The organism is Amycolatopsis tolypomycina, assembly GCF_900105945.1.
Lineage (GTDB): Bacteria > Actinomycetota > Actinomycetes > Mycobacteriales > Pseudonocardiaceae > Amycolatopsis > Amycolatopsis tolypomycina.
Genome location: NZ_FNSO01000004.1, coordinates 339348 through 396471 on the forward strand (window position 1 = coordinate 339348; position 57124 = coordinate 396471).

Consider the following 57124-nt stretch of genomic DNA (forward strand, 5'->3'; position numbering starts at 1 on the left):
TCGCTCAAGGGTTTTCCCCACACCTGGTAGCCGGGGCCGGTGGCCAGCTGCCGCCCCTGGCTGCCCGCGAAGTCCTGGTCGACGGCGATCACCTCGGCGTTGCCCAGCGTCGCGAGGTCGGCGTCGCTCAGCTTCGCCGGGTCGGTGCCGGCGAACAGCGGCGCGTTCAACACGGCCCAGACGCTGAAGTGCGCGCGCGACTCGTCGGCGGTCAGCGTGCCGTTGCCGACCTGCAGCATGTCGGGGTCGTTCCAGCCGCCGGGGGAGCCAGTGTGGACGGCGACGGCGGCTTGCTGGTCGATCGTCGCCAGCACGGAGTCCCAGGTCGGGACCAGGTCGTTCGTGGTGCGCCACAGGTTCGCCACCGGCCGCGCCCAGGTCCACGGGCTGGAGACGCCGTACTCGGAGATCGCGTAGACGATCGGGCGGGGCAGCGCGGCCAGCTCGTCGCGCATCTTCTCGAACGCCGCTTTCCGGTCGAGGCCGTCGACGGTGTCGGCGTAGCACCAGTCGTACTTGAGGTAGTCGACGCCCCAGCGGTCGAACGTCTCGGCGTCCTGGCGTTCGTGGCCGAGCGAGCCGATGCCCGACGCGGGGTAGGCGTCGTTGGCCATGGCGCAGGTCCGGCTGCCGGGCACGGCGTAGATGCCGAACAGCAGGCCGCGCGAGTGGACGTAGTCGGCGAGGTCGGCGATCCCGTGCGGGAACCGCTTCGGGTCCGCCTGCAACGAGCCGTCGGCGGCCCGGGTGGGCGCCTGCCAGCAGTCGTCGACGACGACGTACTGGTATCCCGCGTCACGCAGGCCGGTGTCGGCGAGCGCGTCGGCCGCGTGCTTCACGACGTCCTCGGTCAGGTCGTAGCAGCGGACCTGGTTCCAGCTGTTCCAGCCCATCGGCGGCGTCGCGGCCAGGCCGTTCGCCAGTGCCGGGGACGCCGTGGGCAGGCTGAGCAGCCACGTCAGCACGACGAGGAGGAGCACGAGCAGGCTGGTTTTCGGTGTCGGGGCGATGGCGTGATCCAATCGCACGGCACGTGAAACCGCAGTCACCCGGAGGCGGCATGCCGATCTACGCACTCGGTTCGCTCGAGCCGACGATCCACCCCGACGCCTACGTCCACCCGGACGCGACGGTCATCGGCGACGTCCGGATCGGCGCTTTCGCGTCCGTCTGGCCGCAGACGGTCCTGCGCGGCGACCACGGCTACATCGAGATCGGCGAGCGGTCGAACGTCCAGGACGGCTGCGTCCTGCACTGCACCGAGCGGCACCCGACGATCCTCGGGCCGTCGTCGGCGATCGGGCACGCGGTGCACGTCGAGGGCGCGACGATCGGCACCGGCTGCCTGATCGCCTCGGGCTCGGTGGTGCTGAACGGTTCGGTGATCGAGGACGGCGGCATGGTCGGCGCGGGCGCGGTGCTCTCCTACGGTTCGCACGTGAAGACCGGCGAGATCGCGTTGGGTGTGCCGGGGAAGACGCGGGAGAACAAGTCGTTCGGTCCCGAGAACATCGCGATGGTGGTCGAGTCCTACGTCCAGCGGGCGCAGCGGTTCAAGGCGGAACTGAGGCGGCTCGACCCGCTCGGGTGACGCCGGCCACGCCCGGTAGGCTTGCGCGCCGTGACCGCACGACCGCTGCAGGACATCGTCGAGGCAGGCTGGGCGCAAGCCCTCGAACCGGTGGCGCCGCAGGTCGCCGCGATGGGGGAGTTCCTCCGCGCGGAGATCGCCGCGGGCCGCACCTACCTGCCGGCGGGCGAGCACGTGCTGCGGGCGTTCAAGCAGCCGTTCCACGACGTCCGCGTGCTGATCGTCGGCCAGGACCCGTACCCGACGCCGGGCCACGCGGTGGGCCTGAGCTTTTCGGTGGCGCCGGACGTCCGGCCGATCCCGAAGAGCCTGGTCAACATCTACAAGGAGTACGTCGACGACCTCGGCCACCCGCTGCCCTCCAACGGCGACCTGACGCCGTGGGCCGAGCAGGGCGTGCTGCTGCTCAACCGGTCGCTGACCGTGCAGCCCGGGAAGTCGAACTCGCACCAGGGCAAGGGCTGGGAAGCGGTCACCGAGCAGGCGATCAAGGCCCTCGCGGCCCGGTCCGAGCCGATGGTGGCGATCCTCTGGGGCCGCAACGCCCGCAACCTGCGGCCGATGCTGGGCGAGGTCCCGTGCATCGAGTCGGCGCACCCGAGCCCGCTGTCGGCGCACAACGGCTTCTTCGGCTCGCGGCCGTTCAGCCGGGCCAACCAGCTGCTGGAGCAGCAGGGTGCGGCGCCGGTCGACTGGAAGCTTCCCTAGGTCCGCGTGTCCGGATCGGCGTGACGGCTCCGACCAGGGGGTAAACAGACCTTGGAGGACCCCATGAACGTCACTTCGGCCGACGGCACGTCGATCTTCTTCGAGCAGCGCGGCGACGGGCCGCCGGTGATCCTGATCGGCGGCGCGTTCAACGACCGCACGACCACGGTGGGCTTGGCCGAAGTCCTGGCCGGCGACTTCACGGCGGTCACCTACGACCGCCGAGGCCGCGGGGACAGCGGCGACGCTCCGGAGTACGCCGTCGAGCGCGAGATCGAGGACCTCGCGGCGCTGATCGCCCACGTGGGCGGGACGGCGTCGGTGTTCGGCCACTCGTCGGGCGCGATCCTGGCCCTGGAAGCCGCTGCGACGGGCATCGGGATCGAACGCGTGGTGGCGTACGAGCCGCCGTACGCGACCGGCGAGCACCCGCGGGCCGACGTCGTCGACGAGGTGCGGGCGCAGCTGGCGGCGGGGGACCGCGACGGCGCGGTGGCGACGTTCCTGCAGGTCGCGGGCACGCCGGCGGAGATGATCGAGGGGATGAAGACCGCGCCGGTCTGGGGCTGGTTCACGGCGCTGGCGCACACGCTGCCGTACGACCTGACGATCTGCGGCCGCGACGCCCGCCCGCGCGACTCGCTGGCCCGCATCGCGGTCCCGGCCCTGGTGATCGGCGGCGGCGCGAGCGACGAGGCACTGCGGTCAGGCGCCCGCGCGGCGGCCGAGGCGGTGCCGGGAGCGCGTCACGAAACGCTCGAAGGCCAGGACCACGGCGTGCTCCAGTTCCCGGAGACGCTGAAGTCGTTGCTGACCGATTTCCTGAAGTAGGACATGAAAATGGCGGGTGCTCCGAGGAGCACCCGCCATCCCAAACTCCTCGGCGTCAGCCGCGAACGACCTTGCCCGCCTTGATGCACGAGGTGCACACGTTCAGGCGCTTGCGCTGGGACACACCCACCTTGGCGTGGACGGTCTGGATGTTCGGGTTCCACCGGCGGTTGGTACGGCGGTGGGAGTGCGAGACCGACTTGCCGAAGCCGGGTCCCTTGCCACAGACGTCGCACACGGCAGCCACGTCGAACTCCTTTGGATCTGGGTCATAGAAATGAGCCCAGATGCACTGGGCAACTCGACCATAGTAACTACTGCGTTCGAGGGCCCCGGCACCGGGTCGATACGCTGCCTCGGACCGGTCAGGAGGTTACGGGGTGCGGGTGCTGGACGCGGCGGCGGTGTCCGCCTGGGCTGCGGGTTGCGTGCGCAGTCTCGCGAGCCTGCGGCCGGCCATCGACGAGATCAACGTCTACCCCGTCGCCGATTCCGACACCGGCTCCAACATGCTCTTCACGATGACCGGCGCGGCCCGGGAACTCTCCGAAGCCACCCCGGAAACCGCGGACGAGGCGCTGAAGATCCTCGCGCGCGGCGCGGTCGCCTCGGCCAAGGGCAACTCCGGCGTGATCCTTTCCCAGGTAGTGCGCGGGCTGGCCGACCGCGCCGAAGGCGACCTGGACGGTCCCTGGCTCGCGGACGCCCTGGGGCACGCCGACGAGGTCGCCACCGGTGCCGTCAGCCGCCCGGTCGCCGGGACGATCCTCACCGTCCTGCACGCCGTCGCCCTCGCCGTGCGCGGCGACACCCGAACGCTCGACGAAGTGGCCGAAGCAGCCGCGAAAGAGGCCGCGCACGCCCTCGAAAAGACGCCCGAGCAGCTGCCCGCGCTGGCCAGGGCCGGGGTCGTCGACGCCGGGGCACGCGGCCTGGTCGCCGTGCTCGACGCGCTGGTCGGGGTGCTCACCGGTGCGCCGGTCGAGCAGGAACACCCCCTCGAAGTGCACGCGCACGCCCACGACGAGGTCTACGCCTGGGAGGTCATGTACCTCCTGGACGGCGTCGACGAGGCGAGCCTGCCGACCCTGCGCAAGGAGCTGAGCGGCCTCGGCGACAGCGTCACGGTGGCCGGCGACGGTTCGGGCAGCCACGCCGTGCACGTCCACTGCGCCGACATCGGCGCCGCCATCGAGGCCGGGCTCGCCCTCGGCCGCCCGCGCAGGATCCGGGTCGAACCGCTGCTCACGCCGACGCCGATCGAGCCGGGCGGCGGGATCGACCGCACGGTCGTCGCCGTCGTCCACGGCGGCGCGCTGGCCGAGCTGCTGCGTGCCGAAAGCATCCCGGTGCTCGCCGTGCCCGAGGGCGCGACGCCGAGCGTCGAGGACATGATCGGCCTGCTCAACGAGGCCGCCGGGCAGCAGGTGACCGTGCTGCCGGGCAGCGTCGCGCTCACCGCCGCGGCCGACACCGCCGCCGGGCACGCGATGGCCGCCGACCGGGACGTCGTGGTCATCCCGTGCGCCTCGCCGGTGCAGGTGCTGGCCGCCCTCGCCGTGCACGACGCCGGGCGCCGCACCAACGACGACGTCGTCGCGATGGCCGAAGCGGCCGCCGCCACCAGGCGTGGCGAACTGCGGATCGCCCAGGAGGAGTCGCTAACCTGGGTGGGCCGGGCCCAGTCCGGTGACGTGGTCGGCCTGGTCGACGACGAGGTGGTGCTGATCGAGCCCGCGCCCGCGTCCGAGACGAACCTGGTCGCGGCCGCGATGAAGGTGCTGAACCGGATGCTGGCGCTCGGCGGCGAGCTGGTGACGGTGCTGAGCGGGGCGGCGGCTCCGCCGGGGGTCGCCGAGGAGCTCGCCGAGCAGCTGCGGGTGGAGCACCCGGAGGTGGAACTGGCCGGCTACGCCAGCGGCCAGACCGGCGCCGTTCTGCTGATGGGAGTCGAATAGCGAGATGGCCGGACTGCGCGACAAGCTGCCGCTGCTGCTGGGCGCCAAGACGGCGAAGGCGCTCGCCACGTCGTTGGACATCGAGACGGTCAGCGACCTGCTGCGCCACTACCCGCGCCGCTACGCCGAGCGTGGCGAGCTCACCGACATCCACGGCCTCGAGCTGGGCGAGCACGCCACCGTGCTGGCCCGCATCGAAAAGGTGAGCAAGCGGCGGATGAAGGCACGCAACGGGACCATCCTCGACATGGTCATCACCGACGGGAAACGCCGGCTGACCTGCGCGTTCTTCAACCAGGCCTGGCGGGAGAAGGACCTCGTCCCCGGCAAGACCGGCCTCTTCGCCGGCAAGGTGTCGGCGTTTCGTGACACCCTGCAGCTGACCAACCCCGAGTACGAGCTGTTCGACGCCGAGAACGAAGCCGAGGCGATGGACAACTTCCTCGCCGCGATCATCCCGGTCTACCCGGCGGCGCAGGGCATGCCGACCTGGTCGATCGCCAAGTGCGTGCGGCAGGTCCTCGACGTCCTCGAGGTCGACGAGGACCCGATGCCCGCCGAACTGCGTCGGCTGCACAAGCTGGCCGACCTCGACAACGCCCTGCGCGGCATCCACCGCCCGGAGAACTGGGCGCACCTGGAGGCGTCGAAGAAGCGGCTCAAGTGGGACGAGGCCATGGCCGTCCAGCTGATCTTCGCGCAGCGGCGGCACTCGGCCATCTCGCGGCCGGCGCAGGCCAACCCGCACGTCAGCGGCGGCCTTCTGGAGGCCTTCGACAAGCGGCTGCCGTTCGACCTCACCGCGGGCCAGCGCGGGATCGGCGACGAGATCGCCGCGGACCTCGCGTCCGAGCACCCGATGAACCGGCTGCTCCAGGGCGAGGTCGGCTCGGGCAAGACGGTCGTCGCGCTGCGGGCGATGCTGCAGGTCGTCGACAACCGGCGGCAGGCCGCGATGCTGGCCCCGACCGAGGTACTGGCGGCGCAGCACGCGCGGTCGCTGCGGGAGATGCTCGGCGACCTCGGCCAGGCGGGCGAGCTGGGCGCGGCGGAGAACGCGACGAAGGTCACGCTGCTCACCGGGTCGATGGGCGCGAAGGAACGCAAGAAGTCGCTGCTGGAGATCGTCAGCGGCGAGGCGGGCATCGTCGTCGGCACGCACGCGCTGATCCAGGACCACGTCGAGTTCGCCGACCTCGGCCTCGCCGTCGTCGACGAGCAGCACCGCTTCGGCGTCGAGCAGCGGGACGCGCTGCGCACCCGCGGGTCCGGCGACACCAGCCCGCACGTGCTCGTCATGACCGCGACGCCGATCCCGCGCACGGTCGCGATGACCGTGTACGGCGACCTGGAGGTGTCGGCGCTGCGCGAGATGCCGGTCGGGCGGTCGCCGATCGCCACCACGGTCGTGCCGGTCGCCGAGAAGCCGGCCTGGTTCGAGCGGATCTGGCAGCGGGTGCGCGAAGAGGTCGGCAAGGGGCACCAGGCGTACGTCGTCTGCCCGCGGATCGGCGACGAGCCGCCGTCGGACAAGAGCGACAAGCGGCCGCCGCTCGCGGTCCTCGAAGTCGCCCCCGAGCTGGAGCACGGCCCGCTGCAGGGCCTGAAGATCGGTGTCCTGCACGGCCGGATGCCCCCTGATGACAAGGACGCCGTGATGCGCGCGTTCTCGGCGGCCCAACTGGACGTCCTCGTGGCCACGACGGTGATCGAGGTCGGCGTGAACGTGCCGAACGCCACCGCGATGGTGATCATGGACGCCGACCGGTTCGGCGTCAGCCAGCTGCACCAGCTGCGCGGGCGTGTCGGCCGGGGCAGCGTGCCGGGGCTGTGCCTGCTGGTCACCGAGACCCTCGACGGCACGGCGACCCGCGAACGGCTGGCGGCGGTCGAGTCCACGACGGACGGCTTCGAGCTGTCGCGCCTCGACCTCGAGCTGCGCCGCGAAGGCGACATCCTCGGCGCGGCGCAGTCGGGGAAGCGGTCCACGCTCAAGCTGCTGTCGCTGCTGCGCGACGAGGACGTCATCGCCGCGTCCCGGGCCCTGGCGCAGGAGCTCGTCACGCAGGACCCGGAGCTGAAGAAGTACCGCGGCCTGGCCCAGATGGTCGCCGACGTCGTCGACGTCGACCGCGCGGAATACCTGGAGAAGAGCTGATCCGCTCAGCCACGGTCGCCGATGCCCCGGCGATCGGCGAGGTCCACGTGCGGTCCTGGCAGGCGACGTACGCCGGGCTCATCTCGGCGGACTTCCTGGCCGGGCTCTCGGCGGAGTCGCGTGCGGCGTCCTGGGCGCGGCGCATCGGCGACGGCGTACCGGTGCTGGTCACGGAGGCCGACGGTGCCGTCGTCGGGTTCGCCTCGTACGGGCCCGGGCAGCTCTACGCGCTCTATCTGCTGCCGGAGCACTGGGGCCGCGGCCTCGGCCGGGAGCTGCACGACCGGGTCGTCGAAGAGCTGCCCGGCGACCGCGCGATCCTGTGGGTGCTCGCGACGAACGACCGCGCGAAGGCGTTCTACCTGCGGCAGGGCTGGGTGGACGACGGCGAGGCCACGACCGAGACGATCGACGGCGTCACCCTCGATGTGGTGCGGTTCAGCCGTCGGCTGCGGTGAACACGCCGGCTTTCGCGGCGGCCGCGGCGGCTTTCGCGGCCATGTCGGCGTCGTGTGGTGTGACGCCTTCCCGGGAGACGAACAGCCGGTAGAAGATCGGCCCGCAGGCCACCCGGACCACCTCGACGGCGTCCGTGCCGGGCGAGACCTCGCCGCGCTCGATCGCCCGGTGCACGGCGGCGGCCGAGCGGGCGTGGCGGTCGACGTAGAACTCCTGCAGGGCGTCGGCGGCGCGCGCGGAGAGGAACGCGGCCGAGATCGACGCCGTGGGGAGCTCCCGCTCGCCCGGCGTGGTGAAGTAGCGCACCAGCTCGAGGTTGATCCCGCGCAGGTCGCCTTCGAGCGAACCGGTGTCCGGCGCCGTCCACTCCTGCTCGGTGCCCATCAGCAGGGCCGCCGCGACCAGGCCTTCGGCGGACTCCCAGCGGCGGTACAGCGTCGTCTTGTGCACGCCGGAGCGCTCGGCGACCGCCTCGACGGTCAGCTCCGCGTACCCGCGTTCGCCGAGCAGCTCCAGCGTGGCGTTCAGCGCGGCGAGGCGGGTCCGCTCGGTGCGGCCGCCCGGGCGCTTCGTCCCGGAAATCTCGGTTGCCAACTGCTACTCCTGTTGCGTTAGTGTGCTCAGTATGCCAGAACCCGTCACCGTCGCTGCCCTCGCCGACCTGATCGGCGACGCCGAAGTGGTCGCCATCGGCGAGAACAACCATCACATCCGCGAGTTCGGCGCGTTGCGCGACCGCCTCCTGCGTCACCTCGTCACCGAGCGCGGCTTCACGGTGCTCGGGTTCGAAGGCGGCTTTCCGGAGGGGCACCTGGTCGACGCGTGGCTGCAGGGCGGGCCGGGCGAGGTCGCCGACATCGCCCGCGACGGCTTCACCTTCGGCCTCGGCGACTCGGCCGAGGTGCACGAGATGCTGACGTGGCTGCGCGGCCGGGGCGTCCGGTTCTCCGGGCTCGACGTGCCGAGCTCGGCGGGCTCGCCGGTGCCGGCGCTGCAGGCGTTGCGGGCGGAGGTGCTGCGTGTGGACCCGGCCAATGTGTCCCTTGTGGACAAGGCGCTGGCGGCGTGCGAGCCGTATGCCTCGGTGAGCAGCGCGGTGGCGCCCGGCCGGTACGGGGAGATGACCCCGGAAGCGCGGGATGCCGCGACGGCGGCGTTGACCGTCCTCAAGGGACACGTGGAGTCCCTCGGTTACGGCGCGGTGGCTGCGCACCACGCCGAGGGCGCCCTGCGCGTCGACCTGTACCTGCGAGAACTGGCGGCGCTGATGGCGGGCCGGGCGCCCGAGCCGCAGAGTTCGTCGCGGGACACGTACATGGCGGCCACCGTGCGGCTGCTGCGGCGGCAGTTCCCCGGCGAGAAGATCGTGCTGATGATCCACAACGGACACCTGCAGCGCGTCCCGTTCTCGCCGATGCCGGGCATGACGGCGCCGTCGGCGGGCACGCACCTGGCCGCGGAGCTGGGGGAGCGCTATTTCGCGCTCGCGTTGACCGCCGTCTCCGGGACGACGACCGGGCTGGCGCCCGACCCGGATTTCCCGCTGGGGTTCCGGATGTTCGAGCAGGCCCTCGAAGAACCGGTTTCCGGGAGTGTCGAAGCGGTGCTGGCTTCGCGGGCGCCGTGCGTGGTCGCGAAACCGGCGGCGTCGGGCATCCGGCACGCGCACATGACGGTGTCGGTCGACGTCGCTTCGGCGTTCGACGCGGTGGTGTGCCTGGAAAAGCAGGAAACGATTTTCGGGGGCCGCGCCGAATAGGTGTGCCCGTTCGGCTGATTGCCGCAGTGCCCGAGGTGGGCGTTTCCTACCGGTATGGCCGGGCGGAGGCGGGCGCTAATCGTCGCCAACGGCGAGTACGACAACGCGGGGCTGCAGCGGCTGGGCTCCCCCGCGGCGGACGCCGACGCCCTGGCCGCGGTGCTCGGCGACCGGGCGATCAGCGACTTCGAGGTGTGCGTGGTGCGGAACGAGACCGCCCACGTCGTCCAGGCGGAGATCGAGGACCTCTGCCTCGAGGGCAGACCCGAGGACGTCCTCCTGCTGCACTTTTCGTGCCACGGCCTGAAGGACGACGCGGGCGGGCTGTACTTCGCCGCCCGCAACACGCGCCCGGACCGCCTGCGGTCGACGGCCGTGTCCGCGGAGTTCGTGCAGCAGTGCCTCCGGCAGAGCCGGTCCCGCAGCATCGTGCTGCTGCTGGACTGCTGTTACGGAGGAGCGTTCGGCCGAGGGGTGGCGGTCCGCGCCTCGGGCGAGGCGAACGTCCTCGACAGCTTCCGCGGCGGCCGCGGCCGCGCGGTCATCACGGCGTCGAACTCGATCGAGTACGCGTTCGAGGGGGCGACACTGGCCTCGGACGAGCCGGCCCGCCCATCGGTGTTCACGTCGGCGCTGGTGGAGGGCCTGCGCACGGGCGAAGCGGACCGCGACGAGGACGGCTGGATCGCGCTGGGCGAGCTGTACGAGTACTTGTTCGACCGCGTCCGCGAGCGCAACCCGAAGCAGACACCGAGCCGCGACATCGAGATGCAGGGCGAGCTGTACCTGGCAAAGAGCCGAAGGCGCCGCATCAAGCCATCCCCGACCCCACCGGACCTGGCGGCGGCGATCGGGGCGGAGAACCCGTTCACCAGGCTCGGCGCGGTGGCGGAGTTGAGGCGTCGGCTGTCGAGCGCGAACCTCCCGGTGGCGGTGGGCGCGTTCGAGGCCCTGCGAGCCATGGCATCGACGGACATCGAGCACGTGGCCGCGGCGGCATCGGACGCGCTGGCGTTCGCGGTGGTGCGGGTGGACGTGTCATCGGTGCGCCTGTCGGCTCCGGCCGGGGAATCGACATCGGCGTCCCTGCGGGTTCTGGGGCCGCCGGTGGCGCGGGAGGTGCGGTTCGAGGCTTCGCACCCGTGGATCACGGTGACGGAGGTTGCGGGAGGAGCTTCCCTTTCGGTGACGGCGGGCGAGCCGGGGATGCGGCGCGGGAACGTCGTGGTGAGCGGGCCGACCGGGGACGCCGTGGTGGCGGTGGAGATCGAGGCGCTGCCGGAGCCGGTTGTCGAGCCGGAGGTGGCTGAACCGGAGCCGGCTGCGGGGCCGGTTGGTGCGGCCGGGGCGGAGCCGGCCGGGGTGGCCGGGCCGGAGCTTGCTGTGGGGGTGGGGCGGGTTGGTGGGGCCGAGGCGGAGCTGGCCGGGGTGGCTGGGCCGGAGCTTGCTGTGGGGGTGGGGCCAGCCGGGGTGGCCGGGCCGGAGCCTGCCGCGGGGGCGGGGCCGGTTGGTGCGGCCGAGGCGGAGCCGGCCGGGGTGGCCGGGCCGGAGCCTGCTGCGGAGCGGGCGCGTGAGCCGGGCTCGGCGCGCGAGCCGGAGGTGCACCCGCCCGAGCCGGAGTCTGCGGCTGAGGCGGGGCCGGTTGGTGCGGCCAGGGCGGAGCCTGCCGGGGCGGCCGAGCCGGTGCCTGCCGCGGGGCGGGAACGTGAGCCAGGCTCAGGGCCCGAGCCGGGGGTGCGGCGGCCCGAGCCGGAGCCGGCTGCCGGGGCGCGGCCAATTGGAGGGGCCGGAGCGAAGCCGGCCGGGGTGGCCGAGCCGGTGCCCGCCGCGGAGCGGGAGCGTGAGCCGGAACTCGCTGGAGCGCAGTCGGTGTCCGCGGCGCGAACCACCCAGCCCGGCGCCGTGGATCCCGTCGGCGGGTTCGCCGGGGTGGCCGCGATCGCCGGCTCGGTGTTCGCCGTGGTCGGGCTGTCGCTCAAATACCGCTGGGACAGCTACACCCTCGCCGAATACCACCCCGGCATGGAGTACTACGTCGGGCTCGTCGCCGCGTGTGCGCTGCTCGCCGGGCTGCTGACCCTCGCGCCGCGAACACGCACGCGAACCGGCCCCGCCCTGCTGGCCGGCGTGGGGCTGGCCGCGCTGTTCGGGCTGGCACGGTTCGTCGGCGAGAGCATCACCCTGTCCACCGCTTCGGCCGACGGACCGGCCGGCGGGATCACGCTCGCCGCGTTCGCCACGGCCTCCGAATCCTCCTCGGGCACCGGGCTGAACGCCGGCTTCACCTTCCTCCTCCTCGCGCACATCGCGTGGGCGCTCGCCGGGGCCTGTGCGCTGGTGGCCCTGCGCCGGGACTCCGCCGTCGCGCTGCGTGCCGGGCCGGTGCGCGGATGGGCGGCCTGGCTGGCGATCGTGCTGGGCGTGCTGGCCGGCGCCGGGTGGATCGCCCAGCTCGCGGAGCTGGCCACCTACGACGCCGCCAACGCCGGTCGCAACGCCGCCTACTACGTCCTGGGTGCGCTGCTGGCCGTCCTCGTTCCCGTCGTCGCCGTGGTGCTGAACCCGCGTCCGGTCGGCTGGGCGGTGCTGGCCACGGGCGTCGCCGGCCTGGCCGGAGTGCTGGGGCCGACCTTCGCCGTGCTCGTGGACTACTCGTCCCTGACCTACGCCGGGCAGGTGATCGCCGTGTCGGCGCTCGTGCTGCTGGCGATCGACACCGTCGTCCTCGGCGTCCGGAATCAGCCGATCGGGCGACAGTCCTGAGTTGTCACCCGATCACCACCGGGGTACCACGACGATCATGAAGATGCTTCTCACGGCCGCGGCGGTCGTCCTCGCCGGACCGGCGGCGGCCGGTGGAGTGCAGCCGGATCCGCCCAGCTGGGGGCTGGACCGGATAGACCAGCGGACCGGCCTCGACCACAGCTACCACTACGCGAGCGACGGGTCGGGCGTCACGATCTACGTGATCGACAGCGGCGTCGACGCGAAGCACCCCGACTTCCAGGGCCGCGTCGCGCCGGGACGGGACTTCCTCAACGGCGGCGCCGACACCACGGACACCAACGGCCACGGCACCCGCCTCGCCGGCATCGCCGCGGGCAAGGACTACGGCGTGGCGAAGGGCGCGCAGATCGTCCCGGTGCGGGTGCTCGACTCCGGCGGCGGCGGCGCGACCGACCAGATCATCGCCGGGATCGACTGGGTGGCGCAGAACGCCCAGCAGCCGGCGGTCGCGCTCCTCGGCATCGGCGGCGTGCTGAACGACCAGCTCGACGCCGCGGTGAAGCGGCTGGCGACGGTGATGCCGATCGCGGTCCCGGCCGGCAGCGAAACGGCCGACGCAGGCGGCTTCTCCCCGGGCCGCGTGCCCGAGGCCCTGACGGTGGCGGCGTCCGACGCCCAGGACCGGCCGGACAAGTCGTCGAACTCCGGCCAGGACGTCGACCTGTACGCCCCGGGCACGGAAATCCCGTCCCCGATCGCGGGCGGCACGACGGCGGGCCCGGAATCGGGCACCTCGGTGGCGGCGGCGTTCGCGGCCGGCGTGGCCGCGCTGTACCGGGCGCAGCACCCGGAGGAAACGCCGGCCCAGGTGGACGAGGCCCTGGTCCGCGCGGCCACGCCCGACGTGCTCAAGGGGGTGCCGGATGGCACGGCCAACCGCCTGCTTTACGCACCGCCGGGCACGTGAGTGGGCGGTTGTCCACAATGCGGTGGGGGTGTGGATAGCGGGTCTGATCTGCGGCTTTGCGGGCTGGTTTGTCGGGGAGGGCCGATAGACTGGAGCTGGGACCGGCCCCCTTGGGAGGGCGGGTGATGTTTGCGGGCCTGGGCGTTGCTTGCAGGCTCGGGCAGTGCTTGCGGCCCGCGTGCTTGCGGGCCTGGGCGGTTCTCGCGGGCTCGGCGGTGCTTGCGGGCCCGGCGGTGCTTGCGGGCCCGGCGGTGCTTGCGGGTCCGGCGGTGCTTGCGGGTCCGGACAGTGTTTGCGGGCCCTCGTGCTTGCAGGCCTGGGCGGCGTCTGCGGCCCCGCGGTGCTTGCAGGCCCGGGCAGTGCTTTCAAGCCCGGCCAACCGGTTGCTTTACCCACCGCCGGGCGCGCGAGGCGGCGGGTTGTCCACAATGCGGCTGGGCTGTGGACACCCTGCCTGATCTGCGGCTTTGCGGGCGGGTTCGTCGGGGAGGCCCGATAGACTGGAACTGGGACCGGCCCCCTTGGGAGGGTGGGCGCTGCTGCCGGGCCCGAGCGATACTCGCCGGACCAGACTCTGCTTGCAACCCCGGCCACCCACATACCCCCACGCCGCTGGCGCCCAAGGCCCGCCTGCGGAAAGCTGACCCCGGAGGAGGTGCGCGCCACGCCAACCCTCGTTCGACCTCGCCGAACTACTCCACCAAAAGCCGAGAACGCCCGAACCCGCTGCGAACGCGATGGCTTCCACGTGCAGGTCGTCGACCTCGGGAAGACGATGGCCGTCACCTTGGAACACCGCCCGGACCGTATCCGGCTGCTCACGCGCCGAGGCGTTGTCGGAGAGTGCCACCAGGGGTGACCACCGAACCTCCTGGTCCGCATGATGTCCATCACCCGGGACTCAACTCCCGCAGAGCGGGAAAAACCGGGTAACGTGCGTTGACTTACCGATCCAAGAGGGAAGGACCGGGCATGTTCCGCAAGGTTCTGGTGGCCAACCGCGGGGAGATCGCGATCCGGGCGTTCCGCGCCGGCTACGAACTCGGTGCCGGCACGGTTGCCGTGTTTCCGCACGAAGACCGCAACTCGCTGCACCGGCTGAAGGCCGACGAGGCGTACGAGATCGGCGAACCCGGTCACCCCGTGCGCGCCTACCTCTCGGTCGACGAGATCGTCGCCGCGGCCAAAAAAGCCAAGGCCGACGCCGTCTACCCCGGCTATGGCTTCCTCTCCGAGAACCCCGATCTCGCGCGCGCGTGCGAAGAGGCCGGCATCACCTTCGTCGGGCCGAGCGCCGAGATCCTCGAACTCACCGGGAACAAGGCCCGCGCCGTCAAGGCCGCGCGCGAGGCCGGCGTGCCCGTGCTCGGGTCGTCCGAACCCTCGCACGACGTCGACGCCCTGGTCGCGGCCGCCGACGAGCTCGGCTTTCCCGTCTTCGTCAAGGCCGTCGCCGGGGGTGGTGGGCGCGGTATGCGCCGGGTCGAGGACCCCGCGCTGCTGCGCGAGTCCATCGAAGCCGCCGCGCGGGAGGCCGAGTCCGCCTTCGGCGATCCCACCGTCTTCCTCGAGAAGGCCGTTGTCGAGCCGCGGCACATCGAGGTGCAGATCCTCGCCGATGGCGAAGGCAACGTCATCCACCTCTTCGAGCGCGACTGCTCCGTGCAGCGGCGCCACCAGAAGGTCGTCGAGCTCGCCCCCGCGCCGAACCTCGACCCCGAGCTGCGCGACCGCATCTGCGCCGACGCCGTCAAGTTCGCCCGGCAGATCGGCTACCGCAACGCCGGCACCGTCGAGTTCCTGCTCGACAAGCGCGGCAACCACGTCTTCATCGAGATGAACCCGCGCATCCAGGTCGAGCACACGGTCACCGAAGAGGTCACCGACGTCGACCTCGTGCAGTCCCAGCTGCGGATCGCCTCCGGCGAGACCCTCGCGGACCTCGGCCTGAGCCAGGACAAGATCTACCTGCGCGGCGCCGCCCTGCAGTGCCGCATCACCACCGAAGACCCGGCCAACGGCTTCCGCCCGGACACCGGCATGATCTCCGCCTACCGCTCGCCGGGCGGCTCCGGCATCCGGCTCGACGGCGGCACCGCCTTCTCCGGCACCGAGATCAGCGCCCACTTCGACTCGCTGCTGGTCAAGCTCACCTGCCGCGGCCGCGACTTCAAGACCGCCGTCGGCCGCGCGCGCCGCGCCGTCGCCGAGTTCCGGATCCGCGGGGTCGCCACGAACATCCCGTTCCTGCAGGCCGTCCTCGACGACCCGGACTTCCGCGCCGGGCGCGTCACGACGTCGTTCATCGAGGAGCGGCCGCAGCTGCTCACCGCGCGGCAGTCCGCCGACCGCGGCACGCGGCTGCTGACCTACCTCGCCGACCAGACGGTCAACAAGCCCCACGGCGAGCGCCCGAAGACCCCGGACGCCACACTGAAGCTGCCGAAGCTCCCGAAGGACGCCCAGCCGGCGCCGGGCTCGAAGCAGAAGCTCGTCGAACTCGGCCCGGCCGGGTTCGCCGAGTGGCTGCGGTCCTCGCCGCACATCGGCGTCACCGACACGACCTTCCGCGACGCGCACCAGTCGCTGCTCGCCACCCGCGTCCGGTCGAAGGACCTCCTCGCCGTGGCGCCGGTCGTCGCGAACACGCTGCCCGAGCTGCTGTCGCTGGAGTGCTGGGGCGGCGCGACCTACGACGTCGCGCTGCGGTTCCTCGCCGAAGACCCGTGGGAGCGGCTCGCCGCGCTGCGCGAGGCCGTGCCGAACATCTGCCTCCAGATGCTGCTGCGCGGGCGCAACACCGTCGGGTACACGCCGTACCCGACCGAGGTGACCACCGCGTTCGTCCAGGAGGCGACGAAGACCGGCATCGACATCTTCCGGATCTTCGACGCGCTCAACGACGTCGAGCAGATGCGCCCGGCCATCGAAGCCGTGCGCGAGACCGGGACGGCGGTCGCCGAGGTGGCGCTCTGCTACACCTCCGACCTGTCCGACCCGGGCGAAAAGCTCTACACGCTCGACTACTACCTCAAGCTGGCCGAGCAGATCGTCGGCGCCGGGGCGCACGTCCTGGCGATCAAGGACATGGCCGGGCTGCTGCGCGCGCCCGCGGCGACCAAGCTGGTCACCGCGCTGCGCAAGGAGTTCGACCTGCCGGTGCACATCCACACCCACGACACCGCGGGCGGCCAGCTGGCCACCTACCTCGCGGCGATCAACGCGGGCGCGGACGCCGTCGACGGCGCGGTGTCGTCGATGGCGGGCACGACGTCGCAGCCGTCGCTGTCCTCGATCGTGGCGGCCACCGACCACTCCGCCCGCACCACCGGGCTGGACCTGCGGGCGATCGGCGACCTGGAGCCGTACTGGGAGAGCGTGCGCAAGATCTACGCGCCGTTCGAGGCCGGGCTCGCGTCGCCGACCGGGCGCGTCTACGACCACGAAATCCCCGGCGGGCAGCTGTCGAACCTGCGCACGCAGGCCATCGCGCTGGGCCTGGGCGACCGGTTCGAGGACATCGAGGCGATGTACGCGGCCGCGGACAAGATCCTCGGGCACCTGGTGAAGGTGACGCCGTCGTCGAAGGTCGTCGGCGACCTCGCGCTGCACCTGGTCGGTGCCGGCGTCTCCCCGGCCGACTTCGAGGCGGAGCCGAACAAGTTCGACATCCCCGACTCGGTGATCGGCTTCCTGCGCGGCGAGCTGGGCGACCCGCCCGGCGGCTGGCCGGAGCCGTTCCGCACCAAGGCCCTCGAAGGCCGCGCGGCGGCGAAGCCGGTCGTCGAACTGTCCGAAGAGGACCGTGCGGCCCTGGCCGCCGAACCGCGCCGGACGCTCAACCGGCTCCTGTTCCCCGGGCCGACGAAGGAGTTCGAGGCGCACCGCGAGGCCTACGGCGACACGTCGGTGCTGCCCAGCAAGGACTTCTTCTACGGGCTGCGGCCGGGGGAGGAGCACCAGGTCGACCTCGAGCCGGGCGTTCGGCTGCTCATCGAGCTGGAAGCCATCGGCGAGGCCGACGAGCGCGGCGTGCGCACGGTGATGTCGACGCTCAACGGCCAGCTGCGCCCGATCCAGATCCGCGACCGCTCGATCGCCTCGGACATCCCGGCGACCGAGAAGGCGGAGAAGGGCAACCCGAAGCAGGTCGCGGCGCCGTTCGCGGGCGTGGTGACGCTGCAGGTCGCGGAGGGCGACACGGTCGAGGCCGGGGCGACGGTCGCCACGATCGAGGCGATGAAGATGGAGGCCTCGATCACGGCGTCGGCCGGCGGCAAGGTGGGCAGGCTGGCGATCACGAACGTCCAGCAGGTCGAGGGCGGTGACCTGCTGCTGGTCCTGGAGTGAACCGGATGTCATGAAAGAGTCGTTCATGACGCCGGACGTCATGAAAGGGTCGTTCATGACGTTGCCGGCCCGCGATACGCTCGGCGGATGCTGATCAACGCCGTACCGCAACGACAGGGCGCGGTGGGGCCGCGCGCGGCGGAGCTGCCGGACGGTTGTGTGGCCCTCTCCGAGCTGGCCGGGCACGTGCTCGGCCGGCCGGTGCACCACGTCCGGCAGACGCGGGCAGTGTCCGAAGTGGACCGTGGGATCGCGTCCCGCGCGATGCTGACGGGCCCGAACCGCGCGGCCCAGCTGGCCGCCCTGGAGGCCCCGGGCGGCCCGGTCCTGACGATCGGCGGCGACTGCGGCGTCGAGCTGGTCCCGATCGGCGTCGCGCGGTTCAGGCACGGACCGGAGCTGGGGGTCGCGTGGTTCGACGCCCACCCGGACCTGAACACGGCTTCGTCGTCACCATCCGGGGCGTTCCACGGCATGGTGCTGCGCTCCCTCTTCGGCGAGGGCGACCCGGAGTTCGCGGCCGACCCGGCTTTGGCGCCAGGGAAGGTGGCGCTGGCCGGGACGAGGGCGTTCGACCCGGAGGAACGGGCGGCGGTGGCGCGGGGCCTGGCGGTGACGTCCGTGGACGCGCTGGCGGGCGTGGAGAAGCTGTACGTGCACGTGGACCTGGACGTGCTGGACCCGGCCGAGTTCGCGGGCCAGAACTACCCGGAACCGGACGGCTGGACGATCGCGCGGCTGGTGTCGGAGCTGGACGCACTGGCCCGGTTCGAGGTCGTGGGCGCGGGGATCACGGAGTGCGTGGGGACGCCGCGCGAGGTCGAGGTCCTGGAACCGGTGGTCGCCGCGGTGGGCCGGCTGCTCGTGAGTGACAAGGCTGGTTGAACCCGCTTTACCACTCACGACCCGTAGGCCGCGCGGACCGCCTTCACCGCCGTCCCCAGATCCGCGCCGAGGTCCCGGGCCTGCGCCGCGAACTCGGCCGCGGCCGCCGCCAGCAGGGCCTCGCGGTCCAAGCTGCCCGGCGGGACCGTCACCACCGTGCCGCGGGCGCGGGCCGTTGCCACCCAGCCCGCCGCCTCCAGCTCGCGGTAGGCGCGGGCGACCGTTCCCGACGCCAGGCCCAGGTCCCGGGCCAGCTGGCGGATCGGCGGCAGCCTCGTCCCCTCCGGCAACGCGCCCGCCGTCACCGCGCGGATCACCTGGTCGTGCACCTGCCGCCACGGCGCTATGCCGTTCTCCGTGTCGACGACGATCTTCACGCCGCTGCCGGCCGGTGCTTGGCCGGGGCGGTCACCGCCAGGAATGCCGCCAGGCCCGCCACCACCGCCAGGAACGACGTGAAGTCGCCCGCCGGCCAGCCGATCGCCGTGCAGGCGCCGATGCCCAGGCCGATCGCCACGCGTGCGCTGCGGGCGCGCAGTGCCACGTCGGCGCGCGCCGCACCCGAGGGTGGGCGGCGCACCGCCAGCAGGGTGATCGCCGCGCTGACCAGCGCCGTGCCCGCGGCCACCGCCAGCAGCCGCCACTGCGCCGTCAGGGCCAGGTGCAGCAGGGAACCCGCGGCCGCCAGCCCGCCCAGCACCAGGATCCACGCCGGGACCACGCCCAGCAGCGTGCGCGGTGCCAGCTCGGCCTCGCGGCGCGGGCCGCGGGCCGGGCGCTGCGCCAGCAGCTCGGCGATCAGGCCGCCCAGCAGCAGGGTGGCGAGGATCGTGCCCGGTCCGCCGTCGTCGAGCAGCGGCGGGATCGCCAGGAACAGCCACGGGTACCAGAGCCGGCGCCGCTTGAGGTAGCGGACGGCGAGCGCCACCTCTCCGGCGTCGGGCCCGGGCACGCCCCACCGCTCCAGCAAGCGCTTACCGTGTTTCTCGCCCGGCCAGAGCACGATCAGGATCGCCAGCCCGAGCAAGCCCGTCAGCAGAGCGACCCAGAGCACGTTGTCCCACGCCATGCGGTTCCTCCTCGGCTTGTATCAACCACATGATACAAGATTCGGGCGTAACCGCAGCGCGACCGGGTCGTTGAGGGTTCGCCCGTTCGTACGCACGTGAGCGTGCAGTCGGCGGGACACTTGTCACCTGATCGCAGGCAAGTGGCGGAAAATTGTCAAAGCGATGACAATAAATCGGTTTTCCTTCACGGGTGTGACACGTTTGGCGTTAGTTTTTCGATGTGTCGGTTGTCACCCCGCAACAGGCGCGGGGTGCCCGGCCGCGGGGTGCCCGCGACCGGTGTCCCGGGGCGGAGCGAAGGAGCTGCGATGTCGGTGGAGCGCGGATTCGATCACGCTGCGCCGCCACCCGCCGCCGCACTGCCGCGCAAGCTGGCCGACATCCTGCGGCCGGAACTGGCGAGCCTCGCTGCTGAAATCGTCGAAGAAATCCGCGCGACCATCCCGGCCTACGCGCGTCCGCTCGACGGGCCGTACGGCAAGTCGATCCGGGCCGGCGTCGAATACGCGATCACGCTGTTCGTCGCGCAGATCGCCGACCCGACGGTCTCGAAAGAACAGTCCCACGAGGTGCACCACCGCCTGGGGCAGAACGAAATGCGCGAGGGCCGCAGCCTCGACACGCTGCAGTCGGCCTACCGCGTGGGCGCGCGGGTGTCGTGGCGGCGCATCATGCGCGTCGGACGGCGCAGCGGCCTTTCCTCGGCGGTGATGTCCCAGCTGGCCGACGCGATGCTGGCGTTCATGGACGAGCTCGCGTCCGTCGCGCTCGACGGCTACCTGGAGGCGAAGGCGCGCACGGCGGGCGCGCTGGACACCTGGCGCCGCAAGCTGCTCCACCTGATCCTCGAGACGCCGCCGGCGTCCCCGAAAGCGATTGCCGAGCTGGCCCAGCTGATCGGCTGGCCGGTGCCGTCCGACGCGACGCCGGTGGCGGTCTGCCCGGCCGGCGGCGTCGCCCCGGCCCGGCGGCACGCGGGGCTGGACGCGGACGTCCTCGCCGAACTCGACACACCGGACCCGAAACTGGTCGTCCCCGGCGAGCTGAGCAGCGCCCGCCTGGCGGCCCTGCAGGTGGCACTGCCGGACTGCCGCCTGGCGATCGGCCCGTGCGTCCCGCTGGCCTCGGTCGCGGATTCCCTGCGCTGGGCCCGCAACGCCCTCCAGCTGGCCGAGCGCGGCGTCCTGGCGGCGCGCCCGGTGCTGCGCGCGGAGGAGCACCTGGCGACGCTGCTGGTCAACTCCGACACGGGTTTGGTGGGCACGCTGCGGCACCGGCTGTTCGCGCCGCTGGCGGACATGACGGGCAAGCAGCAGGAGCGGCTCCTGGAGACGCTGCGGGCGTGGCTGGACAGCCAGGGCAACGTGGTGGAGATCGCGGAGCGCCTTGGCGTGCACCCGCAGACGGTCCGCTACCGCATGCGCCAGCTGCAGGCGACGTTCGGCGACAGCCTGAAGGACCCGGCGGCGCGGTTCGAGATGGAGCTGGCGCTGCGAGCCGGCGCGACGCCGTTGCCGTTGCGGTACCCGGTGAGCGAGCTGCTGCCGTCGCAGCGGTCGGGTGGTTCGCATCCACAGTGGACGCCGCGGTAGCCGGGACCGCACCGGCCCCGGCCACCGCGGCGATCACGGGACGTCGGCCTGCCAGGAAGCGTCCGCGGCGTAGCCGTTCGGGGTGTCGTAGGGGTGGCTGCCGCCGGTGTCCGCCGCCCAGACTCCGGTGCTGTGCTGGCGCAGGAACCTTCCCCGGGCGCTGTAGGACTCCAGCGTGACGCCGGTGCCGGACAACCCCGCCTTCGAACACCAGGTGACGTCCGCGTGGAACCCGTCGGTCCCGTCGGACGGGGCGAGCACGGCGCGCAGGCCCTGCTGCCGCAGGTAGTACTCGGGATGGGCCACCGATTCGAAGGAGTGGCAGCTCGCGTCGGCCTTGCCGGGCACGATCCGCCAAGCCGTGTCGGTTCCGGCGCCCGCACCGACGACGGCGTCGGTCAGGCCCCGCAGGTACCAGCCCGGCGCGCCGGGGCTCTGCGAGCGGAGGGACTGGACGAGGGCAGTGTCCTCGTACTGGCCCAGGCGCAGGAACCGCGCGACGTCGTTGTCGGTGCCGGCCATGGCGGCGTTCGCCCCGGCGACCAGCGCGGGATGCACCCGGCTCTGCTCGGCGCGCGTCCGCAGTTCGAACAGCAGCCGCCGGTCCGCTTCGCCCTTCTTCCGGATCCAGATGAGCCAGTCCTGCAGGGCCGCGCTGTGGATGCCGGTCTCGATGTAGGCCCGCAGCTGCGCGGGGTCGAACGTCCGCAGCGCCCGTTCGGCCGCGGCCTGCACCTCGGTGCCCGCCTTGGCCGCCTGCCAGAGGTCCAGCACGAAGTTCACGTCCGGTTCGACGAGCTGGCCTTCGGTGGGCACGAAGACGACCAGCGCGGCGGCGCGGATCCGGGCGTTCCGCGCCGCGTCAGCCGCCTTCTGCGCGGCCTCCTTGGTGGCGTCGGCGTCGATCAGGTCCTGCTGGTCGGCTGCACGGGCGGTGAAGATGCCGGTGAGGATGAAGTCCTTCTGCGCGGCGGCGTCGCCCTGGTAGGCCGCCAGCGCCGCGGCCTTCAGCTTCGGCCCGGAAGCGTGCTCCCACATGGCGAAGGCGAACTCCTGGTCGCTCTGGATGAGCAGCACCGGCGACGCGACGATTTCGTTGACCAGCGCCGCCCGCTGCTTGGCCTCCCGGGCCACCCGCGCGGCTTCGGCGTCCCGCTGGATGCGGGCCTGGTCGCGGGCGTTGGCGTCGCGGACCCCGGTCTTGATCCACTGCGTCCATTCCGGCTGGGTGCCGGCGTAGGCGAGTTCGGCCGACGCCCGCACCTCCGTGCCGGTCGCCCGCTGCCACAACGCGAACACGAAGTTCCGGTCGGTCAGGATCAGCAGGTCGGGGCTCGCGACCACGCCGATCTCCTGCGCGGCCCGGACTTTGTCGTCCTGGGTGGCGCTGCGCGGCGTGTCCGCCGTGGCCGCGGCTTCCGCCCGCGGCGGGAGGACCGGGGCCACGGTCCCGAGCAGCGCGAGGGCCGCGGCGCCCGCCGCCAGCCTCAGCCGGGTTCTGCCTGTCATCGTCGGCTCCTTCAGCTCGCCGGGTACACGGTCACCGCGCCGGTGGCGGTGTCGTAGTCGATGCGGCCGCGTTCGAACGTGCTGCGGCGGCCGCCGGGGATGGCGACCTCGTCGGAGGTCGGGTAGCCGAGCGTGGATTTCTCCCCGCCGAGGGAGAGCCACTTGGTGCGGATCGCGCCGAAGACGGCGTGCGCCCCGGCGCGGTCGATCGAATAGATCGCGCCGCCGCCCGCGAAGTTCACGAACCGGCCCGCCTTGTCGGACGTGCAGGCCTCGTCCGTGACCGGCACGCCGAGCGCGGGATGGCCGCCGAGACGCAGGTAGACGGCCAGGATCTCCGGCGACGCGCACGCGGTGCCACGGCCGGCCGTGAGCGGGTGCACCGCGCCGCCTCGGCTCCAGTAACTGCGGAAGGCGACCTGCCCGGGTGCGCTCCGGCGCTGGAAGTCCCGGTACCGCACGGCTCCGTCGACCTGCTCCGGACGCAGCGGCGAGACCAGCAGGTCGGTGTAGGGGTCGTAGTCGGGCAGGTACTTGTTCAGCCAGTTGACCGTGATCTCGGTGGAGTCCGGCAGTGGTTCGGTGACCCACCAGTAGAACTCGACGCCGAGCCCGGCCCGGCCGTCGGCCTGCCGGGTCAGGAAGTCGGCGCCGCCCCGGAGGGTCACCCCGGCCCCGGGCAGGATGTTGTCGACGCACCACGTGGCGTTCCAGCCGAAGTCGATGGTCCCGTCGGTGGGCAGCACGGCGACCTGCGTCTTCTTGCCGTCGTGGTACCGCGCGAGGTAGTGGTTCGGTTTCGTGGGCGACTCCAGCGAGAAACAGCCTTCGCCCGCCTGCCCGGCGACGACCCGCCAGGTCGCGTCGAGCCCCTCACCCGGCGCGGGCTCCGCGGCCCCCGGCTTGACGACCACCCCGTCGGCGGTCTCCCGCAGGTACTGCCCGGCGATGTTGCCGTTGAGCGGGGCCGTCCAATCGGGACGGCTGGCCGCGCGGGCCGTCCTGGGCGCGCGGGACGACCCGGCGGCCGCTAGCCGGGAATACGAACGGTCACTGGCGGCCGCGTTCGTCGGCTACTTCGAGACGTCGCGGCACGCGGCCCGCCGGTACCACCTCACCTGGCGCGTACTCGCGGCCGGCGCGGGCAGCGAGCACTCCTTCTACGTGAAGGGACGCCGGGCCGTGGTGCTGCCCGAAGGCGTGTCCGCACTCGCCGGGGCGGAACCCCTGGAACTGCCGGCCGCCGCCCGGGCCCGGGTGCTGCCCTTCCTCGCGGCCTGCGACGAAGTGTGCCTGTCGGTCGTCCGGGGTGACTGGCCGTTCCTGGCCCGGATGTTCACCGTCGACCGGGCGGAAAGACTGCTGCTCAGGCCCGCGATCGGGTTCTTCGCCGCCCTCGCGGCCGGTCGCGACGGCCCGGCGCGCGGGGCCGCGTCCGTCGCCGCGGCCATCGAACTCGCGACGCTCGGCACGCTGGCCTTCGTCGGTCCCGCCGCCGCACCGCGGGAGGTGCGCGGTGTCGACTGGGAGTCCGCGACGACCGTGCTCGCCGGTGACTACCTGCTGGGCCAGGCGTCGCGGCTGATCGCGGCGGCGGCGCCCGGACTCGCCTGGTCCTTTTCGGATTGGCTGGGTGAGCTGACCTCGCTGCGGGCCGCCGTCGTGACGACCGGGGCCGGTGCCGAAGCGGTCTTCGCCTCGCTGTTCGAGTTCCCCCTGCGCATCGGGGCGGCCCTCGGCGGCGCGGACGCCGAGGCGTTCCGGACCTGCGGGGCGACCTTGGGCAGGCTGTTCCTCCGCGTCGAAGACGTCCTGGCCCTGCGAGGTGACCGGACCCGGCTCGACACCACCCTGCCGGACCTCCTGGAAGGCCGGATCTCGGCGCTGCCCGAGCTGCTCGCGGTGCCGGGCCTGACGGCCGGGGCACTGCCGCCGCACGCTCTCCGGGCCGCCGTGGCGGCCGCGCGGGAGACCTGCGCCGAGTTCGAGCGGGACGTCGACCGGCTCCCGGACCCGTTCGCCCGCGGCCTGCTGGGTGCCGTCGGAGCCTGGGTGGCCGCTCCGGTCAGTACACCAGCAGGTCCGGCGTGAACGCGGGGTTCTGCGGTGGGTTGGTCACCTTGAGAGTGCAGTTCATGAACCACGGCGTCCACATGTTGTTGGCATGCTTGTGGAACTCCAGCGACAGGGAGAACGACCTGCTCAGCATCAACCCGGCCGTGCCTTCGTTGCCTGCCGAGAACAACTGGGAGCGGGCCCAGAACTCGATCGTCCCGGAGTCCGGGGGCCAGATCTGCTCCCAGACGAAGCCGTCGTCCTTCGACAGCTCGGTGGCGTTCCACGCGGTCACCGGGATCATCCCCCTGCCGCGGACGCCGTCGTAGCCGACCGACCGCAGCAGGCTGCGCGTGACGGCGTTCAGGACGATCTTCCCGGAGATGTCGGTTATCGAGAAGTATTCGCCTGCCGCTACGCCGCTCGGCCCGGTGAACCCCGCCACCACGGTCACCTGCTGGGGCGCAACGCCCGGGAACGAGCAGATGTAGAGCAGACCGGGAGGCGAGCCGAACGTCTCGTCCGCCCGGGCCGGGCCGGCGGTTCCGGCGAGGACGAGGACCGTCACGGCGGCCGTCGCCAGGAAACGGCGGATGTTCATCTGCCCTCCAGGTGTGCCTCGGTGCTACCTCGGTTTCGTCGCCGCCTTCTTCGCCGCCGCGGCGGATGGTCCCGAACCCGGCGGGTTGGTGAGGGGCGGACAGTCGGCGGGGTCGGGTGTGTCGCAGCCCAGGAGGTTGTAGAGGTAGATGTCGGCCTGGTTGCCCGGGCCTGAGCTCATTCCTTCGAGCAGCGGGCTCAGGTCCTGTCCGCCGGTGCCGCAGCCCGAGAAACCCGGCAACGTGAAGCCACCCGCCTCCCTGGTGTCGACGTGGCCTTTGCCGCCCGGCTCGAACGGGTCGTACGGCCCGCTCACCTTGAGCTGCACCGGGTCCTTCGTCATGCAGTCGGGACCGAGGTCGAGCGGGACACCGTTGATCTCCGCGTGGCTCATCCGGGCTTTGACTTCCACCGTCGCGCGCATGAAAGTGAGCCCGGTGGCCTCGTCGGTGTACAGGCCGCCGGTCACCGCGATCATCCTGGAGTTCTGGTAGTCGACCGGAAGGAACTCGACGGTCGCGGTCACCGGCACGAAGCCGAAGCCGAGGAACGTCACGGTGACCGGGCTGAACGCGGTCGAGCCGGTGATCCACGAGTCGCCGGTGTCGATGTTCACGTTGATGAACCCGTTGACGATGAAGGACGGGGTGGAGACGACGGTGGCGCCCAGCTTCTTGACCGTCGAGTTCGAGATCACGCTGACCAGGCCGAGCGGCTGGGTGTACACGTTGGGAGGCGGCTCTTCGTCCATGGTCTTCACGCCGCCGAGGGCGGCCGGCTGCTTCTGCTCGGTGCCCGGTGTCACCTTCGGCAGCACCATGATCTTGCCGAGCGTGGCCTGCTGGCCTTCGTCGAGCGTGCACGCGACCTTCGGCGGCGCCGTGGTGGCCGGGGGCGCGTCGGCGGCCGGGACGGCTTCGAGCGTGAGGGTCGGCGCGGTGACGTCGAACGTGACGGCGCCGATGGTGTTGATCGCGATCTCCGGCACGGTGCCGGTCGCGGTCAGGACGACGTCGCCGGTCTCCGGCAGCGGGGTCGGGGCCACGACGAGGGAAACCGGGACCTTGTCCGAACGGTCGCCCTGGTGGACGGCGAGGTCGAGCTGCACCGTTCCGCGCAGCGCACCGGTCGTGGCGCCGGCGGGCAGGAACGAGAGCGCGATGTCGCGGGGGAGGCTCAGCTTGACGGCGTAGGCGCCGATCGTCGCCGACGTGCCGGTCTTCGCCTGCGCGGGCAGCGTCGCCGTCGTCTCGACGGTGAGCGCGCGCGGGCCGAGCGGGTCGGCGAACGGGCAGTGCACGGAGACCGACGTGCTCGCCTGGGTGTCGGGCGGGACCGCCGGGCCGGGAGCGGCCGAACCGACCCCCGTCAGTGCGCCGTTCGCCGCGGACAGCAGGCCGGCGGCCGCCAGCGCGGTCACCGTGACGGAGCGGGGCCGGACTCGACGTGGCATCGGTTTCCCTGTGTGTTCGGTGGTGCGGAAAACGGAAATCCCGGCGCGGGCCCTCGCGAGGGGCCCGCGCCGGGAACCGGCGTCAGGAGACGGTGATGCTGGGGCTGAACGCGGTGTTCTGCGCCGGGTTGGTGACCTTCAGGTTGCAGGTCATCGACCACGGCGACCAGGTGTTGGTGGCCTTCTTGTGGAACTCGACGCTTGCCGCCACCGGGCTGCTCATCGACAGCGTGTCGGTGCCCGCCGTCGCCGGCGCGGTGTAGGTCGGGACCGAGGAGGTCGCGACCTGCGAGATGTTCACCGTGATCGGGCCACCCGCCGGGTAGATGGTCTCCGGGATGCTGAGCCCGGTGGCCGCCGGCTGCGACAGCGTGCCCGACGCCGCCGTCACCGGCACGCTGGCGACGCCGCGGATGCCGTCGTAGCCGACCGCGGTGAGCAGCGCGTGGACACCGGCGCTGATCGTCGCGGTGCCGCCCACGTTGGTCGGGGTGAGGGTGCCGCCGGCCGCGACGCTGTCCTCGGCGTCGAGGTGCGAGGTGACGAGGACCGGCTGCGGCGTGATGCCCGGGAACGTGCAGGTGTAGGTCAGGGGCGTGGTGCCGCCGGCGGTGTAGGTGACCGTGGCGGCGGCCGCGGTGCCCGCGGTCAGCACCGCGATGGCGCCGATGGCGGTAGCGGTGGTCGCGATTCCGGCGGACAGCCTGCTGAGTCGGGACATACCCATCTCCTTTGATTCAGTACAGTCTCGGCTTTGGCTGATCGATTGCTCGCCGTCGTTGCTCTCCGATCACGTTCGCCCGCCCCCATTGCCCCGAGCGGCGGGACGTGAATTCACCGACGTGCGAGGTGGAGGTCCATCTGCCGGGAATGAGGCTACTCGCGAGTTCATTACGGAACAAGACTTCGTGGCATCGTCAGCCCGCCGCACCGAGGTGGTCCGGGTTTCTTGTTCGCTCTCGCGCAGGACCGGCGGCGGCTTCATCGGATTTTGACAAAGAACCACCGCGCGGCCGAACGGCGCCGGGAACGGTCTACCATTCACGATCTTGCCGAAGCAATCGGGGATAACGAAACAGGAGAAAGGAGACTACCGTGCCACTTACTTCACGATGCGAACGGGTAACGCTCAGGGGAGCCGCATTGACGGTCTCGGCGGCGCTGGCCCTGTCACTGTGCGCATCGCCCGCGTCCGCGGTCACCACCGGCGGTGCGATCGGGTGGGGGAAGCAGGACTACGGCATCGTGAACCCGCCGCCGAACGTGCTGTCCGGGGTCTCCGCCTTGTCTGCGGGCAGCACGACCGTACTGGCCCTGCAGAGCGGCGCCGTCTTCGCGTGGGGCGCGAACAACTGGGGCGCCAACGTGGTCCCCGCCGACGCGAAGTCCGGGGTCAGCCAGATCTCCTCCGGCTGGGGCCACGAGCTCGCCCTCAAGAACGGCAAGGTCATCGCCTGGGGCAACAACTGGTACGGCCAAACGACACTGCCGGCCTCGGTGAGCAGCGGCGTCATCGCGATCGCGACGTCCAACATGCACAGCCTGGCCTTGAAGCAGGGTGGGCAGGTGGTGAGCTGGGGGACACGGACCGACGTGCCGGTGGCCGCGCAGTCCGGGGTGACCGCGATTTCCGCCGGGGGCGACCACAACCTCGTCCTCAAGAACGGCGGAGTGCTGGCCTGGGGCAGCAACTCCTACGGGCAGGCGACCGTCCCGGCCGGACTGTCCTCGGGGGTCACGGCGATCTCGGCCGGGTTCAACCACAGCCTGGCGCTCAAGGGCGGCCGCGTCTATGCGTGGGGTCAGGACAACTACCACCAGACCGACGTCCCGGAGGCGGCGCTGTCCGACGTTGCGGGCATCGATGCCGGGTTCAACCACAACCTGGCGTTCAAGACCAACGGCGACATCATCGCCTGGGGCTCGGATTTCGTCACCGAGTCGGAGCCGACGACGTGCGGGCCGGTGTTCGCCGTCTCCGCCGGGGACAACGACAGCTTCGTGCTGAAGGAGGATCCCGGCGCGCCCTGCTGAACGGACGGGTGGCGGGCGGTGCGCCCGCCACCCGGTTGGTCAGCTCTGCGGGGCGGTCAGGTCGAGCGAAATCGTGTTGCCCGGCCCGGAAACCAGCGCGCCGAGCGCGAGATCGGCGATGAAGCAGTTGTTGAACTCGGGGATGGTGTAGGTCGAGCTGAGCGAGATGGTCGGCGACGTGATGTCGATGTTCGGCGCGACCAGGTTCAGTTCGACCGGGGTCTTCGTCCGGCAGGCACCCGGCAGGGTCGGCAGCGGGATGGTCGGGGCGCTGAGGATGCCGAAGTAGATGTCGGAGATCTCCATGTTCGCCTTGGCGTGCGTGGTCAGCGTGCCGTCGGCGATGGTGCCGGTGGCCGGCCCGAGCGGGACGACACTCACCTTGGCCTTGACCCGGAACAGACCGGAGACCAGGGAGAAGTCGGCCTGCGACGGCGGCAGCGTCAGGTTCGCGCTGAGGCCGACCGAGCCGGTCTGGTCGTCGATGATGAGGTTGCCCTGGAGGGTGCCGGGGCCGAGCTTCATGGTGCTGCCGGTCTTCTTCACCGTGGTGGTGCCGGCGACGTTGTAGGACACGGGGATCTCGATGACGTCGGCCGAAGCCGGCGTCACGGCCACCCCGCCGAGCACGACGGCCGCCGCCGACGTGAGCACGGCCAGTCTCTTCAGCTGCGTTGCCACGGACATGGTTGTCCTCCTTTTGCGTTTCCCGTCCGTTTTCGGGTGCTCCCGGAAACGGTGACGTGCGGTATTGCGACGGGCCGGGTCAGCGCGGTTCGAGCTCGGTGACGACCCAGCCGCCGCTGGTGTGCTCCGCGGTCACGGAAAGCTGAGCCGCGGCGCTGTCGGTTGCATTGTTGTCGGCCCGGACAGCTGATTGGTCGAGAAAGACGAGTAACTTCGCGTGACCATTCCGCAGGTCCTGAACGGCGATCGCGGAAACGCGCGAAGTGAGGACCAGTTTCTGTGCCGGAGCTTTCTCCCGAACCTGTGCGAAGAGCTTGTCGTAGGAATCCTTGGCGGACCCCCGCAACACGGCGGCGGCGGCCTTCTCGGTGACGTCGGTCCGGTCGTAGGAATACGAGAAGATCCGGTTCATCGCGAGGGTGACGGCGGAGGTGACGTCGGCGGTCGCCCCGACGTCGGTCAGCGCCAGGTTGGCGGCGGCGGGGTCGGCCGCCGCGGACCGGGCCTCGACGGTGAACCACGCCCCGGCCCCGGCGAGGAGGACGGCGGCGGCGAGCAGGATGACGGGCAGCCGCAGCCAGGCGGGGCGGGTCCTGGCCGGGGCTTCGGTGGTTTCGTCCGGGGTGACATCGGCCTGGGGTGCCGGGTCGCCGGGGTCGCCGGGTTCGGCTGACGGGTCTTCCGCGGCTTGTCGTGAGTGGTAAGGCGGGTTAGAACCCTCCTCACCACTCACGACAGCCGCGGCAGATCCGCTGTCCTGTGCGACCTCGGCCGGCTCGTCCACCTCGGTCTTCGCGCGGCTCATCGGGCACCCACCGGCAGCTGGTCCAGCGCGCTCAGCTTCCACCCGTCCGGCGTCCGGCTCAGTGCCGCGGCGAACCGGTTGCGCTTCACCGCCGGGGCCGTGCCCTGCTTGGCCATCGTGATCTCCACCGAGGCCAGCATCTTCGCCGTGCCCGCGTGGTCGTCCAGCTCGCTCAGTGCCGCGTCCAGCACCCGGCCCGTCGCCACCGTGGCGTTCGCCGCCAAGGTCTTCTTCGTCGTCTCGTCCGTGCGGGCCAGCTGGTCGTGCAGCGGGCCCGTCGAGGCCGACAGCCACTTGCCAAGGCCACCGTCGACGTCGTGGTAGTCTAGCGTGTTCAGCTCGGCCACCAGCGTGCGGCCGGCGGTCAGCGCCTCGTCGCGGGCCGTCCCGTACGTCACCGAGGTCGCGTGGGCCGCCGAGTACCACGAGTATCCCGACCAGCCGGCGAACACCGCCGCCGAGGCGGCCAGCACCACCGGCACGAGCTTCAGCGCAGCCACAGCATCTCCTCGAGGCTCGTCGCCGTCGCCTGTGTCCCGAGCCCGAGCGGGCCGGTCAGCCCGCCCGGCAGCACCGCGGCCGGGACCGGCGGGTGCGGCGCGTTCTGCGAGCCGCGCACCGAGCTCGGGTCGCCGTACGGGAGCGTGCAGGCCGCGTCGGTGTTGAACGGCATCGGCGAGAGGTCGTCGCTCGGCCGCCGCGGTGTCTTCTCGTAGCCCTGACGGCAGGGCGGCGGGTCGTTGAAGTTCAGCACCAGCCCCATCCGCAGCTGGTCGCCCTGGTCGGTCAACGCCGACCCGACCGCCGCGACCGCGCGGGGCATGTCCGACAGCAGCTGCTCCTCCGCCGGGGTGCGGGTGCCGAACACCCGGGCCGTCGTCAGCAGGTTGGCCAGCAGGATCGGCAGGCCCGGGTCGTTCTCCTTCAGCAGGCCCCCGAGCTCGGACGCGGCCGGCGGGGCGGCCGTGATCAGCCGCCGCAGGTCGCCGTCGGAGCTCGCCAGCTGCTGGGCGAAGACGCGGGCGTTGCTGCTGAACGAACGCCACTCCCCGGACGAGTCGAGCTGGGTCCGCAGCACCGTCGCGCCGTCGCCGATCAGCTTCGACGTCTGCGGCAGGTGGCTGCTTGCCTCCTGCGTGAACGTCGTCGCCGAGTCCATCAGCGTCTGCAGGTCAGGGCCCGCGCCGCGCAGGGCGTCGTCGAGCTCGTTGACCACCGTGCGCAGGTCCTGGGTCGGCACCGACGCGGTGAACGAGTCCAGGTCGGTCAGCAGGCTGTTCACCGGCAGCGGCAGCGTCGTCGACTCCCGCCGGATGACCGAGCTGCCGTCGAGGTAGGGCGCGTCGGCCGTGCGGGGCTGCAGGTCGACGTACTGCTCGCCGACCGCGGAGCGGTTCGCCACCACGGCCCGCGAGTCCGCCGGGATCGGCGGGGCCGCGTCGTCGATCAGCAGGTCCGCCTCCATCCCGGTGACGGTGAGCCGGAGCTCGCCGACCCGGCCGACGGCGACGCCGCGGTAGGTCACCTCGCCGTTGGTGAACAGCCCGCCGCCTTCGGCGAGCTCGAGCTTCACCGTGTAGCTGCCGGAGCCGAACAGCCGGCCCAGCCCGGCGTAGTTCGCGCCGACGAACGCGGTGGTGGCCAGTGCGATCACGACGAACAGGACGACCTGGACGCGTACTCTGCGGCTCAGCATCAGCGGCCTCCGGAGGTGACCGGGGCGGTGCTGCTCGGCAGCGGGAAGACCGGCAGGCCCGGCGGGACGCCCTCGCCGAGCGGGGGCAGCGGCACGCCGGGCGCCGGGATCATCGAGGCGTACGCGTTGATGTAATCACCCTTCACCGCGCCCAGCACCGAGTCGGGGAACGGGAACGTCGGCAGCATCTGCAGCGACTGCGGCAGGTTCTTCCCGGCGTCGGCCAGCTGCCCCAGGATCGGCGCCAGCGCACGCAGGTCGGCCACCATGTCGGCGCGGCTGCGGTCGACGACGTCCGTGGCCACCGTGCCGAGCCGGTCCAGCGCCTGCAGCATCGACACGAGCTGGGTGCGCTGGTCGCGGAGGGTCTGCAGGCCCGGCGTCAGGTCGGTCAGCGCGCCGGAGATCTGCTCGTGGCGGTTCGCCAGCGTGGCCGAGAGCCGGTTCAGCCCGTCGAGCGCCGCGGTGATGTCCGTGCGGTGGGCGTCCAGGTCGGTCATCAGGGTGTTCACCCCGGAGAGGAAGGACCGGATCTGGTCTTCGTTGCCGTCCATCACCTTCGACAGTTCACGGTTGATCGTCTGCAGCTGCCCGATCCCGCCGCCGTTGAGCAGCAGGGAAAGCGCGCCGAAGATCTCTTCGAACTCGGGGTTGCGGTTGGTGCGGTCGAGGGTGATCGTGGCGCCGTTCGCCAGCCGCCCGTTCCCGGCGGCGTTCTGCGCTTCGCCGTCCGGGGGAGCCAGCTCGACGAACTTCTCGCCGAGCAGGCTGGACTGGCGCAGCCGCGCGACCGCGTTCGCGGGCAGGACGACGTCGCCGTTGACCTCCAGGACCGTTTCGGCCGTCCAGCCGTCCCCGCCCAGCCGGACATCCCGCACCCGGCCCACCGGCACGTCGCCGACCTTCACCGCGGCCTGCGGCACCAGGTCGAGCACGTCGGCGAACTGCACGGTCACCGAGTACGGGTGGTCGCCGACGTCGGCGCCGCCCGGCAGCGGCAGGTCGTAGACACCCTTGAACTCACCCGACGAGCAGCCCGCCAGCGTCAGGCAGCCGATGGCCACGACGGCAAGAACGCGCTTCACCGCCCGCCTCCGTTCGTGTAGACGTCGCCGGTCACCGGCAGCGGCAGCGGCTGGAGGTAGTAGTCGAAGTTGCCGCGGCCGAGCACGCGCCCGGTGGCCGGGTCGACCGACTGGAGCACGTTCGTCACCGCCAGCGGCGCGACGTCGAGCGTTTCGGCCAGGGACGCGCGCTGCTCGACGAGGGTCCGGGTGGTCGTCACCAGGTTGTCCACATTGGCCTTGAGGGCGCCGCGGTTGTCCCGGATGAACGCCTGGACGTCGCCGAGCGCGCGGCCGAGGCCGTCGAGGGCCCTGGCCAGCTCGCCGCTGTTCTCGGCGAGCGTGCCGGAGATCTGTGCCAGCTGCTGGTTGACGGTGCTCACCTGGCTGTCGTTGGTGGCCAGCATGCTGGTGAACTGCTGCAGCTCGTCGACCGTGCCGAACAGGTCGCTCGAGTTGCCGGCCAGCGTGCGGGCCAGCTGGGCGAAGTTGCGGACGCTGTCGTTGAACGCGCGGCCGTTGCCCTGCAGGGTCTGCGCGCCGGTCTTCAGCAGGTCGGACAGCGCGCCCTGGGAGTTGGCGCCGTTCGGGCCGAGCGCCTTCGAGATCGTGTCGAGGCTGGCGTAGAGCTGGTCGAGCTCCACCGGGGTGGCCGTGCGCTGGACCGGGATCGTCGCGCCGTCCGGCAGCCGCGGCCCGCCGCGGGCCGGCTTGCCGAACTGCAGGTAGCGGTCGGCGACGACGCTGGGGGCGATCACCAGGAGCGTGGTGTCCTCGGCGACGCCGACCGAGCCGTCGACGCTCATGTCCACCTGCACCTGCTCGCCGCGCGGGGTGACCTTGTCGACCTGGCCGATCCGGACGCCGAGCACGCGGACGTCCGAGCCGGGGTAGACGCCGACCGCGCGGGTGAAGTACGCCGTGACGTGGTGCTGGCCGGAGCCGGCGAACACCCACCACAGCGCCGCCGAGACGACGAGGGCGAGCAGCAGGGCGGCGGCGACGAACCGGCTCGCCAGTACGCCGGCGCGGGTGGTGGTCAGCGCGCTCACTTCGCCCCTCCCGGGTTCTTCGGTGGGATGCAGGGGTCGTGGTTCTCGGGCAGCAGCCCGCACAGGTAGGCGTCGATCCAGTGCCCGTTGCCGGTGGCGTTGGTGAGCACCCGGAAGTACGGGCCGGCCAGCTGCAGGCCCTTGGTGAGGTTGTCGTTCTGCCGCTTGAGCAGGTCGGTGACCTGGTTGAGCGACTGCAGGGCCGGCTTGAGCGCGGCGGAGTTGTCCTGCACCAGCCCGCTGAGCTGGGTCGCCAGCCGGGCCGAGCCGTCGAGCAGGGCCCGGATCGCGTCGCGGCGGCTGTTCAGCTCGGTGAGCAGCAGGTTGCCGTCGCCGATCAGCTTCTCGAAGTCGTCGTTCGAGTTCGCCAGCGTCGTGGTCAGCTTCCGCGCGTTCGCCAGCAGCTCGGCGATCTGGCTGTCGCGGCTGGAGACCGTCTTGGACAGCTGGCTCAGTCCGTCGAGCGCGCTGCGGACGTGCTCGGGGGAGTTGCGGAAGGTGTCCGACAGCGTGGTGAAGCTGTCCGCGAGCTGCTTGGTGTCGATCGCGCCCACGGTGTCGGCGAGGCCGTTGAAGGCGTCGGTGACGTCGTAGGGCGTGACCGTCCGGGTCCGCGGGATCGGCTGGTCCGGGTTCTGGACGTCGTCGCCGGTGGGGTTCAGCGCGAGGAACTTGCGGCCCAGCAACGTCTTGATCTTGATCTCGGCCGACGTGCGGTCGCCGATCCAGGCGTTCTTCACCCGGAAGGAGATCAGGACGTGGTCGTCGGCGAGGGCGACCGTGCGGACCTCGCCGACCTTGATGCCGGCGATCCGGACCTCGTCCTCGGGCTGCAGGCCGGCGGCCTCGGAGAACTCGGCCTGGTACGTCGTGCCGCCGCCGACGATCGGGAGGTTGTCGTAGTTGAAGGTGAGGGTGAGCAGCGCGGCGAGCCCGACGCTGCCCACGACGCCGAGGGCGATCGGATTGCGTTCCTTGAAGGACTTCACGATCCGCACCTCGCCGTCTCGGTGCGCACTCCGCGCGGGGGCGAGGCTTCGAGCGTGGCGCCGCAGAGGAAGAAGTTCATCCACGATCCGTAGGAGGCGGTCCGGCCGATCTCGCCGAACTTCACGGGCAGGTTGGTCAGGAAGCTGTCCACATCGGACTGGTTCTGGGCCAGCGTGCCCGCGACCTTCTGCAGCCCGTCGATGCTTTCCTTCAGCGGCGGGCGGGCCTGCTCGAACAGCCCGGCGGTGGACTCGGTCAACGCGCCGATCCCGCTGATGGCGTCGCCGATCGCGGCGCGGTCGCCGGCCAGCCCGGAAACGAGCTGACGCAGGGTGGACACGAGGTTCGCCAGCGCGTCGCCCTTGCCGTTGACGGTGTTCAGGACCGTGTTGAGGTTCCCGATCACCTCGCCGATCACCTTGTCGCGCCCGGCGAGGGTGGTGGTCAGCGAACCGGTGTGCTGCAGCAGGCTCTCCACGGTGCCGCCTTCGCCCTGCAGGACCTGGACGATCTCGCCGGAGAGCTCGTTGACGTCGTTCGGCGACAGTGCCTGGAAGAGCGGTTTGAAGCCGTTGAAGAGGTCGGTGAGGTCCAGCGCGGGTGTCGTGCGGTCCAGCGGGATCTCGGCGCCCACGGGCAGCTGCTCCCGGGTGGCGGTGTTCCCGCGTTCCAGGGCGACGTACCGCTGGCCGACCATGTTGCGGTACTTGATGATCGCGCGGACGTCGGCGGGGAGCCGACGGCCCTGGTCGAGGGAGAACGTGACCACCGCCCGGTTGCGGTCGCCGATGTCGAGGGACTCGACCTGGCCCACGCGGACCCCGGAGATGCGCACGTCGTCGCCGACGTTGAGCGAGGTGGCGTCGAGGAACTTGGCCGTGTAGCGCTCCCCGGCGCCGACGCCGGAGTTCGTGATGGAGATGGCGAGCAGGACCGTCGCCAGTGCCGTGACGGCGATGAAGACGAGGCTTTTGACCAGTGGGCCGGCGATGTTCCTCACTTGAGCGTCACCTCCGTGCCGCGGTAGAGCGGCCCGACGAGCACGCTGCTCCAGGCCGGGACCTCGGCGGCGGGCACCCCGATCGACGGGGCGACCAGCGTGGACAGCAGCTGCTCCTCCTGCGGCGAGTTCGCGAGCCCGAGGTCGCCCCGGCCGCCGGTGAGCAGCGGGTGCTCCGCGGTGCCCGGGGCCGCCGCGGCGGTGCCGGTCGTCGGGGACACGCCGGAGGGGTAGCACCGCGGCTCGCCGCCGCCGGTGAACCGCGGGTCGTCCCGGCCCGGCAGGTACTTGTCGCTGTCGGGCACGACCGCGACCTCGGCGTGGAAGCCCGGTTCGTTCGTGCCCGCGCCGAGCACCTTGTCCATGGCGCCTCTCAGTGCGTTGAGCGAGCCGATCGTGCAGGCGAAGCTGGGGGAGTACTTCGCCGCGATCTCCAGCGGCGCGCGGCTGTCGGCGGCGAGGGAGATGAGGTTGTCGCGGTTGTTGGCCAGGAACGTGGCGACTTCCTGGGACGACGACGTCACCTGCTGGTACACCCCGGCGAGGTCGGCCTGCTTCTCCTTGACCGTGTTGAGCGTGACGGCGGAGTCGGTGAGCGCGTCCAGGAGGTCGGGCGCGATGTCGCCGTAGAGCCGGGAAACCGTCGCGAGGTCCCGGACGTCCGACGTCAGCTGCGGGAGGTCGGGGTTGAACTCCTTCAGGTAGTCCGCGGCGGTGCCGAGGGTCTTCCCGAGCTGCTCGCCGCGTCCCTCCAGGGCCGTCGAAACCGCGGTCAGCGTCGTCGCCAGCTTCTGCGGCTGGACCGCCTTCAGCACCGGCAGCAGGTTGTCGAAGACCCGTTCCAGCTCGACCGCGTTGGCCGAGTGGTCCTGCTCGATGACGTCGCCGGCGACCAGGTGCGGCGCGCGCTCGCCGTCCGGAATGGACAGCTGGACGTACCGCTCGCCGAACAGCGTCTTCGGCACGAGCAGCGCGGACACGTTGCGGGGCAGCATGTCCACTCTGTCCGGTTCGAGAGCAAGCGCTATCTCTGCGCCCTGCGGCGTCGCCCTGACCTCGCGGATCTCGCCGACCAGCACGCCGCGGGCCTTGACCTGGCCGCCGGGGGAGAGCTGGTTGCCGATCCGGCTCGCCTTGAGCGTCACCGGGACCGTGGTGACGAAGTCCTTGTCGTACACCTTGACCGACAGCGTCACGAGGACGCCCATCACGACCAGGAACAGCACGCCCGCGGTGCGGACCCCGGCCTTGCGGCGGGTTTCGCGTCTCATCCGGCCACCTGCACGGTCGTCGTCGCGCCCCAGATCGCCAGGGACAGGAAGAAGTCGAGGACACTGATCGCGACGATCGCGGTCCGCACCGCGCGGCCCACCGCGACCCCGACGCCGGCCGGGCCGCCGCTCGCGCGGAAGCCGTAGTAGCAGTGCGCCAGCACCACCACGACGCTGAACACCAGGACCTTCCCGAACGACCACAACACGTCGCCGGGAGGCAGGAACAGCAGGAAGTAGTGGTCGTAGGTGCCCGCGGACTGGCCGAAGAACCACACGGTGACCTGCCGCGAGGCGAGGTAGCTCGACAGCAGCCCGATCGCGTAGAGCGGGATGACGGCGAGGAAACCGGCGATCACCCGGGTCGTCACCAGGTACGGGACGCTCGGGATACCCATGACCTCGAGGGCGTCGATCTCCTCGGAGATCCGCATCGCGCCGAGCTGCGCGGTGAACCCGCAGCCGACGGTCGCGCTCAGCGCGAGGCCGGAGACGAGCGGCGCGATCTCGCGGGTGTTGAAGTAGGCGGAGACGAACCCGGCGAACGCCGACGTCCCGACCTGGTTCAGCGCCGAGTAGCCCTGGAGGCCGACGACCGTGCCGGTGGCCACGGTCATCCCGATCATCACACCGATCGTGCCGCCGATGACGGCCAGCGCGCCGCTGCCGAAGCTGACCTCGGCCAGCAGGCGGACGACCTCGCGCAGGTAGCGGCGCAGGGCCCGCGGGGTCCAGGCGATCGCGCGGAGGAAGAAGAGGATCTGGTCGCCGAGGGTGTCGAGAAAGCCGAACCGGCGGTCGACGGCCTCGCGTACCCGCGCCGTTCTCGGGAGTTCCGTGGTCGTCACTTCAGCTCCCCTTGGGCGGAACGAGTTGCAGGTAGACGGTGGTGAGGATCAGGTTCAGCACGAACAGCAGCAGGAACGTGATGACCACGGACTGGTTCACCGCGTCCCCGACGCCCTTCGGCCCGCCCTTGGGGTTGAGCCCGCGGTAGGAGGCGACGACCCCGGCGACGAAGCCGAAGATGAGGGCCTTGATCTCGCTGATCCACAGGTCGGGCAGCTGGGCGAGGGCCGAGAAGCTGGCCAGGTAGGCGCCCGGGGTGCCGTTCTGCATGATCACGTTGAAGAAGTAGCCGCCGAGCACGCCGACGACGCTGACCATGCCGTTGAGGAAGACCGCGACGCCCATCGCGGCGAGCACCCGCGGCACGATCAGGCGTTGCACCGGCGAGACGCCGAGCACCTCCATCGCGTCGATCTCTTCGCGGATGGTCCGGGAGCCGAGGTCGGCGCACATCGCGCTGCCGCCCGCGCCGGCGATGAGCAGGGCCGTGACGATCGGGCTGGCCTGCTGGATGATCGCGAGCACGCTCGCCGCGCCGGTGAACGACTGGGCGCCGATCTGCGTGGTCAGCGAGCCGATGTGCAGCGCGATGACCGCGCCGAACGGGATCGAGACCAGTGCCGTCGGCAGGATCGACACGCTCGCGATGAACCAGAACTGCTGGATCAGCTCCCGCACCTGGAACGGGCGGCGGAAGGTCAGCCGGACGACGTCGAGACCCAGCCCGTAGAGCCGGCCGGTCTGCCGCAGTGCGGCCGCCCCCGGGAACGACGGCGTCGTCGTCCGTTCGGCCATTCGTGTGCCTCCAGCGGTTTCGGCGGCACGACGAATACGCCCGAGAAGACTAAAGGGAAATGGTCCGAACGGGTTAACAAATTCCGGCCATTCACGGTCTCGGGGGCACCGTGCCGTTTCCTACTGGTCGGTACGCTAACGACGGCCTTGCTGGGAGACAAGAACTTGAGCAGGATCACGCGGTCACGGGCTGGTAACCCCACATTTCTTGTCCACCGCTGACAAACGGACCCGATCTTGTTGTCAGCGGAGGAAAAGAAAGTTACCTCCGGGCTGCACCCGGGCTTGACAAGCTACCCGCTTTTGTCAATTCCCGCGTGCTTGAAGTGTCGACACGCGTGTCTGGAGGGTCGACACGCGTGATCAGGGAGGCGACACGCCGCGGGCGGGTGGGCGGCGCCGTGTCGACCCTTCAATCACGCGTGTCGACCCTCCGATCACGCGTGTCGGCCCTTCCCGCACGGGTCAGGACTTGAGGTCGGCGAGGAGCTCGTAGGAGCGGACGCGGTCGGCGTGGCCGTGGACCATCGTGGTGACCATCAGCTCGTCCGCGCCGGTGTCGGCGAGGAGCCGCTCGAGTCCCTTGTGGACGGTTTCCGGCGAGCCGACGATGCTGGACCCGAAGCGCTCGGCCAGGAACGCGCGGTCCATCTCGGTGTACGGGTACTCCGCGGCCTCTTCCGGTGTCGGCAGCGCGATCGGGCGGCCGCGGCGGAGGCTGAGGAACGTCAGCCCGGACGGCCCGGCCAGGAAGCGGGCGCGCTCGTCGGTTTCGGCGGCGACCACGGACACGCCGAGCATCACGTACGGCTCGTCGAGGACTCCCGGCCGGAAGTTCTCGCGGTACAGCTGCACGGCCGGGATGGTGTTCTCGGCGGCGAAGTGGTGCGCGAAGGAGAACGGCAGCCCGAGCCGCCCGGCCAGCTGGGCGCTGAAGCCACTCGAACCGAGCAGCCACACCGGCGGCTGGTTGCCCTCGGCGACCACGGCGTTGACGCCACGGGCCTCCGAATGGGTGAAGTAGCCGATCAGCTCCTGCAGGTGTTCCGGGAAGTTCTCCGCCGACAGCCCGCCCGGGCCGCGCAGGGCGAGGGCCGTGCGCTGGTCGGTGCCGGGCGCGCGGCCGATGCCGAGGTCGATCCGGCCCGGGTGGAACGCCTCGAGGGTGCCGAACTGCTCGGCGACGACCAGCGGCGCGTGGTTGGGCAGCATGATCCCGCCCGAGCCGACGCGGATCCGCTCGGTGGCGTCGGCGACGTGCCCGATCAGCACGACCGTGGCCGAGCTGGCGATGCCGGGCATGTTGTGGTGCTCGGCCAGCCAGTAGCGGTGGTAGCCCAGCCGTTCCGCGGCGCGGGCGAGGTCCAGGGTGTTGCGCAGCGTCTCGCCGACGGTGTTCCCCTCCGACACGGGGGACAGGTCGAGCACGGACAGCGGCACGTCAGGCAGTGAGCTCACAACCGGGGTCAACGCCCCGGTGCCGTCAATGCTTCCCGGAGCGACGCCGGATCGTCGCCGCTGAACGTCACGACGCCGTCCGGGCGCACGAGCAGCGCGTCGGCCGGGGCGTCCGGGCACCGCGCCGTGACGATCTTCACGTCCGGGCCCGCGGCTTCCCGGAGGTCGGCGCGGTCGGCGAAGTCGAACAGCACGGTCCGCGCGGCGCGCATGACCTCGGCCACCCGGGTCGGCTCGCCGTCGACCACCAGGGGCAGGTCGGGGACGTACGGCAGCTCGTCGGCGTCCCGCAGGAGCTCGCCCAGGTGCCGGGTCGGCTCGGGAAACGCGGCCAGCTCGCCGAAGAGCGTCCGGAGGGCATCGCCGTCCTCGCCGGTCAGGCGGTCGAGCAGGGCCTGGACGCGGGTCTGCGTCAACGTCCGCGCCGCCACCGGGTGCCGCTCGGCGTGGTAGCTGTCGAGGAGGCTTTCCGGAGCCGAGCCGCGCACGACGGCGGCGAGTTTCCAGCCGAGGTTGACCGCGTCCAGCAGCCCGACGTTGAGCGCGGACCCGCCGGCGGGGAAGACGTGGGCGGCGTCGCCGGCCAGGAACACGTGACCGGCCCGGTACCGCGTGGCGAGCCGCGCCGAACTCGTCGTCCGGGACAGCCACAGCGGTTCGCCGAGGGGAAGGTCTTCGCCGAGGACCCGGCGGAGGGCGGCGCGGAACTCGTCGAGGGTCGGTTCGCCGGGCGGCTCCGGCGTCACCTCGCGGACGCCGACGATCACGACACCCGGGGTCAGCGACGTCACCAGCACGCGCCCGCCGGGCCGCCGGTCCCAGCCGCGGGTCGTCGCGGCGAACAGGGGCACGTCCGCCCGGAAGTGGCCGAGGCGCAGGAGCTCGCCGTCGGTGGTGCCGGGGAACCCGATGCCGGCCAGCTCGCGGACGCGGCTGTGCGCGCCGTCGCAGCCGACGACGTACCGCGCGTCCAGGTGGTAGTCGCCGTCAGGGCCTCGCACGGTCCCGAGATCGACGAGTGCGTGCCCGCGCCGGATCTCGGCGCCGAGTTCGAGCGCGCGTTCGGTCAGCAGGGCCTCCATCCGCGGCTGCTGCACCATGAGCCCGTGCAGCGGTGACCGGCCGAGTTTCGCGAAGTTCAACGGCACCGCGCCGAACGGGAAGCCGGGGAACGGCCCGGCGAAGGCCGCTTCGGCCCGGAACCGGCCGAGGAGCCCGCGGTGGTCGAGCTGCTCGACGATCCGGCCGCCGAGGCCGTTGGCCCGCGGCCGCCCGTCCGGCGCGGCCCGCCGGTCGAGCACCACCACCTCGGCCCCGCCGAGCCGCAGCTCCGCCGCCAGCATCAGGCCCACCGGACCCGCTCCGATCACCGCGACTTCCATGACGCCCTCCCAGTGTCAGTCCAAACTGACGACAATGTCAGGCTAGACTGACACCCGTGGAAGCGGAAGAGCTTTCGGGACGTGTCTCGGAAACGGACCCGGCGGTCGCGCTGCGGGCGGTCGGCGCCCTGCACCGGCTGGCCGAGCAGGTCGAAGCGGCGGCCGTCGCGCACGCGCGCGAACGCGGCTGGTCGTGGGAGCAGATCGGCGACGCGCTCGGCGTCGCCCGGCAGTCGGTGCACGCCAAGTACGGGAAGTGAGGGGCTCGTGCTCGACCGGATGATCGCCAAGAGCCCGTTCGCCGCGGTGGTGACGGCGGCGCTCGAGGAGTCCCGCCGCCGCGGCGACCGGCGGCTCGGCACCGAACACCTGCTGCTGGGCTTGCTGCACGACGCCGGCAGCGCGCGCACGCTCGGCGTCGGCCTCGCCGACGCCCGCGCGGCCCTGGACCGCCTGGACCGGGCGGCGCTGGCGGCGCTCGGCATCGAGGTGGACGGCCTCCGCCCGCCCGAAGTCCCGGTGCGGCGCGGGAAGCTGACCCCGGGCGCGTTGACGTCCGGGGCGCGCGCGGTCGTCAACGAGGCGATCCGCGGGGTGCCGCGGCCGCGCGATCCGGGGCAGCTGCTGCGGGTGCTCGTGCGGCTGACCCCGCCCGACCCGGCGGCCGACCTGCTGGTGGAACTGGGCGTGGACGCCGCCGCGGTTCGCCGTCGGCTGGATTCACCTCCGTGAACGCGGGCCATTGGCTACGGTAGGCGAATCGGAAAATGAGAAACAGGAGGACGGGTGCCGCGTCCCGAGCGACCCTTGGATCCCGGGGACGATCTGCTGATCGAATTCGCCGCCGATCTCCGGCGTTTGCGCGAGAGCGCCGGGAATCCGACCTACCGCGAGCTCGGCCGGCGTGCGCACTACTCGGCCGGCACGCTGTCGGAAGCCGCCGGCGGGCGGAAACTCCCCAGCTTGGCGGTCACCCTGGCCTACGTCCGGGCCTGCGGCGGGGTGCCGGGGGAATGGGAGGAACGCTGGCACGCCGTCGCCGAAGACTCCCGCGGTGAGGGTGCCGATTCACCACCGGAGCCGGAATCCGGGGAAATTCCGCCGTACGTCGGGCTGGTCGCTTTCGGCCCCGCCGACGCGGGCCGTTTCTTCGGCCGCGAACGGCTTGTCGAAAAACTCGTCGAACGCCTCGGCAGGCAACGCTTTCTGGCCGTCCTCGGCGCGTCCGGCTCGGGGAAGTCGTCCCTGCTGCGCGCCGGCCTCCTGCCGTCGGTGAAGGGGCCGGCCGTGCTGCTGACGCCGGGCCCGCGCCCGCTGCAGGAGTGCGCGGTCAAGTTCGCCGCCGCGCTCGGCGTCGCGCCCGGCGCCCTGCTCGACGACTTCGCCGCGCACCCGCGCAACCTCGGGCTGGCCGCCCGCCAGCTGGCCGACGGCGGCGACGAAGACTTCGTGCTGGTCGTCGACCAGTTCGAGGAGGTCTTCACCCTCTGCCAGGACGACCAGGAACGCGCCCGGTTCCTCGACGCGCTCGTCACCGCGACCACCGAGCCGGGCAGCCGCACCCGGGTGGTCCTCGGCATCCGCACCGACTTCTACACCCACTGCGCGCGGCATCCGGAACTCGCCGAGGCCATGCAGGACGCCCAGGTCCTGGTCGGCCCGATGACGACCGAAGAGCTCCGGCAGGCGGTCACGCGGCCGGCCATCGACGCCGGGTACCGCGTCGAGAACGCCCTGGTCTCCCGGCTGGTCGCGGACGCCACCGGCCGCCCCGGCGTGCTGCCGCTGCTCTCGCACGCGCTGCTGGAGACGTGGCGGCGGCGCCGCGGCACCACGCTGACCCTCGCCGGGTACGAGTCGACCGGCGGCATCGAGCGGGCCATCGCGCAGACGTCCGAAGGCACCTTCGCGAAGCTTTCCCTGCGCCAGCAGCGGCTGGCCCGGCAGATCTTCCTGCGCATGACCGCGCTCGGCGAAGGCACCGAGGACACCAAGCGGCGGATCGGCCGCGCGGAGCTCGACACCGACGCCGACACCGCCGTCGTCCTCGGCGAGCTGGCCGCCGCCCGGCTCGTCACGCTCGACGACACCGGCATCGAGATCACCCACGAAGCCCTCATCCGCGGCTGGCCGCGGCTGCGCGAGTGGCTCACCGAAGACCGGGAGGGCCTGCGCGTCCACCGGCAGCTCACCGAGGCGACCGACGCCTGGGAGTCCGTCGACGAAGACCCCGGCTGGCTCTACCGCGGCACCCGGCTGGCCATCGCCCGGGAGTGGGCCGCGCGCCAGGACTCCGCGCTGTCCCGGCGCGAACGCCGGTTCCTCGACGCGAGCCTCGCCGTCGAGCACGCCGAGCAGGAACGCGACCGCCGCCGGACCCGCCGGCTGCGTCAGCTGGTCGCCCTGCTCGCGGTGCTGCTGGTCGTCGCCGTGGCCGCCACCGCCTACGCCGTCCGCGCCGAGACCACGGCCACCCGGCAGCGCAACGACGCGCTGGCCCAGAAGGTGGCCGGGCAGGCCTTGGCCATGCGCGCGACCAACCCCGCGCTGGCCGCGCAGCTCGCGCTCGCCGCGTACCGCCTGGACCCGGGGTCCGACGAGCGCAGCGGCCTGCTCGGCATGTTCGGGTCGCCGTACGCGACCCGGCTGACGGGGCACACCGGCCGCGTCAACACCGTCGCCCTCCGCCCGGACGGGCGGGTCGTCGCCACGGCCAGCTGGGACGGCACGGCCCGGCTCTGGGACGTCCACGACCCGCACCACCCGGTGCCGCTGGGCGTGCTCGCCGGGCACAAGGGCAACGTCAACAACGTCGCCTTCGCCGCCGACGGCCGGACCGTCGCCACCGCGGGCTTCGACGGCACCGTCCGCGTCTGGGACGTCTCGGACCCGGCGCGGCCGGGGCCCGGCACGGTGATCGAGCAGCACGAAGGCAGGGCGTACGCGGTCGCGTTCAGCCCGGCCGGGCCGCTGCTGGCGACCGCCGACGTCAAGGGCACGATCCGGCTGTACGACACCACCGACCCCGCCCACCCGCGGCCTTCGGGGGAGCTGACCGGCCACACCTCCTACGTCAACAACCTCGCCTTCAGCGGCGACGGACGGCTGCTCGCCTCGGCGTCGGCCGACAAGACCGCCCGCTTCTGGGACGTCGCTTCGCGGCGTCAGCTCGGCGTCGCGGCCGGGCACACCGACGTCGTGCACTCCGTCGCCTTCCGCCCCGGCGCGCCCGTCCTCGCCACGGCGAGCCAGGACCAGACCGCGCGGCTGTGGGACGTCGCCGACCCGGCCCACCCGGCGCAGCTGGCGTCGCTGACCACGCACAAGGCGACCGTGCGCTCGGTGGCGTTCACCGCCGACGGCCGCACGCTCGCGACCACCGGCTTCGACCGCACGGCCCGGCTGTGGGACCTCGCCGACCCGCGGCAGCCGCGCGAGCTGCCGTCCCTGCCCGGGCACACCGGCGCGGTCGTCTCCGCGGTGTTCACCCGCGACGGCCGCACCCTCGTCACGGCCAGCGACGACCAGTCCGCCCGGCTCTGGGACCTGCCCGGCCCGGCCATCCCCGCGCACACGGCCCAGACGTGCCACGTCGCCTTCGGCCCGGCGGGCAAGCTGCTGGCCTCCGGCGGCTATGACGAGACCGTGCGGCTGTACGACCTCACCGAACCGCGCGCGCCGCGGGCGCTGGCCACGATCGGCGGGTTCGGCAACGCGGTCTGCGGCGTCGCCGTCAGCCCGGACGGCCGCACCCTGGCCACCGGCAGCTGGGACCACACGATGACGCTGCGGGACATCACCGACCCGCGCCACCCCGGGCCGCCGGTGGTGTTCAACCGGCTGCACGACGACATCGACGCGGTCGTCTTCAGCCCCGACGGCAAGCTGCTCGCCACCGCGGGCGACGGCCACACGGCCCGCCTGTGGGACCTGACCGACCGCCTGCGCCCGGTCGAGATCGCGAAGCTCGAGGGCCACGACGACGACGTCCACACGATCGCCTTCAGCCCCGACGGCCGGACGCTGGCCACCGCGGGCTGGGACCACACGGCGCGGCTCTGGGACATCTCGGCGCCCCGGGCCCCGCGGCCCCTCGCGAAGCTGGCGGGGCACACCGACACGGTGTTCTCGATCGCCTACAGCCCCGACGGGCGGCACGTCGCCACGGCGAGCGCCGACCGCACGGTCCGGCTCTGGGACGTCGCCGACCCGGCGCGCGTCCCGCCGCCGTCGGTCCTGGACGGCCACACGGACGTGGTGATGTCGGTGTCGTTCAACGGCGACGGCCGGACGCTGGCGTCGGGCAGCTACGACCGGACGGTCCGGCTGTGGGACGTCGCCTCGGCGACGCCGTACGCGGTCCTGCCCGAGCAACGCGACCGCGTCTACGCGGCCCAGTACTCCCCGAACGGCCACACCCTGGCGGGCGCGGGCGCGGACGGCACGGTGCGCTTCTGGGAGGCCGACCCCACACGGGCGGCCGAGCGGATCTGCGCGGCGGTGTCACCCAAGATCAGCGACACTGAGTGGAGCGAGAGCTTCCCCGACCTCGATTTCACCCCACCCTGCCCCTGACCGGTTGTTCGGCGTTGTTGTTCGGTGCGCGAGCGCGGACACCGAACAACCCGGATCGACTAGACATGCCCTCGGACAACGCGTCCCACGACGTTATTTCACCGGGGGTCTGAAGGGCTCCTTCGAGGGCACGGGAACCCGCCTCCCCCGCCCCTCGAAGGGGCCCTTCAGCGTTTCCCGGCCCCGATCACGCGAGTTCCGGCCCCGATCACGCGAGTTCCGCCTTCAATCACGCGAGTCCCGCCCCGGATCACGCGAGACGCGGCCTGGGGCGCGCAGGTTCGGGGTTTCGGGTGCGCGAGACCTGACCCGGTCGCGTGGGTTCGGGCCCCGAGCCCGTGAGCCCCGGCCCGGATCACGCGAGCCCCGCGACGTCACCGCTCCTGAGCCCAGGCGAGCGCGGCGGTCATCGCCCCGAACCGCCACCCGCCGGGTGTCCGCACGGCCTCGCACGTGACGCGCAGCCCGCTGCTCCGGTGCGGCGGCTCGCCGTCGCCGGGGCGCGCGGCTACCACTACCGCATCCTGGCCACGCTGCACGAGTTCGGGCCGTCGAGCCAAGCCGGGCTCGGCCGCCGTGGCCGGGTCGACCGCAGTTCCGGCGGACGCTGACGCGCCTGCTCCGCCAGGTCCTCGCCCACCACGAGGGCACCTGAGTCAGGCGGCCGGGATCCAGTCCGGGTTCGAGGCCAGCACGATCAGCTGCTGCGTCGCCCTGGTCAGCGCCACGTACAGCACCCGCCGTCCCGTTGTCGACTCGGTGATCAGGTCGTTCGGCTCCACGAGCACCACCGCGTCGTACTCCAGGCCCTTCGAATCCAGGCTGCCGACGACCTTGAGCCGCTCGTCCGCCTGCCCGGACAGCCAGCCCGCGACCTCCGGCACCCGGTCCATCGCCGTGATGACGCCGACCGTGCCCTCCACCGCGCCCAGCAGCTCCTTCACCGCCGCCTGCGTCGCCGCGGCCAGGCCGGCGGCCTCGACCGGGCGGACCTCCGGCTCGACCCCGGTGCGGCGGACCGCCACCGGCAGCTCGCCGGACTCCGCGTGCCCGGCCACGACCTTCGCCGCCAGGTCGAAGATCTCCGCCGAGTTCCGGTAGTTGGTGCGCAGCGTGAACCGGCGCCGGGCCGTCTTGACGCCGAACGCCTGGTCGCGCGCCGACGCCGCCTCCGCCGGGTCCGGCCACGAGCTCTGCACCGGGTCGCCGACCACCGTCCAGCTCGCGTACTTGCCGCGCCGGCCCACCATCCGCCACTGCATCGGCGACAGGTCCTGCGACTCGTCGACGACCACGTGCGAGTACTCGTCGTAGTGCTCCGGCCGCGTCGGCGCCCCGCCCGAGCGCTCGGGCTCGACCTCGACGACCTGGCGCCGCTTGCGCTTCGGCGGCGGCCCGACCAGCACGCGCAGCTCGTCCAGCAGCGCCACGTCCGCGATCGACCAGCCCCGCGACCGGTCCGCGAAGTCCGCGGCCAGCATCGAGATCTCCTGGCGGTTCAGGATGCCCTTCGCCGCCGCGGCCAGCCGCTTCTCGTCGGCCAGCCATTTGAGGATCTGCGCCGGGTACAGCACGGGCCACCAGACGACCAGGAAGCGGTGGAAGTCGATCCGCTCGCCCAGGTCGGTGATCAGCTCGGCGCGGTCGATCTGCCTGCCGTCGTCCTTCGCGTGCTGCTCGGCCTTCGCGGCGAGGGCGTCCAGCAGCATCTCGGCCGCGCGGATGCGCTGGCGGTTCGGCGGCGCGCCCTGCGTGTGGGCCTTGCGGCGGACCTTCTCCAGCTCCCGCGCGTTCAGCTTCAGCACTTCGCCGCGGTAGACGATCCGCATCTCCTCCGGCGCCTCCGGCGGCGTGTCGCGCAGCGCCCGCAGCAGCACCTTCCGGATCCGCAGCGACCCCTTGACGGCGGCGAGCGGCGCCGGGTCCTGCCGCGTCGCCTCCAGGCCGTCGAGGACCTCGCCGAGCGCGCGCAGCTCGACGTTCGTCTCACCCATCGAGGGGAGGACGCGCGAGATGTAGCTGGTGAACACCCCGGACGGCCCGATGACGAGCACGCCGGCCCCGCCGAGCTGACGCCGGTAGCGGTAGAGCAGGTAGGCCGCCCGGTGCAGGGCGACCGCCGTCTTGCCGGTGCCCGGCCCGCCGGTGATCTCGGTGACGCCGCGCCACGGCGCCCGGATGACCTCGTCCTGTTCCTTCTGGATGGTCGCGACGATGTCGCGCATCTTCTCGCCGCGCGAACGCCCCAGCGCGGCCATCAGCGCGCCCTCGCCGACGATCGCCATGTCCTCGGGCACGGCGTCGGCGATCAGCACGTCGTCGTCGACGTCGAGGACGTTCTGGCCGGAGCACCGGATCACGCGCCGCCGCACGACGTCCATCGGCTCCTCGGCCGTGGCCTGGTAGAACGCCGCCGCGGCCGGCGCGCGCCAGTCCGTGACGAGGTTGTCGAACTCGGCGTCGCGGATGCCGAGCCGCCCGACGTAGGTGCGTTCTCCCTCGCGGTCGTCGAGCCTGCCGAAGACGAGGCCCTCGTACTCGGCGTCGAGCGTCTGCAGCGTCTGGTTGGCGTGGTAGACCATCATGTCGCGCTCGAACAGCATCGACGCCTGCTCGAAGATCGCCTCGCGCTGCGCTCCCTGGCCGATCTCGTAGCCCTTCGTGCGCATGGCCTCGGCCTGGACCCGCAGTTCGTCCAGACGGGTGTACACGCGATCGACGTGGGCTTGCTCGATGGCGATCTCGGCCCGTCTGACCCGAGGTTCGGACACGCATGGCTCCTTGACAGCTTTGGGATCGCCTCCGAGGGCGAAGAACGACTCTACGCGGTGGCCCGGGCGGGGACACCCGTGTCCCGGTCATCCGCGCCGCGTGCCGTCCCCCACAATCGGGGGGTGACCAGGATCGTGGCCGGGACGGCGGGCGGACGGCGGCTGAAGGTGCCGCCGAAGGGCACCCGGCCGACGTCGGAACGCGTGCGGGAAGCCCTGTTCAACGCCCTCGAGACGGCGGGCGAGCTGGACGGCACCCGCGTCCTCGACCTCTACGCCGGCTCCGGCGCGCTCGGCCTCGAAGCCCTCTCCCGCGGCGCCGCGGACGCGCTGTTCGTGGAGGCCGACCGGCGGGCGGTCGACGTCCTGCGCGGCAACGTCGCGGCGCTGGGCCTGGGTGGCACGGTCCGGGCCGGGCAGGTCGAGAGCGTGGTCGCGGCGCCCGCGCCCGCCGAGTACGACCTCGTGCTCGCCGACCCGCCGTACGCCGTGGACGCGGCCGCGCTCGGGTCCGTGCTGGCGGCGCTGGCGGCGAACGGCTGGCTGGGGCCGTCGGCGCTGGTGGTGGTCGAACGCGCGGCCCGCGACGGCGAGCCGGACTGGCCGTCCGGCTTCGAGCCGACGCGCGCGAAGAAGTACGGCGACACGGCCGTCCACTGGGCGGAGTACACGGCTGTGGCGTGAACCACGCGGCGGAGACCGGGTGCGGCACGGTAGCGTCCGCGCCATGCGGCGTGCGGTCTGTCCCGGCTCCTACGACCCGGCCACCAACGGCCACCTCGACATCATCGAACGGGCCAGCAGGCTGTTCGACGAGGTCGTCGTCGCGGTGGGGGTGAACAAGAACAAGAAGGGCCTCTTCGAGATCGAGGAGCGCCTGGAGATCCTGCGCGAAATCACCGCGAAGCTGCCGAACGTGCGGGTCGACTCGTGGGAGGGCCTGCTCGTCGACTACTGCCGCGAAAACGACATCGCGGCGGTCGCGAAGGGCCTGCGTTCGGTCAGCGACTTCGACTACGAGCTGCAGATGGCGCAGATGAACCGCGAGCTCACCGGCGTCGAGACGCTGCTGATGGCGAACAACCCGGTGTACGGCTTCGTGTCCAGCTCGCTGGTCAAGGAGATCGCGGCGCTCGGCGGTGAGATTGAGCCCTTCGTGCCGCCGATCGTCTTCGAGCGGCTGTCGGAGAAGTTCCCCAAGCTGGGGCGCTGACCGGGTCCACTTCGGACGCCCGGGGTGTCCGGTTCCCGTCGATCGGCCCCCTCCGTTCGTCGGGATTTCGGCCCTGAGCTGCGGGAGTTCACGCCGTCGTCGCCTGACGATCATCCGATCGGGTTACGGTCCGAAAATGACCAACTACCGATCGCGCCTGGCTGCCGTCCTGTTCGCGCTCCTGGCGACGCTGTTCGCCGGGGTCACCACGGCCTCGGCGGCCGCCCCCGCCCTCGCCGCGCAGAACGCCTGCGGGAACCTGTCCGGCTTCTCGCACACGACGCTCTCGGCGCTGCCGCCCGAAGCGACGACGACGTACAACCTGATCCAGTCCGGCGGGCCGTTCCCGTACCCGAAGAACGACGGCGTCGTCTTCGACAACCGCGAAGGCATCCTCCCGGCCTGCGCGTCGGGCTACTACCACGAGTACACGGTGCCGACGCCGGGTTCGAGCACCCGCGGCACGCGCCGCATCGTGACCGGCAGCGCGGGCGAGTACTTCTACACCGGCGACCACTACGCCACCTTCAAGGTCATCGACATCTCCGGTGGCGGCACGACGCACGCCTGCGGCGACCTGTCGGGCCTGGCGAAGATCGGCTACTCGCAGCTGTCGTCGGCGGCGAAGACGGTCGTGGACAACGTCCGCGGCGGCGCGGCGACCGGCACGACGTACGAGAACCGCGAAGGCGTGCTGCCGGCCTGCGCGTCCGGCTACTACCAGCTGTTCGCCGTCGGCACGAACGACCGCGTGATCTCCGGCAAGGCGGGCGAGCTGGCCTACACACCCGACCGGTACGTCACCTTCAAGCGGATCGACCTGAATTCCTGAATCCGTGCAACGCCCCGCGCCTCCTCGTCCGTGAGATACACCGGGAGCCGGACGAGGAGGCGCGATGCGGGCAGCGGACGACGCGGACTTCCGGGAGTTCGCCCGCGTGCGGTCCCTGGCGCTGCGGCGGACCGCGTACCTGCTGTGCGGTGACTGGCACCTCGCCGAGGACCTCGTCCAGGTCACGCTGATCAAGCTCTACCGGGCCTGGCCGAAGATCACCCGGCGCGGCCCCGTCGACAACTACGCCCGCCAGGTCCTGCTGCGCTGCTGGCTCGACGAGCAGCGGCGGCCGTGGCGGCGCCGCGAACGCCGTGACGGCGTCGTACCGGACCGTCCCGCTTCGGTGGCCGAGACCGGGATCTCCGGCCCGTTGCTGCGTGCCCTCGCCGAGGTGCCGCCGAAGCAGCGCGCGGCCGTCGTGCTCCGTTACTGCGCCGACCTGCCGGCGGCGCAGGTCGCCCAGGTGCTGCGGTGTTCGGAGGGGACGGTCCGCAGCCAGGCCGCCCGCGGGCTCGAGCGGCTGCGGGGCGTGCTGGAGCACAGCGCGGAGAGGAGCGCGTGATGGCCGACCTCGAGACCCGCCTGCGCGAGGTGGAGGTGCCGGAGCCGCCGCTGGGCTTCGACCCGGACGCCGTCGCGGACCTCGCGGCCCGGCAGGTCCGGAAACGCCGGGCGGGGGTCGCCGGCATCGCCGTCGTGACGGCTTCCGTGGTGGCCGCGGTCCTCTTCGGTCCCGGCCCTGCACCGGCCCCGCCCGCGGCCCCGCTCCTGCCGCCGTCGCCGGCCGAACAGGCGCGGATCAACCGGGCGTTCACCGACGCGCTCGAGCGGGTGCTGCCCGGACGGCGGAGCCTGACCGTGGGCCAGTCGTACTCCGACGCCCTCATCCCGGGCCGGATGAGCACGTCGGCCCTGTTCGTGGACGCGGCCGGGCGCCGGGGCTCCCTGCAGCTGACGGTCCGCGGTCCCGGGACCGCCCAGGAGGTGATGGCGCCCGACCGGGTCTGCGAGAACTACCCGGCGCAGTACTGCACCCAACTCTCGCTGCCGGGCGGCGTGGTGGTGCGGATTCCGTGGTTCGGGATCCAAAACGGCCCCGAAGACCTCGCGCGATGGCCCGGCAACGGGTACCTGTACCGCCCCGACGGCTCGACCGTGACGGTCCTGGGCTACTCGGCGGGAGCGTTGACCGAGGACCGATTCGTCCAGCTGATCACCGATCCGGCCTTCGTGCTGCGGTAGCGGCCCGGTGCCGGGCGTGGCCGAGGGGGACACGCCCGGCGCCGTGCGCCTTCACCGCTTCGGCGCCCGATGCGGGCAGACTGGTCCACAGCGACAGGGGATTGGAGTTGCCGTGTACCGGGTTTTCGAGGCGCTCGACGAGCTCGTCACCATCGTCGAGGAGGCGCGCGGCGTCCCGATGACGGCCAGCTGCGTCGTGCCCCGGGGTGACGTGCTCGAACTCCTCGACGACGTCCGCGACGCACTGCCGGCGGAGATCGACGACGCCCAGGACGTCCTCGACAAGCGCGACGACCTCATCCACGCGGCCCGCAAGGAAGCGGGCGAGACGGTGGCGGGCGCGAACGCCGAGGCCGAGCGCGCGATCGCCGAAGCGACCGACGAAGCGGAGCGCATCCTCGCCGACGCCCGCGCCCGCGCGGAGCAGATGCTCGCCGACGCCCACGACCAGGCCGACCGCACGGTGGCGGCGGGCCAGGCCGAGTACCAGAACCTCACGGACCGCTCCCGAGCCGAGTCCGAGCGCATGATCCAGGCCGGCCGCGACGCCTACGACCGCGCCATCGAGGACGGCCGCGCCGAGCAGGCGCGCCTGGTGGCCCAGACGGAGGTGGTCCAGGCGGCCCACGCGGAGTCGGCGCGGATCGTCGACGAGGCCCACGCGGAGGCCGACCGCCAGCGCGCGGACTGCGACGCGTACGTGGACGGCAAGCTGGCGGAGTTCTCGGAGCTGCTGGCGACAACGCTGCGAACGGTGGACTCGGGGCGCAACCACCTGCGCTCGCCGGCCAACCTGCCCAGCTCGAGCGGGCGGTCGACGCTGTACGACTACCAGGTGTGACGAGCTTCTCAGCCCCCGTCGCGGTCCCGGTCCGGCCACGCGTTCCCCAGGCTGTCCACAACTCGCCGGGTCTGTGGCCAACGGCCGCTCGCCTGCGCCTTTCCGGCTTTTTCGTCGGCTGCCCCCGATAGACTGGACCGGGGACCGGCCCCCAGGGTGGGTGGGCGCGCGCGGGGGCCGGCTTGCCCGCCGGTCCGCGGTCCAGCGCCTCCCCACCCCCCGAGGCACCTGCTCAAAAGGGGTGGCGACCAGTGCGTACCCTGGACGGGATGTCCGAGAACAAGACCCCCCAGCTCGACGACCGCAGCCCGTGGGTGATCGACACCCGTGAGCTCGGCCGTCACGCCGGCCTCAGCCGCGCCGTCCGGCGCAGCGTGCCGGTGGAGACGCCGCTCGGCGTCCCCGATGTCATCACCATCGAAGCCGGCTCCGAGCTGGAACTCGATCTGCTGCTCGAGTCCGTCGTCGAAGGCGTGCTCGTCAGCGGCACCGCGAAAGCCACCGCCAAGGGCACCTGCGCCCGCTGCCTCGACCCGCTCAGCGAAGAGGTCGAGGTCGAGGTCCAGGAGCTGTTCGCCTACCCGGGGTCGGCCACCGAGGAGACCACGGACGAAGACGAGATCCCCCGGCTGGTCGACGACCGGATCGACCTCGAACCCACCGTCCGCGACGCGATCGTGCTGGCCCTGCCGCTGGCTCCGCTGTGCACCGAAGACTGCGCCGGGCTCTGCACGGACTGCGGCGTCAAGTGGGCCGATCTCGAGCCCGGACACGGGCATGAGAAGATAGACCCTCGGTGGGCCGCACTCGTCGAGCGCTTCGACGAGAACGCGGGCGAAAAGCCCGGGCCCAGCTGAACAAGCCTGACGAGCGTCCAGCTCGTTCCGGAGGAAAGTTCGCTCGCACGACCGCGAGCAGACCGTCATAAGGAGATCTACTCGTGGCCGTCCCGAAGCGGAAGATGTCGCGATCCAACACGCGCTCCCGCCGCAGCCAGTGGAAGGCGGCTCCGGTGCAGCTGGTGCCCTGCTCCAACCGCGCCTGCAAGCAGCCGAAGCTCCAGCACATCGCGTGCCCGTCGTGCGGCCAGCACAACGGCCGCCAGGTCGTCGAGCCCGCCTGATCGGGTAGCCGACATGGGGGGCAAGACGCCCGGGGGACCACCAGCCGATCCGGCGCCGTTGCTCGAAGCGCTCGGGGTCACCCTTGACCCCGAGCTGCTCCGGCTGTCGCTGACCCACCGTTCGTACGCGTACGAAAACGGGGGGCTGCCGCCGAACGAGCGGCTGGAGTTCCTCGGTGACGCCGTTCTCGGCCTCGTCGTCACCGATCACCTGTACAACACACACCCCGACCTGCCCGAAGGTCAGCTCGCGAAGCTCCGCGCCAGCGTCGTCAACATGCACGCCCTGGCGCGGGTGGCGCGCGGGCTCGGCGAGGGCGGGCTCGGGGCACACCTGCTGCTCGGCAAGGGCGAAGAGCTCACCGGCGGCCGGGACAAGGCGAGCATCCTCGCCGACGGCCTGGAGGCGGTGATCGGGGCCGCGTACCTCGAGCACGGCATCGAGATCGCGCGCAAGCTCGTCCACCACCTCTTCGACGGCCTGCTCGCCGAAGCGCCGTTGCGCGGGGCCGGGCTCGACTGGAAGACGAGCCTGCAGGAGCTGACCGCGTCGGCCGGCCTCGGCGTGCCCGAATACAAGGTCGAGGACACCGGGCCGGACCACCGCAAGGAGTTCACGGCCACCGTGCTCGTCGCCGGTCGCGCCCTCGGTCACGGCACCGGGTCGACGAAGAAGGAAGCCGAGCAGAAGGCCGCCGAGACGGCCTGGCGTTCGCTGTCCGCCGAACTCGAGGCGCAGAAGCAGGCCGAACCGGAGTCCTGATCAGCGGGAACCCCCGTTGACGGCGCCGCCCTCCCCTCCGTAGCTTGGTGATCATCCGCCGCGCGAGTACTCGATGGAGAGGTAGGGCGGATGCGTCTGTTCTTCGTACCCTTGGTCGCCGCGGCGCTCCTGGTCGTCCCCGGCCCGGCGGCGTCGGCCGCGCAGGTCCGCGTCACGTCGCTGGCGGCGCTGCAGTCCGCGATGGACAAGGCGAACCCCGGTGACACGATCGTCCTCGCCGACGGCAGCTACTCCGCGGGCTCGACGCTCTCGATCAAGCGGTCCGGCAGCAGCTCGGCGCCCGTCACGATCGCCGCGGAACACTCCGGGCAGGCCACCATCACCGGCTCGAAGACGTTCGCCTTCGCGAGCGGCGTCTCGAACGTGGTGCTGCGCGGGTTCAAGTTCCGGGGCAGCGCGAGGCTGAGCGTCCCCGCGGGCGCGTCGAACAACCGCCTGACCCGCAACGACTTCCAGCTCACGACCGACGGCAACTGGGTCACGGTCAGCGGCGACGACACGGTCGTCGACCGCAACGTCTTCCAGAACCGCACCAGCGAGGGCGTGTTCCTGCAGATCCTCGGGCCGTCGGGCGCCATGGCCAAGCGCGTCCACGTGCACCACAACTACTTCTTCAACCACCAGTTCACCGGCACGAACGGCGGCGAGTCGATCCGGCTCGGGCTGAGCGACCGCCAGTCCTCCACCGCCAACGCGCTGATCGAGAACAACCTCTTCGAGAAGGCCGACGGCGACAGCGAAGCGATCTCGGTCAAGTCGTCCGACAACGTGGTGCGCTACAACATGATCCGGGACAGCAAGGGCTACATCGTGCTGCGCCACGGCAACCGCAGCACGGTCGAGGGCAACGTCCTCTTCGGCTCGGGCATCCGGTTCCACGGCAACGACCACAAGATCGTGAACAACTACGTCGCGAACTCCGGCGACCGCGCGATCGTCTTCGGCTCCGGTGACGAAGCCGACAGCGGCCCGACGAGCAAGCTCCACGACCGGCCCGACCGGGTGACGGTGGCGTACAACACGGTGCTGGGCAGCTCGTCGGTGATCGACGGTGACGGCGGGGACTTCAAGCCGAAGGACTGCGTGGTCGCCGACAACATCGTCAAGGGCACCTCGGGGACGCTGGTGACGCTGCCCGGCGGCTCGGTCGTGAAGTACGAGGGCAACATCACCTTCGGCGGCGCGGCGGGGATCCCGTCGCGGAACGTCGATCCGAAGCTCGTCAAGGACGCCGCCGGGCTCTACCGGCTCGCTTCGGGCAGCCCGGCGATCGACACGGGCGTCGGGTCGTACCCGGCCGCGGCGAAGGACTTCGACCTGCAGGCCCGTTCGGGCACCTTCGACGTCGGCGCCGACGAGTACTTCGCGTCCGGCACGACCCGGGTCCCGCTGACGAAAGCCGACGTCGGGCCCACCGCGCCATAGTGCCGTCCGGAAACTGTCGTACCCGCCGGGCACAATGACCGCATGCCCGAACTCCCCGAGGTCGAAGTCGTCCGCCTGGGCCTGCAGGCGCACGTCGCGGGCCGGACCATCCGCGAGGCGGAGGTCCTGCACCCGCGCGCCATCCGCCGGCACGCCCTGGGTGCGGACGACTTCACGCAGCGGCTCACCGGCACCCGCGTCGAGGCGGCGCGGCGGCGGGGCAAGTACCTGTGGCTGGAACTGTCCGACAAGGAGGCGCTGCTGGCCCACCTCGGCATGAGCGGGCAGATGCTCGTCCAGCCGCCGGACGCGCCCGACGAGAAGCACCTGCGGGCGCGGCTGCGCTTCGACGACAACGGGCCGGAGCTGCGCTTCGTCGACCAGCGGACGTTCGGCGGCCTGGCGCTCGACGACCTCACCGACATCGGCGGCGACGTCCTGCTCCCGGACACGATCTCGCACATCGCGCGCGACCCGATGGACCCGGAGTTCGACCTCGACGCGGCGGTGCGCGCGCTGCGGTCGCGGCGCACCGAGGTCAAGCGGGCGCTGCTCGACCA

Annotated in this window: 53 protein-coding genes (2 of these 53 only partly in view); 29 read left to right on the plus strand and 24 right to left on the minus strand. The window is 71.9% G+C overall.

The genetic code is table 11. From position 1 onward, the window contains the following. Positions 1–1028 carry the 5' portion of a glycoside hydrolase family 27 protein gene (locus BLW76_RS12195; protein WP_091306367.1) on the minus strand. The gene continues 184 nt to the left of window position 1, outside the view, so 1028 of the gene's 1212 nt are visible here — the first part of the coding sequence; it begins with the start codon at positions 1026–1028; the stop codon falls past the left edge of the window. A gap of 32 nt (positions 1029–1060) precedes the next feature. On the opposite strand from BLW76_RS12195, the gene BLW76_RS12200 reads away from it, so the two are divergent. From BLW76_RS12200 to BLW76_RS12210, 3 genes are all read left to right on the plus strand, one after another. Next, positions 1061–1591 (plus strand): gamma carbonic anhydrase family protein, encoded by a 531-nt coding sequence (locus BLW76_RS12200; RefSeq protein ID WP_091306368.1) that lies wholly within the window; start codon positions 1061–1063, stop codon positions 1589–1591. Positions 1592–1621: 30 nt separating this feature from the next. Beyond that, complete coding sequence (locus BLW76_RS12205; RefSeq protein ID WP_091306370.1) at positions 1622–2299, plus strand: uracil-DNA glycosylase; 678 nt, start codon at positions 1622–1624, stop codon at positions 2297–2299. A gap of 63 nt (positions 2300–2362) precedes the next feature. Next, positions 2363–3130 carry an alpha/beta fold hydrolase gene (locus BLW76_RS12210; RefSeq protein WP_091306371.1) on the plus strand — a complete coding sequence of 256 codons (768 nt, stop codon included), beginning with the start codon at positions 2363–2365 and terminating at the stop codon, positions 3128–3130. A gap of 55 nt (positions 3131–3185) precedes the next feature. On the opposite strand, the gene rpmB is transcribed toward BLW76_RS12210, so the two are convergent. After that, positions 3186–3377: a 50S ribosomal protein L28 gene (rpmB, locus tag BLW76_RS12215; RefSeq protein WP_003091970.1), complete on the minus strand. Its 192-nt coding sequence runs from the start codon at positions 3375–3377 to the stop codon at positions 3186–3188. Between the two features lie 133 nt (positions 3378–3510). On the opposite strand from rpmB, the gene BLW76_RS12220 reads away from it, so the two are divergent. Genes BLW76_RS12220 through BLW76_RS12230 form a run of 3 tightly spaced genes read left to right on the plus strand, consistent with a single transcriptional unit; the run spans position 3511 to position 7704 of the window. Beyond that, the gene (locus tag BLW76_RS12220; protein ID WP_091306373.1) at positions 3511–5088 is read left to right on the plus strand and encodes a DAK2 domain-containing protein; all 1578 of its coding nucleotides are present in this window, start codon (positions 3511–3513) and stop codon (positions 5086–5088) included. 4 nt (positions 5089–5092) lie between these two features. After that, positions 5093–7246: an ATP-dependent DNA helicase RecG gene (recG, locus tag BLW76_RS12225; RefSeq protein ID WP_091306374.1), complete on the plus strand. Its 2154-nt coding sequence runs from the start codon at positions 5093–5095 to the stop codon at positions 7244–7246. Between the two features lie 47 nt (positions 7247–7293). Next, entirely contained in the window at positions 7294–7704 is a 411-nt protein-coding gene (locus tag BLW76_RS12230) for a GNAT family N-acetyltransferase (protein WP_244170141.1), read from the plus strand. Here BLW76_RS12230 and BLW76_RS12235 read toward each other — a convergent pair. Further along, positions 7685–8299 carry a TetR/AcrR family transcriptional regulator gene (locus BLW76_RS12235; RefSeq protein ID WP_091306376.1) on the minus strand — a complete coding sequence of 205 codons (615 nt, stop codon included), beginning with the start codon at positions 8297–8299 and terminating at the stop codon, positions 7685–7687. The two genes, BLW76_RS12230 and BLW76_RS12235, sit on opposite strands and share 20 nt — an antisense overlap. A gap of 31 nt (positions 8300–8330) precedes the next feature. Here BLW76_RS12235 and BLW76_RS12240 point away from each other — a divergent pair, with 31 nt between their 5' ends. From BLW76_RS12240 to BLW76_RS12270, 5 genes are all read left to right on the plus strand, one after another. Next, positions 8331–9464 carry an erythromycin esterase family protein gene (locus tag BLW76_RS12240; protein ID WP_091306377.1) on the plus strand — a complete coding sequence of 378 codons (1134 nt, stop codon included), beginning with the start codon at positions 8331–8333 and terminating at the stop codon, positions 9462–9464. A gap of 54 nt (positions 9465–9518) precedes the next feature. Further along, a complete protein-coding gene (locus tag BLW76_RS50420; protein ID WP_279627680.1) occupies positions 9519–12227 on the plus strand; it encodes a caspase, EACC1-associated type in 2709 nt (902 codons plus the stop codon). A gap of 37 nt (positions 12228–12264) precedes the next feature. Beyond that, the gene (locus BLW76_RS12250; RefSeq protein WP_244170142.1) at positions 12265–13158 is read left to right on the plus strand and encodes a S8 family peptidase; all 894 of its coding nucleotides are present in this window, start codon (positions 12265–12267) and stop codon (positions 13156–13158) included. 972 nt (positions 13159–14130) lie between these two features. Beyond that, a complete protein-coding gene (locus BLW76_RS12265; RefSeq protein WP_091306380.1) occupies positions 14131–17508 on the plus strand; it encodes a pyruvate carboxylase in 3378 nt (1125 codons plus the stop codon). Between the two features lie 87 nt (positions 17509–17595). Then, positions 17596–18393: an arginase family protein gene (locus BLW76_RS12270; protein ID WP_091306382.1), complete on the plus strand. Its 798-nt coding sequence runs from the start codon at positions 17596–17598 to the stop codon at positions 18391–18393. Positions 18394–18407: 14 nt separating this feature from the next. On the opposite strand, the gene BLW76_RS12275 is transcribed toward BLW76_RS12270, so the two are convergent. Beyond that, positions 18408–18770 (minus strand): GntR family transcriptional regulator, encoded by a 363-nt coding sequence (locus tag BLW76_RS12275; RefSeq protein WP_091306384.1) that lies wholly within the window; start codon positions 18768–18770, stop codon positions 18408–18410. Next, a complete protein-coding gene (locus BLW76_RS12280) occupies positions 18767–19462 on the minus strand; it encodes a hypothetical protein (RefSeq protein WP_091306385.1) in 696 nt (231 codons plus the stop codon). Before BLW76_RS12280 ends, BLW76_RS12275 begins: the two co-directional genes overlap by 4 nt. A 309-nt stretch (positions 19463–19771) precedes the next feature. Between BLW76_RS12280 and BLW76_RS12285 the strand changes: the two genes are divergently transcribed. Continuing rightward, complete coding sequence (locus BLW76_RS12285) at positions 19772–21055, plus strand: PucR family transcriptional regulator (protein ID WP_091306387.1); 1284 nt, start codon at positions 19772–19774, stop codon at positions 21053–21055. 33 nt (positions 21056–21088) lie between these two features. On the opposite strand, the gene BLW76_RS12290 is transcribed toward BLW76_RS12285, so the two are convergent. Both BLW76_RS12290 and BLW76_RS12295 read right to left on the minus strand, forming a co-directional pair. Continuing rightward, complete coding sequence (locus tag BLW76_RS12290) at positions 21089–22564, minus strand: AbfB domain-containing protein (RefSeq protein WP_091306389.1); 1476 nt, start codon at positions 22562–22564, stop codon at positions 21089–21091. 11 nt (positions 22565–22575) lie between these two features. Then, the gene (locus tag BLW76_RS12295) at positions 22576–23478 is read right to left on the minus strand and encodes an AbfB domain-containing protein (RefSeq protein ID WP_091306390.1); all 903 of its coding nucleotides are present in this window, start codon (positions 23476–23478) and stop codon (positions 22576–22578) included. Between the two features lie 34 nt (positions 23479–23512). Here BLW76_RS12295 and BLW76_RS12300 point away from each other — a divergent pair, with 34 nt between their 5' ends. Then, positions 23513–24655 (plus strand): polyprenyl synthetase family protein, encoded by a 1143-nt coding sequence (locus BLW76_RS12300; RefSeq protein ID WP_091306392.1) that lies wholly within the window; start codon positions 23513–23515, stop codon positions 24653–24655. On the opposite strand, the gene BLW76_RS12305 is transcribed toward BLW76_RS12300, so the two are convergent. The 3 genes from BLW76_RS12305 to BLW76_RS12315 all read right to left on the minus strand — a co-directional run bounded on the left by BLW76_RS12305 (position 24630) and on the right by BLW76_RS12315 (position 27393). Further along, on the minus strand, positions 24630–25220 hold the full coding sequence (locus tag BLW76_RS12305; protein WP_091306393.1) for a DUF6801 domain-containing protein: 591 nt from the start codon (positions 25218–25220) through the stop codon (positions 24630–24632). The two genes, BLW76_RS12300 and BLW76_RS12305, sit on opposite strands and share 26 nt — an antisense overlap. Positions 25221–25244: 24 nt before the next feature. Next, positions 25245–26672, minus strand: coding sequence for a DUF6801 domain-containing protein (locus BLW76_RS12310; RefSeq protein ID WP_244170143.1), 1428 nt, complete (start codon positions 26670–26672; stop codon positions 25245–25247). Between the two features lie 82 nt (positions 26673–26754). Beyond that, a complete protein-coding gene (locus BLW76_RS12315; RefSeq protein WP_091306397.1) occupies positions 26755–27393 on the minus strand; it encodes a DUF6801 domain-containing protein in 639 nt (212 codons plus the stop codon). Between the two features lie 422 nt (positions 27394–27815). On the opposite strand from BLW76_RS12315, the gene BLW76_RS12320 reads away from it, so the two are divergent. Continuing rightward, complete coding sequence (locus BLW76_RS12320) at positions 27816–28706, plus strand: RCC1 domain-containing protein (RefSeq protein ID WP_091306398.1); 891 nt, start codon at positions 27816–27818, stop codon at positions 28704–28706. 39 nt (positions 28707–28745) lie between these two features. On the opposite strand, the gene BLW76_RS12325 is transcribed toward BLW76_RS12320, so the two are convergent. From BLW76_RS12325 to BLW76_RS12385, 13 genes are all read right to left on the minus strand, one after another. Further along, positions 28746–29393, minus strand: a complete 648-nt coding sequence (locus BLW76_RS12325; protein ID WP_091306400.1) for a hypothetical protein — start codon at positions 29391–29393, stop codon at positions 28746–28748. A 79-nt stretch (positions 29394–29472) separates the two neighbouring features. Then, complete coding sequence (locus BLW76_RS12330; protein ID WP_244170144.1) at positions 29473–30177, minus strand: hypothetical protein; 705 nt, start codon at positions 30175–30177, stop codon at positions 29473–29475. 17 nt (positions 30178–30194) lie between these two features. Then, positions 30195–30698: a hypothetical protein gene (locus BLW76_RS12335; RefSeq protein ID WP_091306402.1), complete on the minus strand. Its 504-nt coding sequence runs from the start codon at positions 30696–30698 to the stop codon at positions 30195–30197. Next, positions 30686–31894, minus strand: a complete 1209-nt coding sequence (locus tag BLW76_RS12340; protein WP_091306403.1) for an MCE family protein — start codon at positions 31892–31894, stop codon at positions 30686–30688. Before BLW76_RS12340 ends, BLW76_RS12335 begins: the two co-directional genes overlap by 13 nt. Continuing rightward, positions 31894–32979, minus strand: a complete 1086-nt coding sequence (locus tag BLW76_RS12345; protein ID WP_091306405.1) for an MCE family protein — start codon at positions 32977–32979, stop codon at positions 31894–31896. Before BLW76_RS12345 ends, BLW76_RS12340 begins: the two co-directional genes overlap by 1 nt. After that, positions 32976–34010, minus strand: coding sequence for an MCE family protein (locus tag BLW76_RS12350; RefSeq protein WP_091306406.1), 1035 nt, complete (start codon positions 34008–34010; stop codon positions 32976–32978). The genes BLW76_RS12345 and BLW76_RS12350 overlap by 4 nt, the downstream gene beginning before the upstream one ends. Beyond that, on the minus strand, positions 34007–34999 hold the full coding sequence (locus BLW76_RS12355; RefSeq protein ID WP_091319322.1) for an MCE family protein: 993 nt from the start codon (positions 34997–34999) through the stop codon (positions 34007–34009). The genes BLW76_RS12350 and BLW76_RS12355 overlap by 4 nt, the downstream gene beginning before the upstream one ends. After that, a complete protein-coding gene (locus BLW76_RS12360) occupies positions 34996–36000 on the minus strand; it encodes an MCE family protein (RefSeq protein ID WP_091306408.1) in 1005 nt (334 codons plus the stop codon). Before BLW76_RS12360 ends, BLW76_RS12355 begins: the two co-directional genes overlap by 4 nt. Next, a complete protein-coding gene (locus tag BLW76_RS12365; protein ID WP_091306409.1) occupies positions 35997–37271 on the minus strand; it encodes an MCE family protein in 1275 nt (424 codons plus the stop codon). The genes BLW76_RS12360 and BLW76_RS12365 overlap by 4 nt, the downstream gene beginning before the upstream one ends. Further along, complete coding sequence (locus BLW76_RS12370; RefSeq protein WP_091306411.1) at positions 37268–38119, minus strand: MlaE family ABC transporter permease; 852 nt, start codon at positions 38117–38119, stop codon at positions 37268–37270. The genes BLW76_RS12365 and BLW76_RS12370 overlap by 4 nt, the downstream gene beginning before the upstream one ends. 1 nt (position 38120) lies before the next feature. After that, complete coding sequence (locus BLW76_RS12375) at positions 38121–38915, minus strand: MlaE family ABC transporter permease (protein WP_091306412.1); 795 nt, start codon at positions 38913–38915, stop codon at positions 38121–38123. 465 nt (positions 38916–39380) lie between these two features. Next, positions 39381–40373, minus strand: coding sequence for an LLM class flavin-dependent oxidoreductase (locus BLW76_RS12380; protein ID WP_208613275.1), 993 nt, complete (start codon positions 40371–40373; stop codon positions 39381–39383). A gap of 8 nt (positions 40374–40381) precedes the next feature. After that, the gene (locus BLW76_RS12385) at positions 40382–41755 is read right to left on the minus strand and encodes an FAD-dependent monooxygenase (protein ID WP_091306414.1); all 1374 of its coding nucleotides are present in this window, start codon (positions 41753–41755) and stop codon (positions 40382–40384) included. Positions 41756–41811: 56 nt separating this feature from the next. Here BLW76_RS12385 and BLW76_RS12390 point away from each other — a divergent pair, with 56 nt between their 5' ends. The 4 genes from BLW76_RS12390 (at position 41812) to BLW76_RS12405 (ending at position 46941) form a co-directional block, all read left to right on the plus strand. Beyond that, positions 41812–42015: a helix-turn-helix domain-containing protein gene (locus BLW76_RS12390; RefSeq protein ID WP_013223678.1), complete on the plus strand. Its 204-nt coding sequence runs from the start codon at positions 41812–41814 to the stop codon at positions 42013–42015. A 7-nt stretch (positions 42016–42022) separates the two neighbouring features. Further along, positions 42023–42487, plus strand: a complete 465-nt coding sequence (locus tag BLW76_RS12395) for a Clp protease N-terminal domain-containing protein (RefSeq protein ID WP_244170145.1) — start codon at positions 42023–42025, stop codon at positions 42485–42487. A 54-nt stretch (positions 42488–42541) separates the two neighbouring features. Then, positions 42542–46330 carry an nSTAND1 domain-containing NTPase gene (locus BLW76_RS12400; protein ID WP_482746691.1) on the plus strand — a complete coding sequence of 1263 codons (3789 nt, stop codon included), beginning with the start codon at positions 42542–42544 and terminating at the stop codon, positions 46328–46330. A 476-nt stretch (positions 46331–46806) separates the two neighbouring features. Continuing rightward, positions 46807–46941, plus strand: coding sequence for a hypothetical protein (locus BLW76_RS12405; RefSeq protein WP_425266003.1), 135 nt, complete (start codon positions 46807–46809; stop codon positions 46939–46941). A gap of 45 nt (positions 46942–46986) precedes the next feature. Here BLW76_RS12405 and BLW76_RS12410 read toward each other — a convergent pair whose 3' ends face one another. Next, on the minus strand, positions 46987–49101 hold the full coding sequence (locus tag BLW76_RS12410) for a HelD family protein (RefSeq protein WP_091306417.1): 2115 nt from the start codon (positions 49099–49101) through the stop codon (positions 46987–46989). A 123-nt stretch (positions 49102–49224) separates the two neighbouring features. On the opposite strand from BLW76_RS12410, the gene rsmD reads away from it, so the two are divergent. The 11 genes from rsmD to mutM all read left to right on the plus strand — a co-directional run. Beyond that, on the plus strand, positions 49225–49785 hold the full coding sequence (gene rsmD / locus BLW76_RS12415) for a 16S rRNA (guanine(966)-N(2))-methyltransferase RsmD (RefSeq protein ID WP_208613276.1): 561 nt from the start codon (positions 49225–49227) through the stop codon (positions 49783–49785). 43 nt (positions 49786–49828) lie between these two features. Continuing rightward, on the plus strand, positions 49829–50314 hold the full coding sequence (coaD, locus tag BLW76_RS12420) for a pantetheine-phosphate adenylyltransferase (RefSeq protein ID WP_091306421.1): 486 nt from the start codon (positions 49829–49831) through the stop codon (positions 50312–50314). Between the two features lie 136 nt (positions 50315–50450). Next, on the plus strand, positions 50451–51146 hold the full coding sequence (locus BLW76_RS12425) for a ribonuclease domain-containing protein (RefSeq protein ID WP_091306423.1): 696 nt from the start codon (positions 50451–50453) through the stop codon (positions 51144–51146). Between the two features lie 64 nt (positions 51147–51210). Further along, positions 51211–51711, plus strand: a complete 501-nt coding sequence (locus tag BLW76_RS12430; RefSeq protein ID WP_091306424.1) for a SigE family RNA polymerase sigma factor — start codon at positions 51211–51213, stop codon at positions 51709–51711. Beyond that, positions 51711–52391, plus strand: coding sequence for a hypothetical protein (locus BLW76_RS12435; protein ID WP_091306427.1), 681 nt, complete (start codon positions 51711–51713; stop codon positions 52389–52391). Before BLW76_RS12430 ends, BLW76_RS12435 begins: the two co-directional genes overlap by 1 nt. Positions 52392–52503: 112 nt before the next feature. Beyond that, a complete protein-coding gene (locus tag BLW76_RS12440; RefSeq protein WP_091306428.1) occupies positions 52504–53232 on the plus strand; it encodes a DivIVA domain-containing protein in 729 nt (242 codons plus the stop codon). Positions 53233–53501: 269 nt separating this feature from the next. Continuing rightward, the gene (locus BLW76_RS12445; RefSeq protein ID WP_167384585.1) at positions 53502–54089 is read left to right on the plus strand and encodes a YceD family protein; all 588 of its coding nucleotides are present in this window, start codon (positions 53502–53504) and stop codon (positions 54087–54089) included. Between the two features lie 83 nt (positions 54090–54172). Beyond that, positions 54173–54355 carry a 50S ribosomal protein L32 gene (gene rpmF, locus BLW76_RS12450; protein ID WP_013223689.1) on the plus strand — a complete coding sequence of 61 codons (183 nt, stop codon included), beginning with the start codon at positions 54173–54175 and terminating at the stop codon, positions 54353–54355. A 13-nt stretch (positions 54356–54368) separates the two neighbouring features. Then, positions 54369–55118 carry a ribonuclease III gene (gene rnc, locus BLW76_RS12455; protein ID WP_208613277.1) on the plus strand — a complete coding sequence of 250 codons (750 nt, stop codon included), beginning with the start codon at positions 54369–54371 and terminating at the stop codon, positions 55116–55118. 90 nt (positions 55119–55208) lie between these two features. Continuing rightward, positions 55209–56564, plus strand: coding sequence for a polysaccharide lyase 6 family protein (locus tag BLW76_RS12460; RefSeq protein WP_091306436.1), 1356 nt, complete (start codon positions 55209–55211; stop codon positions 56562–56564). Positions 56565–56606: 42 nt separating this feature from the next. Next, positions 56607–57124, plus strand: the 5' portion of a protein-coding gene (mutM, locus tag BLW76_RS12465) for a bifunctional DNA-formamidopyrimidine glycosylase/DNA-(apurinic or apyrimidinic site) lyase (RefSeq protein ID WP_091306438.1). Its footprint extends 376 nt past the window's final position; only the first 518 of its 894 coding nucleotides appear in the window; it begins with the start codon at positions 56607–56609; the stop codon falls past the right edge of the window.

Coding starts and splice junctions, on each gene's coding strand:
- BLW76_RS12200 (WP_091306368.1), top strand. CDS start 1,061: ATGCCGATCTACGCACTCGGTTCGCTCGAGCCGACGATCCACCCCGAC.
- BLW76_RS12210 (WP_091306371.1), top strand. CDS start 2,363: ATGAACGTCACTTCGGCCGACGGCACGTCGATCTTCTTCGAGCAGCGC.
- recG (WP_091306374.1), top strand. CDS start 5,093: ATGGCCGGACTGCGCGACAAGCTGCCGCTGCTGCTGGGCGCCAAGACG.
- BLW76_RS12240 (WP_091306377.1), top strand. CDS start 8,331: ATGCCAGAACCCGTCACCGTCGCTGCCCTCGCCGACCTGATCGGCGAC.
- BLW76_RS50420 (WP_279627680.1), top strand. CDS start 9,519: ATGGCCGGGCGGAGGCGGGCGCTAATCGTCGCCAACGGCGAGTACGAC.
- BLW76_RS12250 (WP_244170142.1), top strand. CDS start 12,265: ATGAAGATGCTTCTCACGGCCGCGGCGGTCGTCCTCGCCGGACCGGCG.
- BLW76_RS12265 (WP_091306380.1), top strand. CDS start 14,131: ATGTTCCGCAAGGTTCTGGTGGCCAACCGCGGGGAGATCGCGATCCGG.
- BLW76_RS12270 (WP_091306382.1), top strand. CDS start 17,596: ATGCTGATCAACGCCGTACCGCAACGACAGGGCGCGGTGGGGCCGCGC.
- BLW76_RS12280 (WP_091306385.1), bottom strand. CDS start 19,462: ATGGCGTGGGACAACGTGCTCTGGGTCGCTCTGCTGACGGGCTTGCTC.
- BLW76_RS12285 (WP_091306387.1), top strand. CDS start 19,772: ATGTCGGTGGAGCGCGGATTCGATCACGCTGCGCCGCCACCCGCCGCC.
- BLW76_RS12290 (WP_091306389.1), bottom strand. CDS start 22,564: ATGACAGGCAGAACCCGGCTGAGGCTGGCGGCGGGCGCCGCGGCCCTC.
- BLW76_RS12300 (WP_091306392.1), top strand. CDS start 23,513: ATGTTGCCGTTGAGCGGGGCCGTCCAATCGGGACGGCTGGCCGCGCGG.
- BLW76_RS12305 (WP_091306393.1), bottom strand. CDS start 25,220: ATGAACATCCGCCGTTTCCTGGCGACGGCCGCCGTGACGGTCCTCGTC.
- BLW76_RS12310 (WP_244170143.1), bottom strand. CDS start 26,672: ATGCCACGTCGAGTCCGGCCCCGCTCCGTCACGGTGACCGCGCTGGCG.
- BLW76_RS12315 (WP_091306397.1), bottom strand. CDS start 27,393: ATGTCCCGACTCAGCAGGCTGTCCGCCGGAATCGCGACCACCGCTACC.
- BLW76_RS12325 (WP_091306400.1), bottom strand. CDS start 29,393: ATGTCCGTGGCAACGCAGCTGAAGAGACTGGCCGTGCTCACGTCGGCG.
- BLW76_RS12340 (WP_091306403.1), bottom strand. CDS start 31,894: ATGCTGAGCCGCAGAGTACGCGTCCAGGTCGTCCTGTTCGTCGTGATC.
- BLW76_RS12365 (WP_091306409.1), bottom strand. CDS start 37,271: ATGAGACGCGAAACCCGCCGCAAGGCCGGGGTCCGCACCGCGGGCGTG.
- BLW76_RS12375 (WP_091306412.1), bottom strand. CDS start 38,915: ATGGCCGAACGGACGACGACGCCGTCGTTCCCGGGGGCGGCCGCACTG.
- BLW76_RS12385 (WP_091306414.1), bottom strand. CDS start 41,755: ATGGAAGTCGCGGTGATCGGAGCGGGTCCGGTGGGCCTGATGCTGGCG.
- coaD (WP_091306421.1), top strand. CDS start 49,829: ATGCGGCGTGCGGTCTGTCCCGGCTCCTACGACCCGGCCACCAACGGC.
- BLW76_RS12425 (WP_091306423.1), top strand. CDS start 50,451: ATGACCAACTACCGATCGCGCCTGGCTGCCGTCCTGTTCGCGCTCCTG.
- BLW76_RS12430 (WP_091306424.1), top strand. CDS start 51,211: ATGCGGGCAGCGGACGACGCGGACTTCCGGGAGTTCGCCCGCGTGCGG.
- BLW76_RS12435 (WP_091306427.1), top strand. CDS start 51,711: ATGGCCGACCTCGAGACCCGCCTGCGCGAGGTGGAGGTGCCGGAGCCG.
- BLW76_RS12445 (WP_167384585.1), top strand. CDS start 53,502: ATGTCCGAGAACAAGACCCCCCAGCTCGACGACCGCAGCCCGTGGGTG.
- rnc (WP_208613277.1), top strand. CDS start 54,369: ATGGGGGGCAAGACGCCCGGGGGACCACCAGCCGATCCGGCGCCGTTG.
- BLW76_RS12460 (WP_091306436.1), top strand. CDS start 55,209: ATGCGTCTGTTCTTCGTACCCTTGGTCGCCGCGGCGCTCCTGGTCGTC.